The sequence below is a fragment of the Streptomyces sp. NPDC093510 genome, from assembly GCF_040683555.1.
In the GTDB taxonomy this organism is placed as follows: Bacteria; Actinomycetota; Actinomycetes; order Streptomycetales; family Streptomycetaceae; genus Streptomyces.
This window is the reverse complement of sequence record NZ_JBFBEE010000007.1, coordinates 288,154-343,702: the sequence shown is the minus strand read 5'-3', so window position 1 is coordinate 343,702 and position 55,549 is coordinate 288,154. Positions and strand designations below refer to the sequence as shown.

Genomic DNA, 55,549 nt, shown 5'->3' with positions numbered 1-55,549 from the left:
TTGGAAAGGTAGCAGCGATGCCTGACACACGACAGGTGGTCGTCGTGACCGGCGGCACCCGCGGCGTCGGTGCCGGAATCGCCCGGAGCTTCCTCGCCGCCGGGGCCCGGGTCGTCGTCTGTGCCCGAAGGCCGCCGGACAAGCCCGTCGAAGCGGCGGGCGGCACCGCCGAGTTCAGGCCCCTGGACCTGCGCGACGCGGAGGCGGCCCGCACCTTCTTCGCCGAGGTCGCGGCGGACCACGGCACGGTGGATGCTCTCGTGAACAACGCGGGAGGAACACCGTTCGGGCTGCTCGCCGAGTCCGCGCCGGCCCGCCAGGCGAAGATCGTCGAACTGAACCTGCTCGCGCCGCTGTACGCCTCCCTCGCCGCCCGCGAGGTGATGTGCCGTCAGGAGACGGGCGGCAGCATCACGATGATCGGCAGCGTCAGCGGCACCAGGCCCTCACCCGGCAGCGGCGCGTACGGCGCCGCGAAGGCGGGCCTGGAGAACCTCGCGGGAACCATGGCCGTCGAATGGGCCCCGGCCGTGCGCGTCAACACGGTCGTCCTCGGCCTCGCCCGCACCGAGAGCGCCGCTCTCCACTACGGCGACGAGGAGGGCATCGCCCAAGTCGCCCGAACCGTCCCGCTCGGCCGCCTCGCCGACCCCTCCGACGTCGGCGACGCCTGCGTCTTCCTCGCCTCCGACCGCGCCCGGTACATCAGCGGAGCCGCGCTCCGGGTGCACGGCGGCGGCGAACGCCCCGCGTTCCTGGCCGCCGCGTCCGTCAACCACTGACCGCACGCCACCCAAGGAGATCTGTCATGACGTCAGCCGCCAAGCCCGGGCTCTGCGCCGGCCGCGTCGTGATCGTCACCGGCGCGGGCCGGGGCCTCGGCAGGGCCCACGCGCTCGCGTACGCGGCCGAAGGCGCCCGGGTCGTCGTCAACGACCTCGGCGTGGGACCCGACGGAACGGGAGCCTCCGGCGGGCCCGCCCACGATGTCGTCGAGGAGATCCGCGCGGCCGGCGGCGACGCCGTCGCGCACGGCGGTGACATCGCGACGTCCGAGGGCGCCGCGTCGCTGGTGCGGGCCGCACTCGACACGTACGGGCGCCTCGACACCCTCGTCAACAACGCGGGCTTCCTCCGTGACCGCATGCTGGTCAACCTGGAGGAGGACGAGTGGGACGCCGTGATGCGCGTCCACCTCAAGGGGCACTTCCTCCCCCTGAAGTACGCGGGCAAGCACTGGCGTCACGAGGCGAAGGCCGGCCGCACCCCGCACGCGTGCGTGGTCAACACCAGCTCAGGAGCGGGTCTGGCGGGCAGCGTCGGGCAGGGCAACTACAGCGCGGCCAAGGCGGGCATCCTCGGCCTCACCTTCGTCGCCTCCGCCGAACTGGCGGCCTACGGAGTGCGCGTGAACGCCATCGCCCCCGCCGCCAGGACCCGTATGACCGAGCAGACCTTCGCCGACACGATGGCCGCCCCCGAGGACGGCGGCTTCGACGCGATGGCGCCGGAGAACGTGTCCCCCCTCGTCGTCTGGCTCGGCTCCACCGCCTCCGCCGGGGTCACGGGCCGTGTCTTCGAGGCGGAGGCGGGCCGCGTCACCGTCATGGAGGGCTGGCGTCCGGGCCCGAGCGCGGACAAGGGCGCCCGCTGGACCCCTGCCGAGGCGGGCGAGACGGCACTGAAGCTGCTTGCCGATGCGGCGGCGCCGCAGGCGGTGTACGGGGCACGCTGAGGCGGGTGGCGCGAAGCTCAGCCGTTGTCCTCCGCCTCTTCCTCGGCGAGCACCCGTTCGGCCACCGCGGAGGCCGCGTTGGCCGCGGGAACCCCGCAGTACACCGCCGTCTGGAGCAGGACCGCGCCGATCTCCTCGGGCGTGAGACCGATCCGCCGGGCGGCGCGGACGTGCAGGGCGAGCTCGTCGAGGTGGCCGCGGGCGACCAGCGCGGTCATCGTGATCATGCTGCGTTCGCGGCGCGCGAGGGTGGGGTCGGTCCAGATCTCGCCCCACGCGTAGCGGGAGATGAAGTCCTGGAAGGGTGCCGTGAACGGCGTCGTGTTCGCCCGCGCGCGGTCCACGTGCGCGTCCCCGAGCACGGCGCGCCGCACGGCCGTGCCGCTCTCCCGCACCGCTGAGAAATGCGCGCGCAGCGCCGCCGCCACGGGCCCGGGCCGCTCCGGGGGCGCCAGATGCGAGGCGCCCGCGAGCTCCAGCAGCGAGGCGCCCGGGATCGCATCGGCGAGCTCGCGCGCGTGGGCGGGCGGAGTCGCCGGGTCCGCGCGCCCGGCGACGACCAGCGTGGGCGCGCCGATCGACGCCAGCGACTCCCGGATGTCGTACGCCGCCAGGGCGTCGCAGCACGCCGCGTACGCGCCCGGGTCGGCCGCCCGGAGGTCCGCCACGAGGGCGGGCACCGTGAACCCGGGCGTGAACCAGCGCTGCGGCGCCGCATCCGCGAGCCCGGCCAGGCCCTCGCGGCGCACCAGCGCGGCCCGTTCCCGCCATGGTCCGGCGCCGCCGAAGTGGGCCGACGAGCCGAGCACGGCGAGGCGCGCCACCCGGTCGGGGTGCCGGGCCGCGAGATGGAGCCCCACGGCGCCGCCCAGCGAGACCCCGGCGTACGCGAAGCGGTCCATGCCGAGCGAGTCGGCGAGCGCGAGGACGAGACCGGCGAGGTCGGCGACCGTCGTGCCCGGGCCGATCAGGTCGGCGGGCGACCTGCCGTGGCCGGGCAGGTCCCAGCGCACGACCCGGTGTGCGGTGCGGAGCCGGGGTGCGACGGCGTCCCACAGGGCGGTGGAGGTGCCGAGGGACGGGCCGAGGAGGAGCGGGGGCGCGGTCTCGGGGCCTTCGACGGTGTGGTGCGGCAGTGTGCCGCGCGGTGCGGTGGTCAAGGTCGCTCCAGGGCGCGGTCGGTGAGCTCGCCGGCGTAACCGGTGTAGCGGGTGGGGTCGGTGAGTTCGGTGAGTTCGGTGAGGGGGATGTCCCGGAGGGCGGGTTCGTCGGTGAGGACCTCCGCGAGCGTCCGTCCTTCGGCGCGGGCGCGACGGGCCGCCCGGGTCAGCAGGTCCTTCGCGCGGGCCCCGCCGAGCAGGGGTGCGAGCTCGACGGCAAGGCGCTCGGAGACGATCGACCCGCCGGTGAGGCCGAGGTGTGCGCGCATCGCCTCCGGGTGCACGCGCAGCCCTCCCGCGAGCTCCGCCGCGTCCCGGGCCGCGCCGCCTGCCACCCGCAGCAGGTCACGCAGCGTCTCCCACTCGGCGTGCCAGGCGCCGGCGGGCCGCTCGTCCTCGGCGACCAGCGAGCCGTAGAGCGTCGCCGCGAGCCCGGGCGCGCGGCGCGCCGCGGCGGCGATCAGGGTGGCGCGTACGGGATTCGCCTTGTGCGGCATGGCGGACGACCCGCCGCCCGCTCCTTCGGAGAGCTCGCCGACCTCGGTGCGCGAGAGAGTGAGGACGTCGGCCGCCATCTTGCCGAGGGCACCCGTGGTGACGGCGAGAGCCGAGGCGAGATCGGCGACGGGCGTACGGAGGCAGTGCCATACCAACGCAGGGGCCCGCAACCCCAGTTCCCCGGCGAACCCCTCCACGAGCGCACAACCCCCGTGGCCGCCGCCCGCATACGCCCGGGAGGCAGCCAACGTGCCCGCCGCGCCGCCCAGTTGCACCGGCAGGGACTCGCGCGTGGACGCGACGCGGTCCCGGGCGTCGAGGACGAGCGAGCGCCACCCCGCCGCCTTCAGGCCGAACGTCGTCGGCACCGCGTGCTGTGTGAGCGTACGGCCGGGCATCACCGTGTCGCGGTGCTCGGAGGCCAGGCGCGCCAGCGCCCGTTCCGTGCGGGACAGATCCGTGAGGATCAGGTCCAGCGTCCGTGCGGAGAGCAGCATCAGGGCCGTGTCAAGGATGTCCTGGCTCGTCGCACCCCGGTGGACGTAGGGCGCCGTGTCCGCAGATACCGCCGCCGTCAGGTCCGCCACCAGCGGGATCACCGGGTTGCCGCCGTCCCGCGCGCGCAGGGCGATGTCATGGGCGTCGAACCGGCCGACGTCCGCGGCCGCCTCCGTGACCGCTGCCGCCGCCTCCCGGGGCACGAGACCCACCGACGCCTGGGCGCGGGTCAGCGCCGCCTCCACGGTCAGCAGGGTTGTCAGGAAGGCGGTGTCGGAGGTCGCCTCGGCGGCGGCGGAGCCCGCCCGGCCCGGAGAGAAGAGGCCGCTCACGGGCCCACCGGCGCAAAGTCCAGGAAGACCGTCTCGTCGGTCCCCTGAAGACGGATGTCGAACCGGTACGTGCGCGGCGCCTCGCCCCGGGCGACGAGCGTGGCCCGCCGCTCCGGCTCCAGGGAGGCGAGCAGCGCGTCACCGGGCTCTTCCACCAGGTAGGCGCGCGTGTACAGGTGGTGCAGCAGGCCGCGCGCGAAGACGGCGAGACAGATGTACGAGACACCGCCGGGCGGCAGTGTCCGCACGGCCCAGTGCCCGTCGGCGTCGGTCGGGACCCGGCCGAACCCGGTGAAGGCGACACCGTCGCGCCCCACGACCCGCCCCGTGACGGGATCGTGCCGCAGCGAGCCGGGGACACCCGCGCGCGTACCGTCCGGCGCGGGCTGCCAGGTCTCGACGAGGGCGTCGGGCACGGGCTGTCCGGCGCCGTCGTACACGTAACCGTGCAGGGTGATCGTCTCCGGATGTCCGTCGGGCGCCACTTCGCCGCCGCGCGGGAACGGCAGCGCGTAGCCGTAGAAGGGGCCGACGGTCTGGGAGGGCGTGGGGGCGTACATCAGTGGTGGTCGTCCTCTTCGAAGAGCGTCGCGGACGGGCCGTCCAGGACGATGTCCCAGCGGTGGCCGAGCGACCACTGCGGAACGGACAGATCGTGGTCGTACGCGCAGACCAGGCGCTGCCGGGCCGACTCGTCGGCCACCGAGCGCAGCACCGGGTCGTAGGGGAGGAGCGGGTCGCCGGGAAAGTACATCTGCGTCACCAGGCGCTGGGTGAACGCCGTCCCGAAGAGGGAGAAGTGGAGGTGCGCCGGACGCCACGCGTTGACGTGGTTGTGCCACGGATAGGCGCCCGGCTTGACGGTGGTGAAGGAGTACGCGCCGTCGTCGTCCGTCAGACAGCGCCCGAAGCCCGTGAAGTTGGGGTCGAGGGGCGCCGCGTGCCGGTCCAGCTGGTGCGCGTACCGGCCCGACGCGTTGGCCTGCCACAGCTCGACCAGCTGGCCCCGCACGGGCCGCCCTTCACGGTCGAGGACCCGCCCGCTCACGGTGATGCGCTCACCCAGCGGCTCCCCGGCGTGCTGCCGCGTCAGATCGCTGTCCGACGCGGCGACGTCGGTGACGCCGAAAGCCGGACCGCTCAGCTCCACCGCCTCCGGGTCGCGCAGCGGGATCGGCGACCGTTTCGGGTGGCGCAGGTGGGTGCTGCGGTACGGCGGGTAGTCGCGTCGCGGATGGTGCTCGCCGGCCGGCACGGACAGCTGGGCCTTCGCGACCTCGGCGTCCAGCGCGTCCTGGCTGAGGCCGGCCGGCAGGGGCCCGGTGGTGAGGGGCATCTCTTGCGGCTCCGTACGAGGAGGAGGCGGAAGCGGTGTCACGAGGGGAAGCCGTCCGGGACGCGGACCCGCGCCGCGGTCTTCGAGGCGATCTCCCGTGCGGTGACGCCCGGCGCCGCCTCGACCAGCTCCAGACCGCGGCCGGTCACGTCGAGGACGCCGAGGTCGGTGATGATCCGGTCGACACAGCCCTTGCCGGTCAGCGGCAGCCCGCACTCCTCGCGGATCTTCGCCGAGCCGTCCTTCGCGGTGTGCGTCATGACGACGATGACCGTGCGGGCGCCGTGCACGAGATCCATCGCCCCGCCGATCCCGGTGATCATGCGGCCGGGGATCGCCCAGTTGGCGAGGTCCCCGCGCGCGGAGACCTGCATCGCGCCGAGCACGGCGACGTCGATGTGACCGCCGCGGATCATCCCGAAGGAGAGCGCCGAGTCGAAGAAGGAGGCGCCGGGCAGCACGGTCACGGTCTCCTTGCCCGCGTTGATCAGGTCGGGGTCGACCGCTGCCTCGGTGGGGTAGGGGCCCACTCCGAGGATGCCGTTCTCCGACTCCAGGACCACTTCCACGCCCGGCGGCAGGTGGTTGGGGATCAGCGTGGGCAGCCCGATGCCCAGGTTCACGTACTGTCCGTCCCGCAGCTCGCGCGCGGCCCGGGCGGCCATCTCCTCACGGGTCCAGGCCATCAGCCGCCCACCGCCCCCGGCGCGGCACCAGAGCCTGTGCCGGCGGCCGGTGCCCCCGAGACCGTGCGCCGTTCGATGCCCTTGTCGGCCGCCTGCTCGCGGGTGAGCGCCACCACCCGCCGCACGAAGATCCCCGGCAGGTGCACCGCGTCCGGCGCGATCCCGCCGGGCTCCACCAGCTCCTCGACCTCCGCGACGGTCACGCGTCCGGCCATCGCCGCGAGCGGGTTGAAGTTGCGGGCGGACTTGTTGAAGACGAGGTTGCCGTGGCGGTCGCCCTTCGCCGCGCGCACCAGCGCGAAGTCGGTGCGGATGGCGTGCTCCAGGACGTACGGGGTGCCGTCGAACTCCCGCACCTCCTTGGCCGGGGAGGCGAGCGCGACCCCGCCCTCGCCGTCGTAGCGCCAGGGGAGCCCGCCCTCGGCGACCTGTGTGCCCACGCCGGCCGGGGTGTAGAACGCGGGGATGCCCGCGCCGCCCGCCCGCAGCCGCTCGGCGAGCGTGCCCTGCGGGATCATCTCGACCTCCAGCTCGCCGCCCAGGTACTGCCGGGCGAACTCCTTGTTGGCGCCGATGTAGGAGCCGGTGACGCGGGCGATCCGGCCCGCCGCCAGGAGCACCGCGAGGCCCGAGTCCATGGCGCCGCAGTTGTTGGAGACGATCCGCAGACCCGAGACGCCGGACGCGTGCAGCGCGCGTATCAGCTCCACGGGCACGCCGCTCAGGCCGAAGCCGCCGACCGCGATCGCCGCCCTGTCGGGGACGTCCGCCACCGCCTCGGCAGCCGTGGCCACCACCTTGTCCATCCGCGCGGCCTCCCTCTCCACATGGTCAGGGCAGAAACAGTCAGGGCACTGACTATTTTGGCGAGGATAGGAGCACTCGAACTGGCGCACAAGACCTGGGTAGTTACGAGAGCGGGGCGGGTAATGTTCAGTGCACCGACGGAAACGCGTCGGGGAACGCACCGACGAAAAGTGTCGGAGAGTCCAAGGAACGCGGAGGAACCCATGGCGGCGGTGGACCTTGCCACCCACCCCGGGCACCTGGCCCGGCGGCTGCAGCAGGCGCACCACCTCCTGTGGAACACGATGGTGTCCGAGGAGATCACGTCACCGCAGTTCGCGGTCCTCAACGCACTCGCCGCCGAACCCGGCCTCGACCAGCGCACCGTGGGGGAGCGGGTGGGCCTCGACCGGTCCACGATCGCCGAGGTCGTCGCCCGGCTGATCCGCCGGGAGCTGCTCGACAAGGTGCGCGACCCGCGGGACGCCCGCCGTTACCTGCTGCGCCTCACCGACGAGGGCAGGCGTACGCACCGCGGGCTGACCGTGCGGACGGCCCGGATGAACCAGGTCCTCCTCGCCCCGCTCTCCACCGAGGAGCAGTCCGTCTTCCTCGACCTCATCCAGCGGGTCGCGGACGCGGCGGAGGACCTGCGCAACCCGACGCTCACGCCTTCGCGTACACCACCCACACCTGCCCCTTCGCGAACGGCAGCCGCCCGCCGTCCGCCGTCGTGAACTCGGTGCCGCCGTCGGCCGTCGGACGCTTCCACCGCGCCTTGTAGGCGCGCCCGTCCCGCAGCACGCTCGCGTTGCCCTCGCCGACCGTCTCCGTGAACGGCGAGACGCTGCCCGCGCGGTCGTGGAAGCGGGACGGCCGCACCTTCACGTACTGCACGACGACCGTCGACGCGCTCAGCTCCTTGCCGCCGGACGTCCGCGCCCGCTCCCCGTCCATCGCGATGCGCCAACGTCCCTCGTACTCCACCCAGTCGAAGGTGAAGCGGGCCGCGGGGAAGCGGACCGTCCGCCGTGTCTGCGGTGTGCCGCCCTGCGGGCGCGGCCCGAACCGGAACCCCGCGTCGGCCAGGGCGTCCGCGCTCGGGTCCGCCTTCAAGGCGGCCGGGCGTACGAACAGGTTGTGCGGTGCGGGCTTCGCGCCGCCCCGGTAGTAGGCGCCGCCGGGCGCCTTGCCCGGCGGCAGCGCCCGCACGGGCGCGCCGGCGATCAGCGGCAGGAGCTTGGACTGCGCCCCGGAGAAAGCGAGCACGGGCCGGTCGAACTGCCGCAGGAGCTCCAGATCCGTCTCGCGCGCGCTGCGCACGGGCCCGACGGCGGGCGGCAGCTGTGACGCGTACACCGCCATCAGCCGGCTGAGGCCCGTTTCCACCTGCTCCACGTAGACGACGTCCGCGGCGTCCAGGCCGGTGTGCGGGCGCGCCGGGCGTACGTTGTCGATCTTCACGGCGAGCACGGTGCCGCCCCCGCCCGCCTCCGGGCGCTTTCCGTCCGCCCCTTCGATCGTGCAACCGGACGCCAGGGCGGCGAGTGTGATCGCCACCGCCGCCCCGGCCCTTGCCCGTGTCCGCGTCCGCCGTGTCATGCCGAAGTCCTACCCCGAACGCGGCCGAACCGCAGCCTCTCAGCCCAGATCGAGGGCGTTGCGCAGCCCGAGCCGGTAGCGGGTGCGGTCGACGCGCTTGAGGGCCTCGATCGCCGGGACGCGGTGCAGCGGAGTCACCGTGCACGGCTTCTGGTCCGATCCCGCCTGCTTCAGCAGGGCGTTGACCGCCTGCCGGGCCGAGGCGTTGGCGCCCTCCATCGTCGCCAGGTCGATGTCCACGGAGACGTAGTCGCCCGAGAGGAAGAGGTTCGGGATCTTCGTGGCGGCCGAGGGGCGGTTGTGGAACGTGCCCACGGGGTGGATGAGGAGCTGGTCCTCGTTGGTGGGGTTCGGCGTGCCCAGACCGTCGACGCCCGGGTCGAGGAACCACGAGTGCAGCTTGCTGTCGCTGAGGACCGTCTTCCCGGTGTCGTTGAGGGCGGCCTTCAGCTGCGCCCACACCTCCTTGGCGACCTCCTCGCGGGTGCACTGCTTGGCCGTCTTGCCGTACAGGATGCCCGGCTTGTCCCACTCGGAGATGTCCACCGACAGGCACTCGACCGCCACGCCGTCGCCGTAGTCGGCCGGGAAGTCGCGCTCGGGCCAGTGGCCCGCCTGGGCGATGCCGGTCAGCGACCAGGGCGAGTCGATGAGGTTGAAGTGGCCCTTCACGACGGGCGGCCGCTCCGTCAGATAGAACTGGATGCCCGTCATCCAGTCCGTCTGCAGCTTGTCGCAGCGCGCCAGCTGCGGGTCGGCGGCCTTGAGCTCCTTGCTCCATGTCCGGCGCGCGTGCTCCACAGGCATGGCCTGGACGTAGTGGTCGGCGGTGATGTCACGCCGCACGCCGTCGGGGTCCTCGATGACCGTCTTCGTGATGCGGCCGCCGCCGAAGCCCAGCTCGCGCACGGTCCAGCCGATGCGGAACTCCACGCCCAGCGACTTGAGGTGGGTGACCCACGGGTCGATCCACGCCTCGTTGGTCGGCGCGTTCAGGATGCGGTCGGGCGGGCCGTCCGCGCCCTGGCCGAGCGCGTTGAGGACGAACGCCTCGCCGAGCGTGCCGACGGTCCGGGTGCTGGCCTCCTCGGCCTTCGTCGCCACGATGTTGCGGGTCACGCCGATCACGAGGATGCGCTGGTAGTCCTTCGACATCCGCTCGGCGCGGGTGAAGTCCCACCAGGGCGTCGACTCCCAGTCGTCGTCCCGGCGTTCGTCGCAGCTGGTGAGGAAGACCAGGGCGCGGTTCACGAAGTACGCGGCCTCGTGGGCCGGCAGGTTGAACGCGGTGTCGAGCAGCGCGGTGAGGGCCCGCCGGATGTCGTCCAGGGTGAGCTGCTCCGGCTCACTGCCCGGCCACGGGATCGGCATCCGGATGTCCTCGCGGCCGGTGCGCGCGAACGACATCTCGCGGGGCGCGATCAGGTTGTCCCACACGCCGTTCGGGTTCCCGGGGAACGGGATGCGGCGCATCGTGTCCGGGAGGTTGTGGTAGATGCCCGGGATGAAACGGAAGCCGTGTTCGCCGGGCAGCGGCTTGCGGTTGCCTTTCGCGCTGCCCGGCACGTCCATGCTGCGGGCCTTGCCGCCCAGCTCCCTGCGCTCGTAGACCGTGACGGCGAAGCCGCGCTCGGCCAGTTCGTGGGCGGCCGTGAGCCCGGCGACGCCACCGCCGAGCACGGCCACCGACTGCTTCGCCCCCCGCGGCGCTCCCGGCGCGGCCGCCGCCGCGGGCAGCGCTCCGGCCCCCACGCCCAGGGCGGCCGCCCCGCCCACCGCCGCGGCTCCCGCGACGAACCCCCGCCGCGTGCTTCCCTCGGCACCGCTGTGCCCCATGCCCCGCCCCCTTACCGTCGGTAACTGACGTGTCAGGCGCAGGAGCATACGGTCACGGCCGATGGGGCGGAAGCTACCCGGGTGCCGAATCGAACAATGGCGTGATTGCGGTGGTCCGTGAGGCGCCCGGCAACGGGTGCGGTGAACGGGGGTGGCTGGCGGGCGCGGTCAGCCGGTGGTGGTCCCCAGCGCGTCCGCGAGGTCGTACCGCACGGGCTCCTCCAGCTGCGCGTACGTACAGCTCTCCGGCGTCCGGTCGGGGCGCCACCTGCGGAACGCGGCCGTGTGGCGGAAGCGCCGCCCGCCTTCCATGTGGTCGTACGCCACCTCGCAGACGAGCTCCGGGCGCACCGGCACCCAGGACAGGTCCTTCTTGCCCGACCAGCGGCTCGGGGCGCCGGGCATGCGGGACGTCTCGTGCGCGGCCTCGTCCGTCCAGGACGCCCACGGGTGCCCGGCCGCGGACTCCATCCGCAGCGGCTCCAGCTCCTCGACGAGTTCGGCGCGGCGCTTCATCGAGAACGCGGCGCTCACACCCACGTGCTGCAGGGCGCCTTCCTCGTCGTAGAGCCCGAGGAGCAGCGAACCGACGACGGGCCCGCTCTTGTGGAGGCGGTACCCCGCGACCACGCAGTCGGCCGTCCGCTCGTGCTTGATCTTGAACATGAGGCGTTCGTTCTGGCGGTAGCGCAGGTCGAGCGGTTTGGCGATGACGCCGTCGAGACCCGCGCCCTCGAACTGCTCGAACCACACCTCCGCCACCTCGGGGTCCGTGGTCGCGGGCGCGAGGTGCACGGGCGCCGTGACGCCGGCCAGCGCCTTCGACAGCAGGGCGCGCCGGTCGGTCAGGGGCGCGTCGAGCAGCGCCTCGTCCGCCAGGGCGAGGAGGTCGAACGCCACGAACGAGGCGGGCGTACGTTCGGCCAGCGTCTTCACGCGTGAGGCGGCGGGGTGGATACGCTCCGTGAGCGCGTCGAAGTCGAGGTGGCCCTCCCGGGCGATCACGATCTCCCCGTCCACCACGCACCGCTCGGGCAGCCGCTCCCGCAGGGCCGTCACCAGCTCGGGAAAGTAGCGGGTCAGGGACTTGCCGGTACGGCTGCCGAGCTCGAGCTCGTCCCCGTCACGGAAGACGATCGAGCGGAACCCGTCCCACTTGGCCTCGTACTGCATGCCCGGCGGGATCTTCTTCACGGGTTTGGCGAGCATGGGCTTCACGGGCGGCATGACCGGCAGATCCATGATGCAAATTTAGGCGGCGCCCCCGGGGGCCGCCTGTTCAGCAGAGACTCTCGACTCGCTCGCTCGCTCGCTCACTCACTCGCGTTGACCCCTGCCCGAAAGCGTGTGCTTGCCTGGACGGTGATCACTGCCCTCCTCGCCGGCTTCGGCACCGTCGCGGCGGCCGCGGCCCCCGTCAGGCCTCGTACTCGGTGAGGTCGATGGAGTGGACGCGCAGTGGGTCGCCGGTCACCGGGTGGGTGGTCTCGCGGTCCAGGGTCATGCCGAGCTTCCGGATGACGTTGGCGGAGGCATGGTTGCCGATCCGGTCGATGCTGATCACGCGGTCGAGGCCGCGGTCCTGGAGGGCGAACTCGAGGGTGGCCTGCGCGGCTTCGGAGGCGTAGCCCTGGCCCCAGAACTGGGAGCCGAGCCGCCAGCTGATCGCGATGTCCGGCAGGCCCTCGGGCAGGAACTCGGGGACGGAGAGGCCCGTGAAGCCGGCGAGCTCGCCGGAGGCGAGGAGCTCTACGGCGAAGAGCCCGAAGCCCTCGTCGTCCCACTCCTCCTCCCAGCGCTCGATGTCCTCCGCGGTCCTGTCCAGGTCGTGCACGGGGCCGCCCTCGACCCAGCGCATGACCCGCGGGTCCGCATTGATGTCCGCCATGGGTGCGAGGTCGCCGTCGTGCCAGCGGCGCAGGAGGAGGCGGGGGGTGCGGATCTCGGTCATGACCCCCATCCTGCCGAAGGTGGGACCACCGGCGAAATCGGCCCCCACCTGGACGGTCAACCGCACAGCCGAGACTTCAGGGCAGGGCATATCATCCGATGTGCGGCGAATGTCCGAGGCGCTTAGCGTGGCTCGCATGGGTGCAGCCAAGGGCAAGAGCGCGGCCGTGGAGATCGACACGGGGGAGCGGACGGTACGTCTCTCCAGCCCGGACCGGGTGGTCTTCCCGGAGCGTGGCTTCACCAAGCTCGACGTCGCCCAGTACTTCGTGGCCGTCGGCCCCGGCATCCTCCGCGCGCTCCGGAACCGCCCCACGACCCTCCAGCGCTACCCGGAAGGGGCGGCCGGCGAGTTCTTCTACCAGAAGCGCGTTCCGAAGAACCACCCCGACTGGATCCCCACCGCCACCATCGCCTTTCCCAGCGGCCGCACCGCCGACGAGATGTGCCCCACCGAGGTGGCCGCCGTCATCTGGGCCGCCCAGTACAACGCCCTCACCTTCCACCCCTGGCCGGTACGCGGCGACAACCTCGACCACCCCGACGAGCTCCGCATCGACCTCGATCCGCAGCCCGGCACCGACTACACGGACGCGGTACGGGCCGCCCACGAACTCCGGTCGGTGCTCGACGAGTTCGGCGGTCTCATCGGCTGGCCCAAGACGTCGGGCGGGCGCGGGCTGCACGTCTTCGTGCCCATCGAGCCGCGCTGGACCTTCACGCAGGTGCGCAGGGCGGCCATCGCCGTCGGGCGGGAGCTGGAGCGGCGCATGCCGGACGCGGTCGCGACGGCGTGGTGGAAGGAGGAGCGCGGGGAGCGGATCTTCGTGGACTACAACCAGACGGCCAGGGACCGCACGATCGCCTCCGCCTACTCGCTCCGCGCCCGCCCGCACGCCCCCGTATCGGCGCCCCTGCGGTGGGACGAGGTCGAGGACGCCTGCCCCGAGGACTTCGACCTCGCCACGATGCCGGGCCGCTTCGCGGAGGTCGGAGACCTCCACGCAGACATGGACGACCGGTCCCACTCGCTCGAAGCGCTCCTGGAACTGGCCACCAAGGACGAGCACGACCACGGCCTCGGCGACCTGCCGTATCCGCCGGAGTACCCGAAGATGCCGGGCGAGCCGAAGCGGGTGCAGCCGAGCAGGGCCCGGCACGAGGAGTAGCCCGCACGGCAGCGGTGCCCCCGCCCCGGACGGGGCAGGGGCACCGAGGAGCGGCACGGCGGGAACGCCGTCTACAGCTCCTTGATCCGGATGTCCCGGTACGACACCACGTCCGTCACGCCGTGGACCTGGAGTCCGACGTAGCCGGAGGCGTACCTGCGGCCGTCCGTGCCCGGGTCGTCGGCGCGCGGCGGCGTGAACTCCTGGCCGCCCGTGTTGTCGAACTCGTTGATCAGGACGCCGTTGCGGTAGACCGAGTAGTGCTGGTCCACCACACGGATCTCGTAGTCGTTCCACGTGCCCTTCGGAGTGACCCCGGCACCGGCCAGACCCACCCGGTCGAAGCCGTAGATCGACCCGGTTTTGTACATGTCGCCGTCGGGCCGGTCGTGGACCTGCACCTCGTGCCCGTACTTGATGGCGACCCACTCGGGGCGCGGCTCCTCCGGGTGGTCGTGGACCTGCGGGAAGCGCACGAACACACCGGAGTTGGTGTTTCCGTTGCCCGGCGCGTCGTCACGCCACTGGAGCTTCAGCGAGAAGTCGCCGTACTTCCGCTCCGGGAACCAGAGCATGCCCATGCCCTGGACCGAGGTGGAGCTGGTGATGGTGCCGTCGTCGTTGAGACCGAACTTGCCGCCGCCCACCTGCTCCCACTGGTCGAGGGACTTCTGCGTGCCGTCGAAGAGCTTGCGGTAGCCCTCCGTCTGGCCGGGCTTGCCGATGCCGGACTGCTTCGCGGCACGGTTGATCTTGTTGTACTCGCGCTTGTCGATCTCACCCGCCTTCAGGAGCTTGTTCGTCACGCTCTTGACGTGCTTCAGGAAGAGCGCCTGCGAGGTCCACTCCTTCTCGTCCTCGATCAGCTCGCCGACGCGGCAGCGGTTGTTTGTGACGCGGTTGGGGATGCCCGTGTCGACCGTACCCACGAACACCGTCAACCGCTCGTCGTACTCAGGGCAGTTGGGGGCCGGCACGCCGCCGCCCTCGGCCACCGTGAAGGAGGCGGTCCTCGCATCGGACGCGTTGCCCGCCTTGTCGCTCGCCCGGTACGCCACGCTGTGACGCCCCACGCGGTCGACGACGACCGGCGCCTCGTACGCGAGGTAGGGGCCGCCGTCCAAGGAGTACTCGACCTTGTCGACGCCCGAGCCGGCGTCCGTGGCGGCGACCGTCACCTTCGCCTTCCCGAGGTAGGCACCGGCCGAGTTCTTGTCGCCCTCGACCTTCGCCGACGTCTCCGGAGGTGTCCTGTCCTCCACGGGCGGTGCGACGACCGTGAAGTCGACGGCCTTCTCGGCCGCCTGGTTGCCCGCCTTGTCGGACGCGCGGTAGCGGACCTTGTGGGCGCCCGCCTCGTGGACCATGACCGGCGCGGTGTACGCGGTCCAGGCGCCGTCGCCGATCGCGTACTCGGTCGCGCCGACGCCGGAACCGGTGTCGGACGCGGCCACCGTGACCGTCGCCATGCCGACGTACTGCCCCTGGTCGTTCTTCTCGCCGGACACCGTGGCCGACGTCTCCGGAGGCGTCTTGTCGTCCGTCGGCGGCGCGACGACCGTGAAGTCGGCGCTCTTCTCGGCCGCCGCGTTGCCCGCCTTGTCGACGGCCCGGTAGCGGATCTTGTGGGCGCCGACCTGGTCGACGACCACCGGCGCGGTGTACGGCTGCCACGCGCCATCCGCCCCGACCGCGAACTCGATCCTGTCCACGCCCGAGCCCTCGTCCGTCGCCGTCACGGCCACGGAGGCCGAACCGACGTACGCGCCGTCGGCGTTGGTCTGCCCCGCCACCTTCGCCTCGGTCACCGGCGCCTCGGCGTCCTCGCCCCCGCCCTCGGTCACGACCAGGACGCCCTGCATCGAACCGTGGCCGGGGATGGTGCAGTGGTAGCGGTAGCGGCCCGGGGTGAGCGTCACCTCGGCGGTGTGCTTGCCGCCCTGGTCGTCGTTGGGGTTGGCGAGGATGTTCAGCGTGACGTCGTCGTTGTACTCCGGGTCGGAGCTGTCGAACGTCAGCGTGTGCGGCATGCCCGTGGTGTTGCCGGTCGCCTCGCTGTTCTCGAAGACGATCGTCGCGGGGCCCGCCACCGCGGTCGTGGGCGCCGACTTGTACGCGGCGATGTCGTTGTCGGCGGTCCAGGTCAGGGTCTGCGCGGCGGCGATGCCCGGGTTGTCGGGACGCGCCGTCGCCGCGGTCGACGTCAGACCGAGCACCATCAGGAGCGCGGCGAGCAGAGCCGTCCACAGTGTTCGCGTCGGTACGGTCCGCCGCGTCGGAGAACGCATCATCCCGCCTTCCTCGCCAGGTCACCGGCGGCAGGGGTCGCCGCCCCGCCCTTGTACGTCACGCGCCACAGCGCCGACTTGGCGTCCGAGGTGAAGAAGCCGCGGCCGTAGTCGAGGACGTAGAGCGAACCGTCCGGCGCGAACTTCCAGTCCATGAGGTTCTTGATGGCGTCGTTGCCGATCGGGATGATCTTCTTCAGGGACTCGGCGTGCACCGGGAGCCCGCCGCTGCCCACCGTCTTCGGATCGGTCACCACCGCGTGCCGCGGCTGGTCGGCGTCGTAGAGGTCACCGACGAACCACTTGCCGTCCCAGTACGAGGGCCACTTGTCGGCGCTCGTGCTCGCCGCGTCGTAGCGGTACACCGGGCCGTTGATGGCGGCCTGGCCGCCGCCCTTGAGCCACGGCAGGAGGATCTTCTGCTCCGACGTCTTGTAGCTCGGCACGCCGTTCGCGTCCCGCGGGTAGTCGACGCCGCCGCCCTGCGGCGAGTACCAGATGTTGTTGGGCTCGGCCGGCGGGATGTTCACCAGGCCGTCGTTGTTGGGTGACTCGTTCTTGAGGTTGTCGCAGTCGTACCAGCCGAGCGGCTTCGTCGGGTCCGGCAGATTGCGGTCGCGGTAGGGCTGGTTGTTGCCCATGCAGTACGGCCAGCCGCGGTTGGAGGCGTGGGTGATCGCGGCGAAGGTGTCGTACTTCGCGGGTCCCCAGGTCGTCGACGGCTGACCGGCGTCGGGGCCGACCCAGCCCGCGTACAGCGTGTCGGTCTTCTTGTCGATGGAGATGCGCGCGGGGTTCCTGACCCCCATCACATAGATCTCGCCGCGCGTCTTGCCGCCGCCCTCGGCCTGCTCCTTGCCGGTGAAGAGATTGCCTTCGGGGAGCGTGTACGTCCCGTCGGCCTCCGGGTGGACGCGCAGGATCTTGCCGTTGAGATTGTTGGTGTTGCCCGCGGTGCGGCGGGCGTCGGCGAAGGAGACGCCCTTGAAGTTCGGCTGCGGGTTGTTGCCCGAGTAACCGTCTGAGAAGCCGGAGGAGTTGTTGTCACCGGTCGCGATGTAGAGGTTGTTCTTGGAGTCCCAGGCCATCCCGCCGCCCGAGTGACAGCAGCTGTGGATCTGGATCGGCCACTTCAGGAGCACCTTCTCGCTGCCCATGTCCAGCTTGTTCGTGGCGCGGTCGAGCGTGAAGCGGGAGACGTACCGCTCGGCCATGTGCGTCTCGCGGTTGATCTTCGAGTGGGGTGTGTAGTGCAGGTACACCCACCCGTTCCGCTCGAACTTCGGGTCCAGCTCGATACCGAGCAGGCCCTCTTCGACCTTGGTGAGCTCGTCACCGCTGCCCTTGTTCCCGAAGACCGTCAGGGCGCCCGCGAGGCTCACCTTCTTGGTCTTCGGGTCGTAGACGTGGATCTCGCCCGTGCCCTTGCCGATGTCCGGGTTGTTCCAGTCCGTGATCACCGGCTGGGAGGAGTCGGCGCCGCCCCGCCCGATGTACAAGACCTTGCCGTCGGGCGCGGTGACCAGGCCGTGCGGCTCGCCGATCTGGTCGTTCCTGCCCGGCTGGTTGGCCTGGGTGAGGCGCTCCGCCTTGTAGTTGGTGTCGATCGTCCCCTTGCAGTCGGCGCGCGCGATGCGGGTCGTCCACAGCAGGGCGCCCCGCAGATGACCGCGGAAGTCGGCTTCGTCGTACGACGCCGCCGTACCGCCCATACCGGTGTAGAAGGAGCGTCCGCCGTCGTAGTCGCGGCACCAGGACACCGGGTGGTCCCAGCCGTTCGCACCGGCTCCCGGCTTGTACGTCGTCTCCCGTACCCGAGCGACCGTATGCACTTCACCCGAGGGGTTCTTCGCCCAGTTCAGCCACCGGTCGGGGCGCTTCCACTGCAGCGGCAGGTCCTTCGTCGCCGGGTTCCGGCGGTCGCCGACCTCGACGGTCGCGCGCTGCACGTCCGTCGGGCTCGTGTCGGCGGGCCGGGCGCCGATCAGGCCGGTGAACCAGTTCGAGTACGGCTCGGCGCGGGCGGCGTCGTGGATGCCCAGGAAGCCGCCGCCGGCCTCCATGTAGGTCTCCAGGCCCGCCTCCTGCTCGGCGTCGAGGACGTCCCCGCCCCCGGTCAGGAAGGTCACGGCGTTGAACTTCCCGAGCTTAGCCTCGTTCGTGAAGACGGCCGGGTCGTCCGTCGCCTCGATCCTGAACCGCTGGCCGGCCGGGCCCGACCGGCCGATCTTCTCGATCGCCTCGATACCGGCGTCGACGACGGGCGACTCGTCGCCGCCCGCCGCCGAACCGTGGAAGACCAGGACCTTGACGTTGGCCCCGCCGGGCGGCGAGGGAAGGGACATCGTTGTCAGCGCCGGTTCCGGATAGGGCCGCGCGGAAGCGGCCTGCGCGGAGAGCGCCCCGGTGACCATGGCGCCGGACAGCAGCGCGGCCGTCCAGGCCCTGCGCGAACGGTCCGGTCTGCGTCGTGCTCGGCTCAACCCTCGTACGTGCAAGGGCCTTTGATGCGGTGTGCGCCGCATGAGTACACCCACCCCTCGTCGGTCACAGCAACAGCGCCGACGAAGCTAGACCTCTTTTCGCGACTCGCCAAGAGGTATCACCGCGATAGCACGAACTTTGTCCTGTGTGTGGATAAACAAAGATCCGGCCGATACCGTGTGGCCGTCCCCGGGGCCTCCTGTGCCCCGTCAGCCTCCTTACCGCAGTGGGGAGTTCCTCATGACCGAACCGACGGAATCTGGACAGGCGGAGCTTCAACCGGCGGATGCTGGTGGGCGGCGCGGCAGCGGCGGCGGGGGTGACATCGTTGTCGGTCGCGGCCGCGCCCGGGGCGAGCACGGCCGAGGCGCCGAGGACCGCGCCCGCGGGCGGCGAGGTCAGGCGCATCAAGATGTACGCGGAGAAGCTCCCGGACGGGCAGATGGGGTACGGCCTGGAGAAGGGCAAGGCCTCCATACCCGGGCCGCTCATCGAGCTGAACGAGGGCGACACCCTGCACATCGAGTTCGAGAACACGATGGACGTGGCCGTCAGCCTGCACGTCCACGGCATGGACCACGAGATCTCCAGCGACGGCACCAAGCACACCAGGAGTCACGTCGAGCCGGGCGGCAAGCGCACCTACACCTGGCGCACGCACGCCCCTGGTCGCCGCAAGGACGGCACGTGGCGCCCCGGCACCGCGGGCTACTGGCACTACCACGACCATGTCGTCGGCACCGATCACGGCACGGGCGGCGTCCGGAAGGGGCTCTACGGACCGCTGATCGTGCGGCGCAAGGGCGACCTGCTGCCGGACAAGACCTTCACCGTCGTCTTCAACGACATGACGATCAACAACAAGTCGGGCCACGACAGCCCCACCTTCGAGGCCACGGTGGGCGACCGGGTCGAGTTCGTCTCGATCACCCACGGCGAGTACTACCACACGTTCCACGTGCACGGTCACACCTGGGCGGACAACCGCACGGGCCTGCTGACCGGCCCCGACGACCCGAGCCGGATCCTTGACGACAAGATCACGGGGCCGGGCGACTCCTTCGGTTTCCAGGTCGTCGCGGGCGAGGGCGTGGGGGCCGGGGCCTGGATGTACCACTGCCATGTGCAGAGCCACTCGGACATGGGGATGGCGGGGCTGTTCCTGGTGAAGAAGGCGGACGGGACGATTCCGGACTATGAGCCGCACCATGCGGCCGGGTCCTCCGGGTCCTCCGGGTCCTCCGGGTCCTCCGGGTCGTCCTCCAAGTCCTCCGGGAAGTCCGGATCCTCCAAGTCCTCCGGGGGGCACAGCCACGGTTAGCGTGGTCAGCGTCCGGCGCGCAGCCGTTCCAGCAGCTCGGAGAGCATCTCGGCGAGGTCGTCTGGGTCCGGGTAACTCTCCGGGTCCGCACAGCGGTCGGTCCAGCCCGACGCCTCCAGACGCTCCAGGGCGGCGACGAGGCGGGGACGCACGTCGTCCGGCGGGCTGAACCCGCCGCTGAGCGAAGCGATCTTGCAGGCCGAGACGAACCCCCAGTGCGCGTCGGGGGATTCGAGCTCGTGGAGCAGCCGGTCGTACGCGTCAGGAACGTTCCGCGACAGGGCGTGGCGGAGGCTGAGCGCGCGGATGTCCGGGACCGGTGAGCCGGCGTGGCGCTCCAGGGCGTCGGTGGCGGCCCGGGCGTCGGATTCCGCCGCGCAGTCCAGGCCGGCCAGCGTCCGCGCGGCGGACACGCGTACGGCGGTTTCCGGGTCGTCGTCCAGCAGGCCGATCAGCCCGCGCACGGCCTCCCCCTCCACCGGGGAGCCCTCGGCCATCGGGTCGAGGCCCTCGGCGGCGGTCTTGCGCACCTCGGTGTCGGGGTGCCGCAGCCCTTCGAGGAACAGCGCGAGCGGGGGCTCGTCCAGGGGTTTGTGCATGTGGAGCCAGTCGTAGCAGCGCAGTACCTCGCTCAGGACGTGGGCGTCGGGCCCGCCCGCGGCCAGCCGGTCAAGGACAGCGAGCACCGAGCTGTACCGGAGCACGCCGTTGAACAGGAGGAGGTCGGAGAGGGTCTCGATGCCGAGCGTCCTGCGGTCCGGATCGTCGTCGCCGCACAGAGCGAGGGCCTCGTCGACCACCAGCCCGATCTGGGCGCGCTCCGTCCAGGACTCCTCCGCGGGAAGCTCCGCGATCTCGGCCAGGACCTGGCGGCGCTCCTTGGCGCCCGGCGCGAGAGGGAGCGCTTCCGCGAGCAGGGCCCGCGTCCGGCCCCGCAGCGGCTCGGCCTCCTCGGCGGACAGCGGCTCGTTCCTGCGTACGACGAGCGTCGCCAGAAGGACCGCGAGGTCGAACGCCAGATCGCGCGTGAAGGTGCCCGGCCGTCCGAACCGGTCGATCCCCTCGTCGGTCCAGCCCTCGCCGCGCAGATACGTGAGGCGCTGCCGCATGTCGTCGCACAGGTCCTCGCCGAAGTCCCGCGGCGCCGGGGGGCCGCCGAGCTCCGCCATGAACTCGGTCCACTCCCGCAGGAAACCCTCCGGGTCGTCCAGGTGCCCCGCGAAGATCCGCTCCGTCCGCTCACGCACCGCGGTGTCGCGCCGCAGCACGGCAGCGAAGCCGTCCACCACGGTCTCGTGGAAGTCGTCCGCCCAAGGCTCCCGGGCCACGGCCGCCGCCAGCTCCCGGAGCGCCCACTCCGGCTCGGCCGCCTCCGCCGCGTCACACGCCGCCTTGGCCCGTACCGCCACGTCCGGATCCCGCAGCGCCCCGGCCAGCTCCTCGTGCAGCTCCGCCTGCTTGCGCTCTCTCCGCTTCTTGAACATGGGGGCAGGGTATGCGGAGGGGCTCGGCGCGAGTGATCCGGTCACTCGGACCCGTCGGAGAGGGGGTCGGACCGGGCGCGGTCGGGCGGGGGCTTCTGCGCGTGGATGTCGTGGAGGGGGAGCAGGTCTCCCAGGACGCTGTGGGACAGGGGCGTCCATGACGAGGTGCCGACTGCCCTCGGCCGGCGGGGGTCGTCCGCGGGCGGCTCCGTCGCCGGGCAGGCGGGGACGCGGGCCTCGGGGATCACCGCGTACAGCTCGAGCCTGATCACACCTACGCGCATGGGAGCCCCCAGCGGAGAAGCACACCGATCGTCCCACCACAAGGCTCGAACTGCTGTTGAAACCCCGATCCGGGGGGGGCGTCGCTCAGGTGGCGAGCCGGGCCGTCAGGCCGTCGAGGACCCGGTCGAGCCCGTAGGCGAAGTCGTCGTCGCGGATCTGCTGCGGGTGCACGTCCTGCCGGGCGGAGCTGCCCTTCCGCAGCCCCGGGTGCTGCCGCGTGGCATCGTCGAAGGCGGGGCGCAGGCCGGCCACCCACTCCTGCTCGGTGCTGCCGCTGCGGGCGACCAGTGAGAGGTACGCGGCCTCGGAAGCCGCGATCCCGACGACGTACGCCGTCAGCGTCCCCACCGCCCGGTCCTGCTCCTCCGCGGGGAAGCCGGCGGCCTCGAACTGCGCGAGCAGCCCCGCCGCCGTCCGCATGGCGTTCGGTCCGATGTGGACGAGTCCGACCTGGCCCAGCTCGGGGGCGATCCAGGGGTGGCGCAACGCCATCGCCCGCAGCTCGGTGGCGGTACGGGTGACTGCGGCGCGCCACCGGGTGCGGTCGGCGGCGGGGTGGACCTGAAGCTCGCCGAAGACGTCGTCCACGACCAGCTGGATCAGCTCGTCCTTGTTGGCCACGTGTCGGTAGAGGGAGGTGGCGGCGGCGTCCAGGCGGGTGCCGAGCTTGCGCATGCTGAGGGCCTCGACGCCCTCCGCGTCCAGGAGTTCGATCGCCGCGGCCACGATGTGCTCCCGGGTCAGCTGCTCCCGCTGGCGGGGCCGCGGACGGGTCCACACCGATGCGGTCGGCTTCCTGTCGGCTGGCATGTGCCCCTCGTCTCTGTGTGTCCGGCATGTTCTCGCCGACCATAGCGCACGGCGTACGCCATTGCGTACGCCGTTCTGTTGTGCGTACAGTGTTCGCAACGAGGAACGCAGTACGCAACGAGTGGGGGCCAACATGTCGAGCAACGCCGTGCAGAGCACGAACAACGCCGTCAGCTGGGACGAGCAGGGCGGCTGGGAAGCCAACGGTGCGTGGGGGAGCCGGAGTTCGGCGGGGCGGAAGCTGGACCTCGCCCACTGGCAGGCCCGCCTCGACGCGTTGCGCGCCGAGCACCACGTCCCGGCCGCCTCGCTGGCGATCCTCGTCGGCGGAACCGTCCACGAGCTCGCCAGTGGCGTGCTGCACCGCGGCACGGGCGTAGAGGCGACGACCGACTCGGTCTTCCAGATGGGATCGATCGCCAAGATCTACACGGCCACCCTGATCATGCGGCTCGCCGAATCAGGCGAACTGGACCTGGACGCACCGGTCGTGGACGTGCTCCCGGAGTTCTCGGTCGCCGGCCCCGACGCGGCCAAGGAGATCACCGTACGCCGCCTGCTCAGCCACACCAGCGGTCTCACCTGTGACTTCACCTATGACACCGGACGCGGCGACGACTGCCTCGCCAAGTACGTGGAGGCCGCGAAGGACGTGGCACTCGACTGTCCGCCCGGCACCGCGCTCTCCTACAGCAGTGTCGGCTACAACGTGCTCGGACGGATCGTCGAAGTCGTGACCGGCAAGGTCTGGGACGAGGCGCTGAGGGATCTGCTCCTCACCCCGCTCGGCGTCACGCACACGATGACGCTGCCCGAGGAGGCGCTGCGCTTCCGTGCGGCGATGGGGCACCTGGGGGAGGCGGGCCAGGACCCGGACCCGGCGCCGTCCTGGGACCTGATGCCGCGCTCGGCGGGCCCGTACGGCAGGGTCATCGCCACGGCCGGGGACGTCGTCCGGCTGGCGCGAATGCACCTCGAAGGCGGGGTCGCGCAGGACGGCACGCGCATCCTCTCCGAGGAGACCGTCGCGCTGATGCGGCGGCGCGTGGTCGACTCCCCGGACAAGTGGACGGTCAGTGCGGACGGCTGGGGGCTGGGCTGGACCCTCTACGACTGGGACGGCGTCCAGGGCTACGGCCACGACGGCGCCTCCATCGGGCAGTACGGCTATCTGCGCGTGGTGCCGTCGGCGGGTGTCGGGGTCGCGCTGCTCACCAACGGTGGCGGCGCGCGTGAGCTGTACGCGGCCCTCTTCAGGGAACTGCTCGCCGAGCTGGCCGAGGTGACGATGCCCGAGCCGTTCGCCCCGCCGGCCGAGCCGCCCGCGGTCGACCTCGCGCCGCTCGTCGGCACGTACCGGCGCGAGGGCGTGGTCATCACCGTGACCGAGCGGGACGGCGCGGCTCACGCGGTGTACGAATTCGTCGACGGCATGAAGGACTTCTCCGAGCCCTTGGAGATCGACCTCGTGCCGGTGACGGACACGGTCTTCGCCGGTACGGGGGTGGGCGCGGCCTTCAGCGAGGACTACATGCCCGTGGTCTTCTCCACGCTCCGGGACGGCACGGGCTGCGTCTACATCGGAATGCGCTGCGGCCCCAAGACCGCGTGACCGCCCGGGACCCCCGGACTATCGGGGCTGCCCGGACTCCTCAGTGGCCGGGGCCCCGTCCCGGAGGGTCTCGCGGTGGGCTCGGGCCACGGTCACCATGGTGTCGAGCGTGTCCCGGGCCCGCTGGAGATCGTCGATCTGCGCCGTGATCCGCTCGCGTTCGCGGGCCATCCGCTCCAGCGCGGCATCGGAGTTGTGCTCGCTCGGGGAGTCGGCGCACGGCATGAGTTCGGCGATGGTGCGACTCGAGAGGCCCGCCGCGTACAGGCCCTGGATGAAGTGGACGCGCTCCGCGTCCCGCTCTGTGTACTGCCGCTGTCCGCCCGGCGTGCGGACGCTGCTGAGCAGCCCCTGCTGCTCGTAGTAGCGCAACGACCGCACACTCACTCCGGCGAGTGCCGCGAGTTCCCCGATCCGCATGGCTGTCTCCCGTGGTTGTCCGAGTGTGAGTTCCTGTGGCGGGCACCACACGAATCCGCGGTCTTCTCCGCTTGCACCTGACGCGGGCGTCAGGTTTTAGCGTACTCGTGTGCTTCGGAAGCCGGAGCGCGCACGCAGTTGCACGTGGCCGCACACAGCTGCACGTACCTGAGGAGAACGACATGCCGTCCCTGTTCAGCGGTTACCGCCTCGGCGGACTAGCTCTGCCCAACCGGACCGTCATGGCTCCCATGAGCCGCGTCCGAGCCGCCGCCGGCGGTCTGGCGACGCCCTCGATGGCCACCTACTACGCGCAGCGCGCCACGGCCGGCCTGATCGTCACGGAGGGCGTCCAGCCCAGCCGCGTCGGGCAGTCCAATCCGGGCACGCCCGGCCTGCACACCGACGAACAGACGGATTCCTGGCGGCAGGTGACCGACGCCGTCCACACCAACGGTGGGCGCGTCTTCGCCCAGATCATGCACGGTGGCCGCGTCTCGCACCACGAGACCACGGGCCTCCAGCCGGTCGGCCCGTCGGCCGTGCCCGGCGAGGGCGACGTGTTCACCCCGAGCGGCCCGCAGCCGCTGCCGGTCCCGCGGGCCCTGGAGACCGGCGAGGTCCAGGAGCATGTCCAGTCGTACGCGGACGCCGCCCGCCGCGCCGTCGACGCGGGCTTCGACGGGGTCGAGCTGCACGGCGCCAACGGCTACCTGATCTCCCAGTTCCTGTCGTCCAACGCCAACCTGCGCGACGACCGGTACGGCGGCTCCGTCGCCAACCGCATACGGTTCGCCGTCGAGTCGGCCGCCGCCACCGCCGAGGCCGTGGGCGCCTCCCGCACCGGCGTCCGGCTGTCGCCCGGCGGCGGCATCTGGGGGGTCAGGGAGGACGACGCCGCCGAGCTGAACACCGCTCTGCTCACCGAGCTGGCCCGCCTGGACCTCGCGTACGTGCACCTGGAAGGCACCGCCGACGAGGACGTCCTCCTCCAGCTGCGCAGGGCCTGGCCGGGCACCCTCATCGTCAACCCGACCGTGCCCGGCGGCCCGAAGCAGACCGGACGGGCGGAGGCCGACCACTGGCTGGGCCTGGGCGCCGACCTCATCGCCTTCGGCCGCGGCTTCCTCGCCAATCCCGACCTGGTCGAGCGGCTGCGCTCGGGGCTGCCCCTCGCGCCCGTCGAGGAGAACACCTTCTACCAGGGCGGCGACGCCGGGTACATCACCTACCCGGCGTACCAGCACACGGCCTGACCTGCCGGTGGCGGCGGATCAGCGGATCAGTGGATCAACTGCGGCAGCGGATAAGGGAAGATGCCTCCTGACGTCGTCAGGGAGGAGTGACCGAGGTGACCGAGGAACCGCGCCCGACCCTGGAGGCCGTGGCCGCCCGCGCCGGGGTCTCCAGGGCCACCGTCTCGCGTGTCGTCAACGGCGACCCGGGGGTGCGGGAGGTGCTTGCCGAGAAGGTGCGGCACGCGGTCGACGAGCTGGGCTACGTCCCCAACCGCGCCGCCCGCAGCCTGGTCACCCGCCGCCACGACGCGGTCGCGGTGGTGATCGCCGAGCCGGAGACACGGGTCTTCGCCGACCCCTTCTTCGCGCTCCAACTCCGGGGCATCAGCAAGGAGTTGACGGCGCACGACATCCAGCTCGTGCTGCTGCTCACCGAGGGGCGGGACGACCACGAGCGGGTCGGCCGCTATCTCACGGGCGGCCACGTCGACGGCGCCCTCGTCTTCTCGCTGCACCTGGACGATCCGTTGCCCGGCATCATCCGCCGGGCCGGGCTGCCAACCGTGTTCGGCGGCCGGCCCGGCTGGCCGCAGGCGGAGCCGGGCGAGCCGAGCACGTCGTACGTCGACTGCGACAACCGGGGCGGTGCCCGCGAGGCGGTGCGTCACTTGGCCGGACTCGGCCGCGACCGCATCGCGCACATCACCGGGGCCCTCGACCAGACCTCCGCGGTCGACCGGCTCGACGGGTTCCGTGACGTCCTGGGAGACGTGGACCCGCGGCTGATCGCCGAGGGAGACTTCACCCCGGGAGGCGGGGAACGCGCGATGCGGGAACTCCTCGACCGCGTACCGGATCTGGACGCGGTCTTCGCCGCCAACGACCTGACGGCGTCCGGCGCACTCCGTGTGCTGCGCGAGCGGGGCAGAAGGGTGCCGGACGACGTGGCGGTGGTCGGGTTCGACGACATGCTTCCGGTGGCCGAGCAGACCGACCCTCCGCTGACGACGGTCCGTCAGGAGATCCAGGAAATGGGACGGTTGATGGCGGCGATGCTTCTGCGCGGCAGGGGAGACCCGGAGCCCACGACCACGTCGGCCGGCGAACCGGCCGGCGTGGTCCTGCCGACGTCCCTGGTGCGCAGGGCGTCGGCGTAACGGCACCGGCGCGACAGGAGCCCAGGAGCCCAGGAGCCCAAGACCCCTAGGAGCCGACGCTCACGGTGAAGCGTCGCGGGTTCCCGTCGTGCGCCGCCCCCGACACGTCCGGCTGGCCGTCAGGCCGCACGTCGTCGTACGGAAACGCGTACCCGATGGGGGAGTTGGCGTGCACCACGCGTGACCAGTGGTTGGTGACCGCGTCACGGTAGTAGTCCGCCGAGCCCGCGCCGTTCGGCTGCGCGGGGTGGGTGAGCATGATGCTGCGGTTGAAGCCGGCCGCGAGCCGGGCGAGCAGGCCCTTCTTGTCGTCGGGGTCGTTCGGATTGTTGGCGAAGGGGCCGTGGTTGCAGGTGAAGATGTCCTTCGAGGTGGGCTTGGTGAAGGAGTGGCCGCCGTTGAAGGTCAGCACGTCACCGCTGACGCGCCCGGTGAACACCCCGCGCCCGCCCTGGAGGTCGATCTTCAGGTCGGTGCCGCGGTACTTGTCCCACACCTTGTCGATGTAGCTGTTCCACACGTCGCGGAACGGCATCTGGTCCGGCCTGTCGAAGTACGGCGCCATGAGGTTCTGCGGCGAGATGACCCGCAGCACGCCCCCGCCGTCGCCGCGGATGACCAGCTTGTCCCACGGCTGCCCGTCCTTCGCCGCCTGTGCCGCCAGGTCCGACGCGATCCTGCCGACGGCGCCGTCGGGCAGCGGGGCGACGGTGTGCCTGGCGTCGCCCTCCAGGGTCAGGCCGATGGGCAGCGCGGTGACGAGGTCGACGTAACTGATGTTGGCGTAGAGCTGCTGGGGGTTGAAGGTGAACTCGCAGAACGACCACGTGCGGCCGTAGTTGGGGTCCGCACGGGTCGCGAACGCGGGCTCGACCAACGCCGGGCCGGGGTTGAGGAAGAAGTCCAGCCTGTCGTCGCGTACGAAGTAGACGCGGGCGCCGTACATCTGAGGCAACGTCAGCACCTTCGGCGCCGATCCCGCGGCGCCGAGCGGGATGGCGCAGTCGACGGCCAGCGGGGTCTGCGGCGCCGACGGCGACTCGGGCCGGTAGACGCCGCCGTCCGGCTTGAGCAGCACCCAGCGGCCGGTGCCCTGCTCGTGTCCGGTGACGTAGGCGCGCACCTGGCCAGGGAGCGACTTGTTCGCCAGGGCCAGCTCGCAGGTGGCGGGTGCGGCCTTGCCGCCCGCCCGGGCGCCGGGGCTGAGCGCGCTTCCCCAGAGGGGGTAGGTGAGGGCGCCCGCTGCGCCGGCTGTGGAGGTCAGGAACGTTCGACGCGATATCACGGAAGGTCTCCTGCGACGGTTGCGTGGGGGTGTGGGGGTGTGGGGGTACGTGGGGGCCCCCGCCTCGGGGTGGTGCACCACTGTCTCGGCGGGTGATTGCGGCGTCAAGAGTTGTGACTGAGAGCGCTCTCAGAAATCTTCTTCCTTCACGAAATGACGACGTCGCGGCAGGTGTGCCGACGAGAGGCGGATTGTCAGTGGCGGGTGCCAGACTCAGGAATGACGGAAGAGAGTTGCGACAAAGGAGTCGATCATGCTCAATAACCGTTTCCTCACAGGAGCCCCCGTCTGGGTGGACTCGTGTGCCCCCGATCTCGGCGGCGTCAGCGCGTTCTACCGCGACCTGTTCGGCTGGGAACTCCAGCAGGGCGCCGCGGAAATGGGCGGCTACAGCCAGTATCAGCTCGCCGGCCGGACCGCCGCGGGCGCGATGGCCATCTCGCGGGACGAGGCGGCCCCGGCCTGGACGCTCTATTTCCGGACACCGGACGTGGACGCCACGGTGAAGTCGGTCGAGCAGGCCGGTGGTGGCACGCTGTTCGAGGCCGTCGACATCCTCGACCTCGGCCGCATGGCGGGCCTCACCGACTCGGCGGGCGTCCCGTTCTCCGTGTGGCAGCAGGGAGAGCTGAAGGGCCTCGATGTCCTGAACGAACCGGGCGGCCTGGTCTGGACCGAGCTGTACACCCCGGACGTCTCCGCCGCCATCGGGTTCTACGACTCGGTGTTCGGCTGGCAGACCACCGAGGCGACCTTCCCCGGCGGGACGTACACGATGGTGCACCCCGCGGGCGGCACGGCGGACGACATGTTCGGCGGTGTGGTGCCGCTGGCCGACGACTCCTGCGAAGACGGGGCGTACTGGCTGCCGTACTTCCAGGTGGACGACTGCGACAGCGCGGTCGCCAAGGCCCTGGAGGGCGGCGGCGAGGTGCGGATGGAGCCCCTCTCGATGGAGGGCGTGGGCCGTTTCGCGAAGCTGACGGACCCGGCGGGAGCGCGCTTCGCCGTGCTGCAGCCGTCACCCCCCGAGTAGCACAGGCCCACCGGACAGGCCCTGGAGCGACCGAGATGGGCGGGGCCAGTATGGTTCGGCTGTTTCGCCGGGTGCGCCGCTGGGCAGTCCTCACCGGGGCACGCGCGCCCGGCGGCCGACCAGCCCTTCGTTGATCGTTCGTTGATTGGTTGTTTCGCGCGGTGCGGCAGCATCGGTGGCATGCAGATCGAGATGACAGCCGAGCCCGAACTCGCCTGGCAGGAGCAGGCTCTGTGCGCCCAGACCGGAGCCGACTTCTTCTTCCCCGAGCCCGGGAGCTCGGTGCGTGAGGCGAAGGACATCTGCCAGATGTGCGAGATGCGCACGGCCTGCCTGGAGTACGCATTGACCAACGACGAGCGGTTCGGCGTCTGGGGCGGCCTCTCCGAGAAGGAGCGGTACGCCCTCAGACGCGAACCCCGCGCATGATCCTGCCTTGATCCACGGACCCGTGGGCCCGGTCGCCCCGGGCCCACGGGTCCTCAGGCGTACGTCACGACGAACCGCCGGGTCCCCGCGGGGACGTGGACGTCGTCACCGGAGACGGAGAGTTCCCGCCCGTCGGCCGTCACCGACCGCACAGGGCCGAACCGGCAGGGGTAGACGTACCGCACCCGCTCCGGGGCCTCGGTCACCTCCACCGTCACCGTCCGCCTGCTCGCGTCGTGCGTGAGCCGGTACCCGAAGGGCTCGCCGAACAGCGTCGGAGCGGACTCGACGGCCACCGTGTCGCCGTCCGGCACCCAGTGGGGCCGTACGCCCGGCGCGATGTACACGTGCGGATCGTGGTCCTCGTCCGCCTCGAAGAGCAGGATGTCGCGGATCAGGAGCAGGTACTCGGCGGCGGCCCAGCCGTGCGGGATGTCGCCCATGTACCAGGGCCGGGACGGCACCTCCCGGAAGTCCGACGCGACGGTGAACGCGTGCTGCTCGTTCCACGCGCCGAGCGCCACCGCCCGCTCCTCGGTCCGCGGGAAAGCGGCCCCGACGATCCAGCCGAGCAGCTCGTCCATCCGCGCCGCATCGCCCGCCAGCAGGTACGCGTGCGCCAACTGCGTGGTCAGGTACGGGCCGTAGGCGTTCCATGCCGCCTCGTGCCGGTAGCCGCCCGACACGAAGTGGGCGTACATCGTGTCGAGGGTGAAGCGCGCCGCCGCGTCGATGTCCGTGCCCAGCTTGCTGCCCATGTGCAGCCGCAGCGGATGGAAGAACGCCGCGGTGCCGATCATCGTCGAGTCGAGCCGCCCGACGTCGCCCGGTCCGGTCGGGATGTACGTCTCCCACGCCCCCCGCCTGCGCTGCTCCGCGAGGACCCAGCGCACCGAGGCCGCCGTCGCGCGCTTCACGTCGTCGAAGGCGGCCCACAGCTCGGGCACGTCCGGCGAGCCGATGCGCTCCGCGAGACGCGCCGCCTCGTACAGGCCGGCCAGCGCCCACAGGTCGTCCCAGTAGTGCGGTTTGTCGCGCTCGCCCAGGTGCTCGGCGCTCCAGCCGCTGTGCAGCAGCCCGTACTGGTCGCGGTTGTCCCGCAGCCACCGGGCGCCGTCGATGACGTACGGCGTGTAGAGCTTCGTGCCGAACGCGGCGGCGCGGCCCTGCGTGCGGTCGAAGCGGCCGATCGCCCAGAGCGCCTGGCCGTTGCTGTCCCACTCGCGGTCGTCCCGCTCGTGCGGGCCGCCGTAGAACCCGTACTCCGCGCACGGCCCGACGCGTCCCGTGCCGCGGTTGAACTTCAGCGGGTAGTGCGTGCCCAGCTGGTGCTCGGCAAGCGCCGCGTCGCCCACCAGCGAGCAGGCCGTGGCCTCGACGGACGAGTCGCGGATCCAGAACGAGTCGTAGACCGTCGGACCCGGATGGATCTCCCCGTGGTCGGAGAGGATGAGCAGCTGCGAGCGCGACTCGCGGAACAGGTCCGTCAAGTGGGCCACCGGGCGCGGCAGTTCGGGCTGCAGTCCCTGGCCGATGAGTTTCGACGTCCAGAACGCCCGGTTGGCCTCCTCCAGGTCGGCGGCGGGCGTGGCCCTGATCTCGGCCAGGTCGTCGGCCCCGCTGTACAGATCGACGGGCAGCCGTACGTCCAGCTCGAACGTCTCGTCGTCGATGACCCGGAACGGCCAGGCGAAGGCCGCGCTGCACAACCCCGCGACCTGGTCCTGCGCCTGCCCCGCGCCGTTCAGCTTGCCGCCCGTGACCAGGTCGTGGAACGGGTTGCGGGTCAGATAGGAGTCCGGGTCCTCGCTGAAGTCGGGGTTGCCGTACACGCCGTGCTGCTCGGGTGCGGTGTCGAACACCGGGCCCCAGCCGCTGTTCGTCTCCACCCGGTTCTCCAGCGGCAGATGCCGAAGGAACGTCAGCCTCCGGTCGGTGATCTGGCGTCCGTTGCGGTCGTGCCGCTGGAAGCCGCTCGGCCCCGCGGGCATGACCGCCGCGCACAGCCAGCCCTCGCGCGGCTGCCCGGTCGCGGTGCCCACCGTCACCCGGGTGACCACGAGATCGCGCTGCCGCGCACCCACGGCCGTCGCGAAGGTGCGCTGCACGAACGCGACACCGTCCGGCGTACGGAAGTCCGTCAGGACGACCGGCAGGTGCGGGGCCTCCATGCGCTGTGCCACCGTGCCGCCGTCGGGCAGCTGCGGCAGGTGCAGGGCGCCCGTCGCCGGGTCGTACAGGAAGAAGAACAGGCAGTACTTGTCGTAGACCGGCTCGATCTCACCGGCCTGCCCGATCAGTGACTCCTGACGGTGGTCCTTCACGCCCACCATGTGCCAGTAGCGGTACAGGGCGTTGGAGGCCAGGGCGGCCTCCTTCGATTCGTACGTCCCGCGGTCGAAGTCGTCGCTCCAGTGCCGGAAGGCCTGCTGCGCCCACCACGGCACGGGATAGGGCAGCCGCCCCTTGCCCGTCCAACCGCGCCACATGACCTCGTAGAACATCCGCTCATGGGTCTGCGCCATGGGTTCCACCCCCGGTGCCCACAGTTGCACCGCGAGGGGCGTTCGTAAATCGGGTGCCGGGGTCAGAGTCCCGGCTTGACCGTTTTCATCGTCAGGTGGGAGTCGACGCGCAGGACACAGGGGAGGCCGGTGAGCTTGCCGGTGAGGAATGCCTCGTAGGCGGCGTGGTCGGCGACCGCGACGCGGATGAAGTAGTCGGGGCGGCCGAACATGCGCCGAACCTCTATGACCTCCTCGTAGGAGGCCACGACCTCTTCGAACTCGAGGTACGTGTCGCGGTCGTTGGCGCTGACCTCGACGTCGATGAGGACTTCGAGACCGCGCCCGAGCGCCGCGGTGTCGATGACGGCGTGATAGCCGGCGATGACACCCGCCTCCTCCAGACGTTTGACCCGACGCAGACAGGGAGGCGCGGTCAGGCCCACGCGTTTGGCCAGCTCGACGTTGGTGAGACGGCCGTCCTGGCGCAGGTGAAACAAAATGTCGTGATCCAGGGCGTCAAGGCGAATTTCATTGCTCACAGGCCCATCATAGAGCCACTATCGGCAATCAAATTAGGCGTGGATCTTCATAAAATGTCGGCATGCGAATAGCACCACCCGTCGCCGACGCCACTCCTGTGTCCACTTCCGTCCCCCCTCCACGTCCCCTCGCGGGGCTGCGGACCGCGTTCGGGGACACCGCCTCCGTAGGACTCGCGTTCCTGCCGCTCGGGCTCGCCTTCGGGGCCCTTGTCACCCATTCAGGACTCGACTGGTGGTGGGCGGGCCTGTCCGCCGCGCTCGTCTACGCGGGCTCGTTCGAATTCCTGCTCATCGGCATGGTCACCGCCGTCGCCCCGCTGGCCTCGATCGCCGGGGCCGCCTTCATGGTGAACGTCCGGCACGTGTTCTACGCGCTGTCCTACCCGCTGCACCGTGTCGAAGGGCGGGCCGGCAAGGCGTACGGGACGTTCGCGCTCAGCGACGAGGCGTTCGCCCTGACCTCGGGGGAGCGGGCCCGCTCCTGGCCGGGCCGGCGCATCCTCGGGCTGCAGCTCCTCCTGCATCTGTACTGGGTGGCCGGCTCGGTCGCCGGTGCGCTGCTCGGCTCGCTCATCCCCGACAGCGTCAGGGGCCTGGACTTCGCGCTGACCGCCCTGTTCACCGTGCTCGCCGTCGACGCCGTACGGGACCTGCGCGGTGACCTGCCCACGCCCGTACTCGCCCTGCTCAGCGCCCTGTTCGCCCGCCTTGTCTTCCCCGGCGAGCTGCTCCTGGCCGCCTTCGCCCTGTTCACCGTGGGGCTCCTGGCCCGCCACCTGGCCGCCCGGAGGACGCCGAGCCATGCCTGACACCAGGTACGCCATCGCCGCGGTCCTCGTCACCGCCGCCGTCACCTGGGCCCTGCGCGCCCTGCCCTTCGCCGCCCTCGTCCCGCTGCGCGAGAGCGGCACCGTCCAGTACCTCGCCGCCCGCATGCCCGCGGGCGTCATGGTGATCCTCGTCCTCTACTGCCTGCGCGACCTGCCCCTCGCGGGCACGTCCGCTTCGGCCCCGGCGGCGGCCGTCGCGGTCACCGTGGGCCTTCACCTCTGGCGCCGCAACGCGCTGTTGAGCATCCTCGGCGGCACCGCCGTCCACGTGGCCCTGGCCAGTACCGTCTTCGCCCCCTGAGACGGTGGCGCCGCCCGGGAAACCGAGGCGACACAGGGGCGCGCCGGTGGTTACGATCCAGGCGCCGCACGCGGGGCGTGCGGCGCGGGTCCTGTAGAGCAGAGGCAGACTCGCCGCCCTCTCAAGGCGGATACGCCGGTTCGAATCCGGCCGGGACCACGGGCACGGAACACGCGGGCAGGAACACATGGGTGAGAGCGGCGGGATCAGCGAGGCGGACCTCGCGGCCTTCCACGACGTGGTCGGCAGACTCCGGGAGCTGCCCGTCGACGATCCGGTGCGGCTGCGCGCCGAGCAGGTCGCCGCGTCCTTCGCCCGTGACGGCCGGCTGCGCAGACGCAAGGCGCGCGGCGCCGAACTGTCCGCCGCCGACGCGGCCGCGATGGCCGCCACCGCGACCGGCGCGGGCGACCGCCGCGAGGACGCGCCCCTGTCCGCCGAGGGCGCGGGCGGCGTCTTCCTGCGCCCACGGCCCTGCTATGTGTGCAAGACGTCGTATCGACAGGTCGACTCCTTCTACCACCGGCTCTGCCCGGCCTGCGCGGCCGACAACCGCTCCCGGCGCGCGCTCACCACGGACCTCCGCGGGCGGCGCGCCCTGCTCACCGGGGGCCGCGTGAAGATCGGCTTCCAGCTCGCCCTGATGATGCTGCGGGACGGCGCCGAACTCCTCGTCACCAGCCGCTTCCCGCACGACACCGAGCGGCGCTTTCGCGCGGTGCCGGGCAGCGCGGCATGGCTCGACCGGCTCACCGTGCTCGCCGTCGACCTGCGCGACCCACGCCAGGTGCTCGGCCTGTGCGAGGAGCTGCGGCAGCGGGGCGAGCCGCTCGACATCCTCGTCAACAACGCGGCGCAGACGGTACGGCGACCGCCCGAGTCGTACGCGGCCCTCACAGCGGGGGAGACGGACGGGCTGCCCGCCCTCGCCCGGAGCGCCCCCGGCTTCCGGCCGATGCCCACGGCGGGTGCCGCCCCGGGAGCCGCCGGGCAGGGCGCCCTCGCCCTGGTGCTGCGTGACGCCGACGAGGCCGGGCTGCTCCCGGACCCCGCACCGGAGAACTCCTGGTCGGCCCGGCTCGGCGGCCTCGATCCCGCCGAGGTCCTGGAGACCCAGCTGGTCAACGCGCTCGCCCCGGCCCTGCTCTGCGACCGGCTGCTGCCGTTGCTCCTCGCGTCGCCGCGCCCCCGCACGTACATCGTGAACGTGGCGGCCGTCGAGGGCCGCTTCGCCGTGCGCAACAAGATGGGCGGGCACCCGCACACGAACATGGCGAAGGCGGCCCTGAACATGCTCACCCGTACCAGCGCCGCCGAACTCGCCGAGCAGGGCGTGCACATGTGCGCTGTCGACACAGGCTGGATCACGGACGAGAACCCCGCGCCGAAGAAGGACCGCATCGCGGGCGCGGGCTTTCGCACACCGCTCGACGTCGTGGACGGCGCGGCCAGGATCTACGACCCGATCGTGCGGGGCGAGGCCGGCGCGCCCGTCTCGGGCGTCTTCCTCAAGGACTACCGGGAGGCGCAGTGGTGAGCGAGGACCTGTCCGCCGGAGTGCCGCGCGTCGTGCCCCGGCCGGTGTCCGAACTGGCGCCCATGCTCGACTGGTTGAGGGCCGGGAGCCCGGCGGGTGAACGGCTCGACTTCACGGCGGGGACCGTGCTCCCCGACGGACGGCTCGACCTGTGCAAGCAGGCGATCGGCGCGCGCGGCGCGGCTCTCGTCGCCGAGGCGCTGCGGGACGCCCGGGCCGCCGCCCCGGCACGGCACGAAGCCGCCTCTCCTGTACGGCACTTGCTGCTCGGCACGGACGGTCTCGGTGACGCGGGGGCGGCGGACGTGGCGGGCGGCGCGGGCGCGACCGGCGTCGAGACCCTCTACCTCGGCTGCAACGGCATCACCGCGGGCGGCGCCTGCCGCATCGCCGACCAGCTGCGTGCCTCGCCGCAGGTCGTGACGGGAGTCTGGCTGAAGCGCAATCCGCTGGGGCCGGAGGGCGGTCGCGCGGCAGCGGGACTGATCGCGTCCGTAAGAGCGTTGCGCACGCTCGACCTCGTCCAGACCGGCCTCGACGCGGCCGGGCTCACCGTCCTCGCCGACGCGCTCCTCGCGGCCGCAGGCACCGGTCGACGCGTCGAGCGGATCTTCCTGGGCGGCAATCCGCTGGGGAGGGACGGTGTCGTACCGCTGGCGGAGCTGATCGCCCAGGGCGCGGTGCGTGAACTGTACGTATCGGCCGCGCGGTTGGGCGACGAGGGCGCGCTGCTGCTGGCCTCGGCGCTGGACCGCGGTCCGTACGGCGGGCTCGGCCGGCTGTCCGTCGCCAGCAACGGCATCGGACCGCGCGCCGCGGCCCGCCTGGTCACCGCGTCGGTGGGCGCGGGGGTGGAACTGCTCGACCTGGGCCGGGTACGCGCGGCCGGGGCACTCGGCGCGGCCGACAACCACGTGGACGACGAGGCGGCCGCGACTGTCGCGGCCGCGCTCGCCGCCGGGGAGCACCGTCTGACCCACCTGGTGCTGACGCACACGGGGATGCGCAGCCGGGAGGCCCACCGGCTCCTCGACACCGCCGAACTCGCGTACACCCCCACCCGTTTCGTGCTCGGCCAGGGCATCGCGGCGAGCGTCAAGCGGCGCCTCGGGGCGTTGAGCGCGGGCATCCCCGCCCCCGCGGTGGCGCCGGACGTCGCGGCGGTGCGCAGCGTCCACCGCTGACGCGGAGGGGCGGAGCGTACGATTTCCCGCAAGGGCGGGGTCGTAGCGCAGAGGCAGTCGCACCGGTCTCCAAAACCGGAACACGCTGGTTCGAATCCAGCCGCCCCGCCCCCTTCACAGGCCCCTGGGGCCCTGTGCCGGAAAGGTCAGGCGCCCCGGGACGCCATGCGGGCCTTGCGTGCCGCCAGCCTCTCGTCGAACTTCGACGCCTCGGCGTCGAGGCCGCTCATGTAGAAGCCGAGCTCCTCCTGTGCCTGCAGCCCCTCGGGGCCGAGGCCGTCGATCTCCAGGACCTTCAGGAAGCGCAGCACGGGCTGGAGCACGTCGTCGTGGTGGATGCGCAGGTTGTACACCTCGCCGATGGCCATCTGCGCGGCGGCACGCTCGAAGCCGGGCATGCCGTGGCCGGGCATCCGGAAGTTGACCACCACGTCGCGCACGGCCTGCATGGTCAGGTCGGGGGCGAGCTCGAAGGCGGCCTTCAGGAGGTTGCGGTAGAAGACCATGTGGAGGTTTTCGTCGGTCGCGATGCGCGCCAGCATGCGGTCGCAGACCGGGTCGCCCGACTGATGTCCGGTGTTGCGGTGCGAGATGCGGGTCGCGAGCTCCTGGAAGGCGACGTACGCGACCGAGTGGAGCATCGAGTGGCGGTTGTCCGACTCGAAGCCCTCGCTCATGTGCACCATCCGGAACTGCTCCAGCTGGTCCGGGTCGACGGCGCGCGAGGCGAGGAGGTAGTCGCGCATCACGATGCCGTGGCGGCCCTCCTCGGCCGTCCAGCGGTGCACCCAGGTGCCCCAGGCGCCGTCGCGGCCGAAGAGGGAGGCGATCTCGTGGTGGTAGCTGGGGAGGTTGTCCTCGGTGAGCAGGTTGACCACCAGGGCGATGCGCCCGATGTCGGTGACCGGGGACTGGCCCTTCTCCCACGCCTCGCCGTCCTCGAAGAAACCGGGGAAGTTGCGGGCGTCGGAGAACGGGACGTACTCGTGGGGCATCCAGTCCTTGGCCACCTTGAGGTGGCGATTGAGTTCCTGCTCGACCACTTCCTCCAGCGCGTAGAGCAGACGGGCATCGGTCCAGCTGTCCGCGCTGCCGAGGTGGGGAGAGGTGATCGTCACGTGGGCTCCATAGAGGGACGGGAGTACTTACGAGCAGTGCGAGCGATGCACTACCTACGGTCTCGTAGGTTACGTTGCCGTAGGTTAAACCCTCCGTAAAGAGGCTGTGAGCCAGGGCACCACCCGTCTCTGCTGCAACAAAGGCCTCAGTACTGGTCAGGCGTACAGATCGCGAAGGCGAACTGAGAGGCACGTCACACAGCCTTCGAGTTTCTCGAACTCACGGATATCCACGAGAACCGGATCAAATCCGAGATCGGCGAAAAGCTCCGCGCTCTTCGGCGCACTCGCCGACATGAGCAGCTTCGCGCCGCCGAGCAGCACCACGTGCGCGCCCGCCTCCTCCGGTACGGGCAGGAAGCGGGGGAAGAGCGAGGCGCTGTCGACCAGCGGCTCGTACCCGATCACCGTCCCGTCGGGCAGTGCCGTCACCCCGGACTTCAGATGCAGCACCTTGGTCACGGGGACGGCGACCACCCGCGCCCCGAGCGGCTCGAAGACCGCCCGCAGCTGCCGCACCCCCTCCGCGTCGGTCCTGCCGCCCCGCCCCACATAGACCGTGTCGCCGATCTTGAGGACGTCGCCGCCGTCGAGCGTGCCCGGCTCCCACACCCGGTTCACCGAGCAGCCGAGCCTGCCCACCGCCTCCTCGACGCCCGGTGTCTCGCCGCGCCGGGACTCGGCCCCCGACCGCGCGATGAGCGCCACGTTCCGGAAGACCACCACCGCGTCCTCCACGAAGACCGCGTCCGGGCAGTCGTCGGCCGGCTCGGCCTCGAAGGTCTCCCAGCCGTGCCCGTCCAGCGCCGCCACGTACGCCTCCCACTGCCGCGCCGCGAGCCGCGTGTCGACCGGTGTGCGGTCCAGGTGGGTGACCAGGCCCTCGGCGAGGCGCGGTCCCGGGCGGCGGATCAGGGCCTTCTTGCTGGGCACGGATTGCTCTCCTCACGCGGGCGGGACAGTGCCGCACATCATGCAGCGCGGGGCGTGCCCCCGCCCAGAGCGCCTCGGAGGTGCTCCGCCGTGAACGACCCCTCGGCCCGCAGAAGCTGCGCGGGCGTCCCCTCGAACACGATCCGCCCGCCGTGCTTGCCGCCGTCGGGGCCGAGGTCGATCACCCAGTCCGCGTGCTTGACGACGTTGAGGTTGTGCTCGACGACCAGGACGGTGTTCCCCGCGTCGACCAGCCGGTCGAGCATCGCGAGCAGCCCGTCAACGTCCGCCATGTGCAGGCCGGCGGTCGGCTCGTCCAGGACGTACGTCGTGCCCGTGCGGTGCAACTGGGTGGCCAGCTTGATGCGTTGGCGCTCGCCGCCGGAGAGCGTGCTCAGCGGCTGCCCGAGCGTGAGGTAGGTGAGGCCCACGTCCCGCAGCGCGCGCAGACGGCGGCGCACCGACGTGTCGTCGAAGCGCTCGAAGAACTCCAGGGCCTGATCGGCCGTCATCTCCAGCACGTCCACGACGGACCGCCCGTCCAGGGTCAGCCGCAGCACCTCGTCCTTGAAGCGCCGCCCCTCGCACGCCTCGCACGTCGTGGTCACCGGGTCCATGAACGCCAGGTCGCTGTAGATGATCCCGCGCCCCTGGCAACGCTCGCACGCACCATGGGAGTTGAAGCTGAACAGGCTCGCCTTCGCGCCGGTCCCGCGCGCGAACAGCTTGCGGACCGTGTCCATGATCCCGAGATACGTCGCCGGGGTCGAGCGGCCCGAGATGCCGATGGACGACTGGTCCACGACCACCGCGTCCGGGTGCGCGGCGGTGAACGCCTTCGACACCAGCGTGCTCTTGCCCGAGCCCGCGACGCCGGTGACCGCCGTGAGCACTCCGGTGGGCACCCGCACGCTCACGTTCTTGAGGTTGTGCAGATCGGCGCCCTCGATCCAACGGCCGCCGGTCGCCTCGCGCGGGTGCTCCTTGACGCCGGTGGCGCGCCGCAGGTGGCGGCCGGTGAGGGTATCGGCGCGGCGCAGCTCGTCCGGTGTGCCCTCGAAGACGACCAGGCCGCCGCCGGCACCCGCCGCCGGACCCATGTCGACGACGTGGTCGGCGACCGCGATCACGTCCGGGTCGTGCTCGACGACGAGGACGGTGTTGCCCTTGTCGCGCAGGCGCAGCAGGAGGTCGTTGAGGCGTCCCACGTCGCGCGGGTGCAGCCCGACGCTCGGCTCGTCGAAGATGTACGTCATGCCGGTGAGGCTGGAGCCGAGGTGGCGCACCATCTTCAGGCGCTGACCCTCGCCGCCGGAGAGCGTGGACGTCTCCCGGTCCAGGCTGAGATAGCCGAGGCCGATCGCCTCGATCCGCTCCAGGGCCGCCACGGCGGCCCGGGCGATCGGTCCCGCCACCGCGTCGTCGATGGCCGCCAACTCCTTGATGAGATCGGTGACTTCCATGCGGGTGCAGTCGGCGATGCCCAGACCGTTGATACGGGTGGCGAGCGCCGCCGGGTTGAGCCTGGCACCCCGGCAGGCCGGGCAGGCGCCTTGGTGCAGGAAGCCCTGCACCATGTCGCGGGTCCGCTGGGAGAGGGTGGACAGATCGCGGTTGAGGTAGAGCCGCTCGAAGCGGTCGGCGAGCCCCTCGTAGTCGATGTCCCGCGCGCCGCCCGTGTTGTTGACGCTGACCTTCTTGCGACGGCTGTCGCCGCGCAGCAGGAACTGCCGCTCCGCGTCGGTGAATTCACCGACCGGCTTGTGCGTGTCCAGCTCGGTGGTGTTGGTGTACGTCTGGCCCTGCCAGGTCCCCACGGCGAACGGCGGGAAGAGGATCGCGCCGTCCGCCAGGGACCTGGCGGGGTCGAGGATGCGGCCGTAGTCGGGGCGCACCGTGCGGCCGAGACCGTCGCACTCGGGGCACATGCCCGACGGGTCGTTGAACGAGTACGCCGTCGCCGGGCCCGCGCTCGGTGTGCCGTGCCGGGAGAACAGCACGCGGATCACGGAGTAGATGTCCGTCATCGTGCCCACGGTCGAGCGGGAGTGGCCGCCGATCGGCTTCTGGTCGACGACGATCGCGGGGGAGAGCTCCTCGATGGCGTCCGCGTGCGGCCGCTCGTACTTCGGCAGTCGGTTGCGGACGAACCACGTGAAGGTCTCGTTCAGCTGGCGCTGCGACTCCACCGCGATCGTGTCGAAGACGACCGACGACTTCCCGGACCCCGACACCCCGGTGAAGACCGTGAGCAGGCCTTTCGGGATGCGCAGGGTCACTTCCCTGAGGTTGTTCTCACGGGCTCCGTCGATGGTGATGCAGGGGCGCGTGCCCCATTGCGTGTCCTGGTGCATGCACCCGACGCTACGAGTGATACCCGACAGCTTCTGTCTTCTTTTCCTGGGTGATCTCCTTGAGTTCCCCGTCCAGGAGCAGCCACCGCGTGATGCCGATGGACTCCAGGAACGGCAGGTCGTGACTGGCCACGATGAGCGCGCCCTGATACGACTCCAGAGCCGTCGAGAGCTGCCGAACGCTCGCCATGTCGAGGTTGTTCGTCGGCTCGTCGAGCATGAGCAGCTGCGGAGCGGGTTCCGCGAGCAGCAGCGCCGCGAGGGCCGCGCGGAACCGCTCGCCGCCCGACAGGGTCGCCGCGGGCTGATCGGCCTTGGCCCCCTTGAACAGGAAGCGGGCCAGCCGCGCCCGGACGCGGTTGTTGGTCGCCTCGGGGGCGTACGCCGCCACGTTCTCGGCGACGGTGAGATCGCCGTCGAGCACGTCGAGGCGCTGCGGCAGGAACCGCGTCGGGACGTGCGTCAGTGCCTCGCCGGAGACGGCGTCCAGCTCCCCGACGATGGTGCGCAGGAGCGTGGTCTTGCCCGCGCCGTTGCGGCCGATGAGAGCGATCCGCTCGGGGCCGCGCAGCTCGAACTCGCCCGCCACGCGGGCCCCGTAGCGCAGTTCCAGACCGCTCAGGGTGAGCACGGTGCGCCCCGGATGCACCAGGGTGTGCGGCAGGTCGACGCGGATCTCGTCGTCCTCGCGCACCGCCTCGACGGCGTCGTCCAGGCGCTCCTTGGCCTCGGCAAGCTTCTCCTCGTGCATGATGCGGTGCTTGCCCGCCGACTCCTGCGCGGCCCGCTTGCGCGCCCCCACGAGGATCTTCGGCAGGCTCCTGCTGTCCTGGATCTTCTGGCCGTACCGCTTGCGACGGGCCAACTTGACCTGGGCGTCGGCCAGATCGCGCTTCTGCTTCCTCAGGTCGGACTCGGCGACGCGCACCATGCGCTCCGCCGCCTCCTGCTCGGTGGCGAGGGCCTCTTCGTACGCGCTGAAGTTGCCTCCGTACCAACTGACCTCCCCGTCCCGCAGATCGGCGATCTGGTCGACGAGGTCGAGGAGTTCACGGTCGTGGCTGACCACGACCAGGACGCCGGACCATGCCTCGACGGCCGCGTACAGGCGGCGACGGGCGTACAGGTCCAGGTTGTTGGTGGGTTCGTCGAGCAGCAGTACGTCGGGGCGGCGCAGGAGCAGCGCCGCCAGGCGCAGCAGAACCGACTCGCCGCCCGACACCTCGCCCGTGGTGCGGTCGAGGCCGATGTGGCCGAGCCCGAGCTGGTCCAGGGTGGCGACGGCGCGCTCCTCGACGTCCCAGTCGTCGCCGACCGTGGCGAAGTGCTCCTCGCGCACGTCACCGGCCTCGATGGCGTGCAGGGCGGCGCGGGTCGCGGCGATGCCGAGCACCTCGTCGACGCGCAGACCGGTGTCGAGGGTGATGTTCTGCGGCAGGTACCCGACGTCACCGGAGACGCGTACGACGCCTTCGGCCGGTGTCAGTTCACCGGCGATCAGCTTCAACAGGGTTGATTTCCCTGAGCCGTTGGCGCCGATGAGCCCGGTCCTGCCGGGCCCGAAGGCCACCTGAAGGCCATCGAGGACCTCGGTGCCGTCGGCCCACGCGAAGGAGAGCGACGTACAAGTGATGGAGGTGGGGTGGGTAGACATACAGGCCTCGCGGTTGTGTGGTGTGAACCGTTGTCGGGGGTGCCAGGGGCAACGCGTTCGAGACACCGCGGCGCGGATGAGGCCTGGAAACAGGAAAGGCCTATGCCGGGGGGACGGGACGGCTCGTGATGCCGAGGTCGCACACGGCGTGCACGGCAGCGAAAGCTGCGTGACGCGATGTCTCATGACCTCAGACGAGCAACGTCCTACTCCTATCGACGGCAACAGAACCGCTGTACACCGTAGGTAGACCCTTGCGGTGTGTCAACGTTTTATCGTGAGGACCGCGAGGCCCCGTGCCGCCGACCGAGGAGGCGCCGTGCACTTCGGCACGCTGTCCCTGCCCGCCAGGCTCTTCCTTCTGGCGTGGAATGGCGAGAAGGGCAGGTTCACCGGCGGCCCCGACCTCCACCTCGTGGTACGCGCCGGAGCGCTCGCCGAACTCGCCGGGCGCGGCGTGCTCGTCGACACGCGAGGCATCGTCACCCCGGTCGTCGGCGCCCGCACCGGGGACACGGTCCTCGACGCCCTCGTCGAACTCGTCGAACAGTCCCGGCCGCGCACCTGGCGCGGCTGGCTGACCCACCGCTCCCGGGCCACTCTGAGCGCGGTGCGCGACCAGCTCGCCACACACGGCTATCTGCGCCAGGAGCGCAGGCGCGTCCTCGGTCTCTTCCCCGTCCGGTGCTGGGAGCTGGAGCGTGCCGGGTACGCGGAGGCGCTGCAGGCCGACGCCGCCGCGGTGCTGCGCGGCCCTCGCCCGGTCGCGGAGGTGTCCGAGAGCGACGCGGCCCTGGTCATGTGCGCGGCCACCGGAAAAGTGCGCCCGTTCGTCACCGGCAGGGACCGCGGACGGCACAAGGACAGGCTCGCGGAGCTGACCGACCGCGGCGGTGGCGCGTCGCCGGAACTCACGGAGCTGATGCGCGCCCTGCGCAAGGCGCTGGCCTCGGCGATCGCGTCGGCCGAGGCGACGCGCTCGTCCAGCGGCGGCGGAGGCGATTGAGGTGCTCGACGTGAGGGCGGGCCCCGGGGGCGCCGGCGGGCGCGAGGGGCCGCCTCAGCAGGCGTCCCGCATCAGCTCGGCCAGGTCCTGGTCCAGGTCGACGTGGCGGTGCTCCTGGCCGACCGGCACCAGCGCCGTCGTGCGGTGCAGGAAGCGGCGGAGGTCCCCGGTGCGGATGTGGACGATCGCGGTGCCCTCGGGGGCGTGGAACTCCACGACCGTACGGTCGAAGCCGTACGGCCGCACGCGCACGTCCCCGTCGCCCACCGCCCGCTCGACGCCCTGCGCGAGCAGCTCACGGGCGAAGGTCCAGTACACCTCGACGCCCTCGAGCGTCGCGGGGGCGGGGAAGCTCATCCGCACGGCGAAGGGGTCCCGCCGGTCGTAGTGGAGCGTTGCGGGAATGGTCGGCATCCGCGGCGCGGCGGCGACCAGGCGGGCCTCTACGGCTTGCTCGATGACGGTGGACAACGCCTGCTCCCTCACTGACTGCTGGACGACTGGGGTCGGCACCTGACTAGACGACGGAATGACGAGATCCGTGCACACGGAGGGTGGGTCGGACCGAGTGACCTCTGTCACCGCGACACCCTGGCGGCGCCCGCGGTTCCCGGCGGCCACCTCACGGGGGACACCTTCCGGCCATCTGGACGAGGCCCCGCGCGTCGGCTAGCTTCGCCCGCCATGAGGGGCATGGGGAAGTCGAAGTCGATGAGGCGAACGGTACTTGCGGGACTGTGCGGGGCGGCGCTCGCCGGGACCGTCCTCATGGCGCCGGGCGCCGCCGGGGCGGACGGGCAGAGCCACCACCCGGACCGGTATCCGCGCTGGCAGCTCAAGGACAGCGGCACCGACGCCCGCTTCCGCGGCCTCGCCGCCGTCAGCCGTGACACGGCGTGGGTGGCCGGCACCGGGGGAACGGTGCTGCGTACATCCGACGGCGGCGATACCTGGCGCGAAGTCTCTCCGCCCGGCGCCGCCGGTCTGGAGTTCCGCGACATCGAGGCCTTCGACGGCCGCCGCGCGGTCGTGCTCGCCATCGGCGAGGGCGAGGCCTCCCGGGTGCTGCGCACCGAGGACGGCGGCGCCACCTGGACGGAGTCCTTCCGCAACACCGACACCAGAGCCTTCTACGACTGCATGACCTTCTTCGACCGCCGCCACGGCCTCGCGATGAGCGACCCCGTCGACGGCAGGTTCCGCATCCTGTCCACCGCCGACGGCGGCCGCTCCTGGAAGGTCCTGCCGGACACCGGCATGCCCGCCGCGCAGGAGGGCGAGGCGGGCTTCGCGGCGAGCGGCCAGTGCCTGGTGAGCTCGGGGCCCCGGGACGTGTGGCTGGCCACCGGCGGGGCGGCACGCGCGCGTGTCCTGCACTCCGCCGACCGCGGGCTGACCTGGCGGGCCACCGACGCGCCGGTCCCGGCGGGCGACCCGGCACGCGGAGTCTTCGGGCTCGCCTTCCGCGACCGTACGCACGGCATCGCGGTCGGCGGCGACTACCGCGCGGGCCAGGCCTCCCCGCAGGCGGCCGCGGTCACCCGGGACGGCGGCCGCCGCTGGGACCCGGCGGGCCGCCCGCCGCCCGCCTACCGCTCGGGCGTGACGTGGTTCCCGCACAGCCGCTCCACCGCCCTCGCCGTCGGGCCGACCGGCACCGACATCACGACGGACGGCGGCCGCAGCTGGCGCACGGTCGATTCGGGGTCGTACGACACCGTGGACTGCGCCCGGGACCGGGGCTGCTGGGCCGCCGGGGAGAAGGGGCGCATCGCCCGCCTGCAGTGACGCTGGGCGAGACCGTCCTAGGAGGGCAGCTGCTCGCGGTACGGGGCGAGGGCCGGCGCCGTCTTCGTCGCGTAGAACTCGGTGATCCGGTACGCGCAGACCCCGGCCACCGTGAACGGGTCCTTCGCGACGAGCTCCTCGATCCTCGCGCGGTCGTCGGCGACGGCGATGATCACGCCGCCGTCGCGCGGGTTCTTGCGGCCGGACGCGATGAAGACACCGGCCTCGTACTGCCGGTCGAGCCAGTCGACGTGGGCGGCCAGCTGCTCGTCGACGGCGGAGACCGGCGCGGTGTAGGTCAATTCGAGAATGAACATGATCGCGAGGCTACCGGCCCGCACGGGCACCGCCCGCGGCCCGCCCGCCGCCCGGCGGGCGCACCATGAACACGTCGACGGGACCGACGGACTCGACGACGAACCCGTGCCGCTCGTACAGCCGCCCCGCGGCACTGCCCCGCAGCACGTCCAGGCGGACCGCCACGTTCTCGGCGTCGGTCCGTTCCAGGAGACGGCTCAGGACGGCCGAGCCGAGGCCCCGCCCCTGGGCGTGCGGCGCAAGGTAGAAGTGCTCCAGCCATCGCCCGTCCTCGGCGGGCCTCAGCGTGACGCTGCCCGCGAAGGCGCCCCGCGTCTCGATCACCGACGTGTGCGCGGCGGAGAACGAGTCCCGCAGCCGCTGCCGCACCCGGTGCGGGTCGAAGCGTCCGAGCCGCTCCAGATCCGGTCGCATCACCGTGGCCCGCAGCTCGGCGATCGTCTCGATGTCCGCCGCCCGTGCGGAACGCAGCCCCCAGTCCATGATCGGAGTATCGCCGCGCCGGCCGCGTGGCCGGGCGCCGGGGGTGCTACAGCGCCAGCTCCGCCCTGATCGTCTTGCCGGTCGGGCCGTGCGTGACGCCCACGGCTCTGGCCAGCTTCCGGACCATGGGCCAGCCGAAGCCGCCCGTGCCGCCTTCGAGATCGGGGGCCCGCTCGCGCGGCGGCCGCGGGTCCGCGTCGGAGACGGCGATCGTGATGACGTCGGACTGCGCGTGCAGCCGCAGCGAGCACAGGGCGCCACGGGCATGGCGCACCACGTTGGTGATGAGCTCGGAGACGACGAGTTCGATGCTCGCGGCGTTCTCGTCGTCCACGGCAGGGCCGAGCCGCGCGAGGTAGCCACGGGTCAGGTCCCTCGCGTCGGAGACCGCTTCGGGCCTCTTGTCGAAGGTGGCGGTTGCCGGCGGTCCGGTGTCGAGCGGTATGTGCTGTGTCCGCATGAGCCTCCTCCTTCATCGGGTCGGCCATCCCGGGTCGTGGCCGTACGAAAGGAACTCCTGCCCGAAAAGTGGCGGGTTCAACGCCCTTGTTCTCCGGCGCGACGCGCTCAGTCGCGGCCCCGCCAGTCGAGGCACACGATCATCGCGTCGTCGTCGGCGTCGATCGGACCTCGGTACCCCGAGAGCTCCTCGAGCACCGCGCGCGGGACCTGCGAGGGCGGCAGGAGGCGGGTGTTGGTCATCGCCCGGGTGAGCGAGCGCTCGCTGTACCGCTCGCCCGTGGGCGACGCCGTGTTGTAGACGCCGTCACTGACGAACAGGAGCCGGTCGCCCGGCCGGACCCGGAAGTGCTCCGTGGTGTAGGGAGTGTCCTCGGACATGCCGAGCGGCAGCTGGGCGTCCAGTTCGACAGGCTCGGGCCTGCCGTCGCGCATCCGCCACATCTTCGGCGAGCCCGCGTCGATGATCTCCACGTCCCCTGTGGTGAGATCGAAGCGCAGGAGCAGCACGGAGAGATGGACCGCGCCCTGAAAGTGGCCGTAGACGGCCTGATCGGCCAGGCAGGCCTGGTCGGCCAGGGACAGCCCGGCGCGCCGGGCGTTGCGCAGCGCGTTGACCGCGAGGTTGGTGAGCAGGGCGGCCTGAATGCCTTCGCCCATCCCGTTGGTGACGGTGAGGGTGAACTGGTCGGCCGAGGCCGACCAGTCGAAGTTGTCGCCGTGGATGGCGTACGCCGGTTCGAGCTGGGCCCCTATGTCGTACTCGGGACGGGAGCAGGAGCGGCCGGGCAGCAACTGCCACTGCATCTCGGCGGCGAGGGTGAGCCGGTCGGCCCGCCGGGCCTGCAGATAGAGGTCGGTGTCGCGTTCGGCCACGACGATCTCGTGGCCCAGTACCTCGGCCACCTCGGCGAGTTCTCGCACGGTGGCGGGATCGCAGGGGGCGGGGAGGCGCACGGTGAGGACACCGATGCGGTCGCCGCGCACGGACACGGGGAAGTGAGCCGTGCACAGGCCCCCGTGGTCCTCGGTCTCGACACGGGGTTCCTGCGAGCCGAACGCGCGGCCGAGCGCACCGGTGTGGACCGGCACGGGTGTCGCGGTCTCAGGGAGGGCGTTGACCGGTTGGAGTATGGTCATCGCGTAGTCGGCCATGAGCAGTTCCACGGAGTCGGCTGCGTAGTGAACGGCGAGCGCGTCCCGCACTGCTTCGATGAGAGCGTGCGGTGCGGATCTGCGCAGCGCACGCTCCACGGCCGTGAGTCTGTCCACTTGTCGTATACCACCTGTTCCTGTTCGGTCGTTCTTGATACGGGAAGAGCTTGCGAAGGAGCCGTCGGCCCGCCATGCCTCAGCGACTGACAGGATCATTGCGAAGTGTCACAGTTGAGGGCATGGATTCCGAAACTTCCGCCGGAGGCAGCGAGGGTGCGCCCGCGCATGCTGCCCGGGAAGTCATCGAGCTGCTCGAGGTGCTGTGGAGCAGGGGCAGGGACATCACCACGACGGCACCGGTGTCGTCGTCGCAACTGCGTGTGCTCTACGCCCTGGACGGTGCGCAGGGCATCAACCTCCGCACCCTCGGTGAGTACCTGGGGTCGGCGCCGTCTTCGGTGAGCCGTATGTGTGACCGCCTCCATGCCCTGGGTTTCATCGAGCGGTCCCTCAGTTCAGCCAGTCGCCGCGAGCTCGAACTTCGCTTGTCGAGCCGGGGAGAAAGCTATCTCAACGAACTGCGGGCCCGCCGGGAGAGTGCGCTGCTCGAAGCCATCTCGGAGATGCGGCCCGCGGAGCGTTCCGCCCTGGTCAAGGGATTGAGCGGGTTCCGCCGGTCGGTGGAGTGCACGGCGCCCCGGCCCGGCACCGCGGACGACCGCGCGGTGGAGTCCGCCTGACCGTGGCAGGGGCCGAAGCGCGGACCGGCACGTGGCCGTTCCCCCGGCCGAGTGGGTTTACTTCCGGCGTATCCCGGTACTCGCAGTCGGTCATGGCCCGATCACGGTGACAACGGTGCTGCTGGTGTGCGCAGTTGACGCGTCGTAGCCTCTGCCTGCGAAGATCGTCGAACTCGGTTAACATTTGCCGTGCGACAACAATTGCTAAGGTGGATGGAATGAACACCAGTGAGCCCGAGGCCCGGTTGCGTGTCATTGCCGCCCTGCGTGAGCAGGGGGAGAAGGTGGCCGATCGCTGGGTGCAGCTTCAGTCGGAACAGGCGGTCCTGGAGACAGGCATCACCGAGGACGAACTGAACGAGGAAGCCGACTCCTTGGTCGAGACGCTGCTCGCCGGCCTGGAGACGGACTGTCCCGTTCAGGACGTGGTGGTCTCGCACCGCAGTCTGCGGCAGGCCATCACGGACCTCTCGCTGCGCCGCGCCAGAGGAGGCGCGTCCCCCACGGCCACCTACATGGCCGTCCTGTCGCTCAAGGAAGCCCTGCTGGAAGCGGTGCAGCAGGAGACGCGTGACGTCACCGCCCTCTACCAGGCCGCCTTGTTCATCAACCGCCTGCTCGACACCGCGGGCGCCATCTCCTTCGAGACCTTCGTCGAGGGCCGCGAGGGGATCATCCGGCGACAGAGCCGCCAACTCCTGGAAGTGTCCACGCCGGTGGTGCGCATCTGGGACCACGTGCTGGCCGTCCCGCTGATCGGAACGCTCGACACGACCCGCACCCAGGTCGTGATGGAGAACCTGCTGGAGGCCATCGAGCGGGACGAGGCGCAGGTCGCCATCATCGACATCACCGGTGTTCCCACGGTGGACACCGCGGTGGCACACCACCTCATGCAGACCGTCAACGCCGTACGGCTGATGGGCGCCGACTGTGTGATCAGCGGCATCCGCCCGCCGATCGCCCAGATCATCGCCCAGCTGGGCATCGACCTGTCGCCCATCCTGACCCGCGCGACGCTGGCCGACGCCCTCGCCGCCGCCATTCCGCTGCTCACCGACCAGCCGGAACAGCGGGCCTCGTTCGCGGATGCGCGGTGAACGGCGGCTTGAGCGCCGTACCGATCCTGCGGCTCGGTGATGTGCTGGTCACCGGTCTGCTCAACGAACTCGACGACAAGGCGGCGGTCGCCTTCACCGAGGAGTTGACGGAGCGCATCGTCGTCGACCGTGCGCGCGCGATCCTCATCGACATCTCACGGCTCGACATCATCGACTCGTTCGTGGCCCGTACGCTGATGGAACTGACGACCACGGCGCGACTGCTCGGAGCCCGCGTGATAGTGGCCGGCATGCGACCGGCGGTCGCGATCACCCTGGTGGAGCTGGGGCTGCAGCTGTCCGGTGTGGAGACCACCCTCAACGCGGAGCAGGGAATGATCGCATTGGGCTGGCAGCCCGCCGCATCACCCAAGGGGAGCCGTGGTGTCCCTCTACGGTGACCTCGAAGAAGCGCGCGCCGTCCCGGCCCAGACCCGCACCGACGGCGAGACCTTCCGCAGTGAGCACGCCATCCGGGCGGAGGAAGACCTGCTCGCGGTGCGGCACGCGGTGCGCGAAGCGACTCTGCGGGCCGGCTTCGGACTCGTGGACCAGACGCGCATCGTCACGGCCGCCAGCGAACTGGCCCGCAACGCCTACGTTCACGGCGGCGGAGGCTCCGTCACCCTGGAGATCATCGGGCAGGGCGGCCGACGCGGGCTGCGCCTCTCGGTGACCGATCAGGGGCCGGGCATCGCCGACCTCGACCAGGCGTTCGTCGACGGGTACACCACCGGTGCCGGTCTCGGCCACGGGCTGGGCGGCGCCCGCCGCCTCATGGACGAGTTCAAGGTGCAGACCGCGCCGGGCCATGGCACGACCGTCACCGCCGTGCGCTGGAACGGACGACGGTGAACACCGACGCGGCGACACGCACCCTGCACATCGCCATAGACCATCCCAGCGCGGTGCAGAGTGCGGCCGATCAGGCCCGGTCGGTCGCGCGCGGCATGCCCGGAGCACTGCCCGATCAGGCGGCCGTCCTCGCGAGCGAGCTGGCCAGCAACATCGTCAAGCACGCCAGGAACGGCGCCCTGTTCGTCCAGCGCTCGCCGCTCCGCGGTGGCATGGACATCGTCGCCGTCGACAGCGGCCCCGGCATGCCCGACGTCGCCCTGAGCCTCAGGGACGGCTACAGCACCACCAGAACGATGGGTGCCGGTCTCGGCGCCGCGCGCCGCATCGCCACCGACTTCGCGATCCGCTCGGAAACCGGACTCGGGACGCTCGCCCACGCCCGCCTCGCCGAGCCGGACGCGCCCCGTACCACGGGCGCCACGGGCGCGCTGTGCCTGCCCGCCGACGGGGAACAGGAAAGCGGCGACGGGTACGCGGTCGCCGAACACGACGGCGCCAGGACCGCACTGATGATCGACGGACTCGGTCACGGCCCCGAGGCCGCCACGGCCGCCCAGCGCGCCGAACGCACCTTCCTGGCGAACCCCACCGCCCCCCTGGTGGACATCATCGCCGCACTGCACAGGGCGCTGCGGCACACCCGCGGCGCCGCCGTCGCCGCACTGCGCCTGTCCGCCGGCCGGGCCGAGTTCTGCGGCATCGGCAACGTCCGCGCCACGACCCTGTCCCCCCGAGGCATCCACCACCAGTTCACCGGGCACGCCGGCATCGTCGGCTTCAACCTGCCGAGGCCCAGGAGCCGGTTCGTGGACCTCGCCGAACACACCACCGTGGTCCTGTACACCGACGGGATCGACCACCGGTGGACCCACACCCCCACCGACGCTCGCCTCACGCTGCCCCCGGTACTGCTGGCCGCCTCCCTGGCCCACACCCACCGCCGCCGCCGTGACGACGCCACCATCCTGGCCCTCGGCCCGCACCTGGGAATGAGATGACCCGCGAAACCTTCCGTACGCTCAAGGCCCTGCGGCACACCGTACGAAGCATCGCCCTGGGACACCGGCTGCCCGCCGACGACCGGGCGCGCCTCGTCCTGTCGCTGAGCGAGGTGGCCGCCGCGGCCCTCGGCGGCGGCCGTCCCGTCACCCTGCTGAGCGGACGCGAGACGGGCGAGGACGGAGCCCACCGGCTCACCCTCGCCCTGCGCCTGCCGCACCAGAGCGCCGGCGCGCAGGTGGCGACGGACCGCCTGCCGCTGCGGGCGAGCACCCGGCCGGACGGCACGGTCGTATGGAACCTGCCGCTGCCGCCCGGCGGCGGTTCGTACGGGCACGGCGTGCCCTTCCAGGGCGGGCAGCCCGCGAGCCGCCCGCCGGCCACCCCCGCCGCGGCCGCGCAGCACGGCGAGACCGACATCGCGCTGCTCGAGGAGGAGCTCCGGGCGGCGCTGGCACGCGCCGACACCCTGGCCGACGAGCACCAGCGGCTCAAGCACGAACTGGCCGAGACGAACAGCGGGGTCCTCGCCCTGTACGTGCAGCTCGAAGAGCGCGACGAGCAGCTGCGCACGGCCCACGGCCGCACCCTGCGCGCCCTGGAGGACGCGCTGCGCCCCAGACCGCTGCACGTCGACGGTCTGGAACTCGCCGTGCTCTACGCACCGGCCAGCGACGAGGCCCCCACGGGCGGAGACCTGTACGACTGGTTCACCCTCCCGGACGGAACCGTCCACATCACCGTCGTCGACGCGATCGGCCACGGGATCACCAGCACCCGCACCGCGCTGACCGTCACCCACGCGGTGCGCACCCTCGCCCTCGAAGGCCACCCGCTGGAGACCATCGTCGCGCGGACCGACACGATCCTGGCGCCCTTCGACCAGAACGTCATGGCCACCCTGCTCCTTGCCCGCCTGGACCCGGCCGACGGAACCCTGTCCCTGGCCAACGGCAGCCACCCCCCGGCGCTGCTCGCCCACGGGGACGGCAGCGCGACCTACCTGGAGGTGCGCGGGCGCGGAATCGGTTTTCCCCTGCCCGGCAGCGACCGCGTCCTGACCACCACCATGGGCCCCGACGACGTACTGCTCCTCTACACGGACGGTCTCACCGAGAGCCGCCGTGACCCCATCGCGGGCGAGGCCCGGCTCAAGCAGTCCCTGTGCCGGCACCGCGCACGACCGACCGAGCAGATCCCCGGCCTGCTGGCCGAGGACCTGCTCAGTGACGTGCTCCACCAGGACGACACCCTGGCGATCGCGCTGCGGCGGACGAGCGGTGTGACGGGCGGCTAGTCGGTCACCTCGATGCGGCCGTTGACGGGCGCCGGTGCCGGTGTCGGCGCCGCCGGTGTGGAGGGCTTGCCCCCGGTGAGGTTCTTCAGGAGCTCCGCGAGGTCGACTCCCGTGGTGGAGTTGAGGAGTTCGACGCCCTGCGCGACGTTGTCCGCGACCGTCCGGGAGAGCTGGCTCGCGCCGTCCGTGGAGATCACCGTCATCTTGTCCACCGCGCTGAGCGGCTCGGACGCCTTGGCGACCACGCTCGGCAGGACCTCGACGAGCATCTGCAGGACGGCGGCGTCGCCGTACCGCGTGAACGCGTCGGCCTTCTTGTGCATCGCCTCCGCCTCGGCGGAACCCTTCGCGCCGATCGCAGCGGCCTCCGCCTCACCCTCCAGGCGCACGGCGTCGGCGAGCGCGGCGCGGTGCGCCTTCTCACCCTCACCGGTCAGCCGGGCCCGCTCCGCGTCGGCCTCGGCCTGCTTGACCAGACCGATCCTGCGGGCCTCCGCCTCCTGCTCGGCCTGGTAGCGCGCGGCGTCGGCGGGCTTGCGGACCTTGGTGTCCAGCTCGCGGTCGGTCAGCGCGGCCTGGCGCTGGGCGACCTTCTCCTGCTCGGACAGGACGTCCTGCTGCCTGGCCGCCTCGGCGAGCGGGCCGGCGGCACCGGCACGGGCCGCGGCTTCGTCCGTCTCGGCCTTGATCTCGGCCTGCTTGAGCGCGAACGTCCGCTGGGCGATCGCGATCTCCTCCTCGGCCTTCAGCCGCGCCTGCTCGGCGGCGCGCCGCGCCACGGCCTCGGCGATGTCCGCCTCCTGCTTGGCGCGGGCGGCCTCGGGACGCCCGAGGTCCTCCAGGTAGGAGCCCTCGGTGGTGATGTCCTGGATCTGGAAGGCGTCCAGGACCAGGCCCTGACCGGAGAGGCTTGCCTCGGCCTCCTCGGCGACCTGTCCGGCGAACGCGGCACGGTCGCGGATGATGTCCTCGACCGACATCCGCCCCACGATGGAGCGCAGCGCGCCGGACAGCACCTCCTGGGTGAAGCCGACGATGCCGTCCTGCTGCACCAGGAACCGCTGGGCCGCGGCGCGTATCGAGTCCTCGGTGCCGCCGACCTTCACGATGGCGACGCCTTCGAGGTTCGCCTTCACACCGCGCAGCGTGACCGCGCCGCGCACGGCGATCGGGATGTGCCGGGAGGACAGGTCGAGGGTGAACTTCTGCTGCACGAAGGGCACGACGAAGACGCCGCCGCCGACCACGACCTTCTGGCCGCTGTTGTCGGTCATGACCCGGCCGGTGTCCGGGTCGGTGGACTTCTTGCCGCGTCGCCCGGTCACGATGAAGGCCTCGCTGGGCCCGGCGACCTTGTAGCGCGTGATGACGACGAGCGCCAACAGGACGAGGAGTACGACGACTCCGACGACGGAGATCAGGACTGGACTCATGGTGCATTCCCCTCTGCCGTCAGGGGACGGCAGATCGGTTACGTGTTGCGTACGGCGGGCGGCCGACGTGCTGCGGCCACCGACGTGCGGTGGGCCACCGACGTGCGGTGGTCGCCGTGCGTGAGGTGGTCGCCGTGCGTGAGGTGCGGGGCGGAACCGGCGCGCGGTCAGCGCTCCACGGGCCGCACCGCCACCGAGGTCGGCGACAGCGCCGCGTCGACCCAGATCTCGGTGCCCCGTGCCACGGCGGCGGAGCTGCGGGCCGCGAACTTCACCGGCTGGCCCGCGAGGTGCAGCAGCACCTCGCCGTAGCCGTCGGCCGGGATCGCGGTGACCACGGACCCCGCGGTGCCCACGAGGTCGTCGCCGCGCGGGGTGCGGGCGGTCTGGTCGCGCATCAGGGCGCGGGTGAGCTTCCACGTCAGCCAGCCCGCCCCGGTCCCTGCGCAGGCTCCGGCGACGGTGGCGGGGCCCGCTCCGAGGCCGGTGCCGGCGAGCACGAGCGCCCCGCCGAAGCCGAGCATGGACACGAACCCGGCGACGACCGGCAGTGAAAGGAGCCCGTCGAACAGTCCGTCCAGCGCGCTCGCCCCTCCGAAGAGACCTTCGAGGACCCCGTCCAGGACGAGCGAGAGCGTCAGCAGCACGATGCCCGCGATGCCGAGACCCAGAAACACCACCATCGGATCACTTCCCCCGTCACGCCGCCCACCTCGGTACGGGTCGATCCTGGCACGCCGACGGAGTTCATGACATTGCCTGAATCCGGCAATCTTTACGCGTCGTTAATGCCGGACATCCTGGCCCCGTCCGTGCCCGTCGTCCCGCGCCGGCCGCCCAACTAGGCTGGCCCGCACCATGATCAGCTACTCACTGCCCTCCGACTGGCCCGCCGACGAACGGGCGGCACGTGCCGTCCAGGACGAACTGCGCGATCGCGTCATCCTCGACGGACAGGGCCCGCCGCCCGGCACAGGACACGTGACCGGGGTGGACGTCGCCTACGACGACGAGCGCGACATCGTCGCCGCGGCCGTCGTCGTCCTGGACGCCGCGACGCTCGACGTGGTCGAGGATGCGACGGCGGTCGGCACGGTGACGTTCCCCTACGTGCCGGGCCTGCTGGCGTTCCGCGAGATCCCGACGGTCCTCACCGCGCTCGCCGAGCTGCGCTGCGACCCCGGGCTCGTCGTCTGCGACGGCTACGGAGTGGCCCACCCGCGCCGCTTCGGCCTGGCGAGCCACCTCGGTGTACTGACGGGGCTGCCGACGATCGGCGTCGCCAAGAACCCCTTCACCTTCGCGTACGACGAGCCGGCCGCCCCGCGGGGGAGTGCGGCGCCACTGCTGGACGGCGCGGAAGAGGTGGGCCGCGCGCTGCGCACCCGCGAAGGCGTGAAGCCGGTCTTCGTCTCGGCGGGACACCGGATGGATCTGGACGGGGCCTGCGCGCACACCCTGCACCTCACGCCCCGCTATCGGCTGCCGGAAACCACCCGCCGCGCGGACGCGCTGT

At 71.6% G+C, this 55,549-nt stretch carries 53 protein-coding genes and 2 tRNA genes (1 of these 55 cut by a window edge); 25 read left to right on the top strand and 30 right to left on the bottom strand.

Translation table 11 applies throughout. The features are described 5' to 3' along the window. Positions 1–17: 17 nt before the first annotated feature. Positions 18–782, top strand: coding sequence for an SDR family oxidoreductase (locus tag AB0N81_RS14215; RefSeq protein WP_365358081.1), 765 nt, complete (start codon positions 18–20; stop codon positions 780–782). Between the two features lie 26 nt (positions 783–808). Beyond that, the gene (locus AB0N81_RS14210; RefSeq protein WP_365358080.1) at positions 809–1,735 is read left to right on the top strand and encodes an SDR family oxidoreductase; all 927 of its coding nucleotides are present in this window, start codon (positions 809–811) and stop codon (positions 1,733–1,735) included. Between the two features lie 17 nt (positions 1,736–1,752). On the opposite strand, the gene pcaD is transcribed toward AB0N81_RS14210, so the two are convergent. From pcaD to AB0N81_RS14180, 6 genes are read right to left on the bottom strand one after another with little or no spacing between them, the layout of a single operon-like run. Next, positions 1,753–2,895, bottom strand: a complete 1,143-nt coding sequence (gene pcaD, locus AB0N81_RS14205; RefSeq protein ID WP_365358079.1) for a 3-oxoadipate enol-lactonase — start codon at positions 2,893–2,895, stop codon at positions 1,753–1,755. Beyond that, a complete protein-coding gene (gene pcaB / locus AB0N81_RS14200) occupies positions 2,892–4,223 on the bottom strand; it encodes a 3-carboxy-cis,cis-muconate cycloisomerase (RefSeq protein ID WP_365358078.1) in 1,332 nt (443 codons plus the stop codon). The genes pcaD and pcaB overlap by 4 nt, the downstream gene beginning before the upstream one ends. Further along, positions 4,220–4,783, bottom strand: coding sequence for a protocatechuate 3,4-dioxygenase subunit alpha (gene pcaG / locus AB0N81_RS14195; protein ID WP_365358077.1), 564 nt, complete (start codon positions 4,781–4,783; stop codon positions 4,220–4,222). Before pcaG ends, pcaB begins: the two co-directional genes overlap by 4 nt. Further along, a complete protein-coding gene (gene pcaH, locus AB0N81_RS14190) occupies positions 4,783–5,559 on the bottom strand; it encodes a protocatechuate 3,4-dioxygenase subunit beta (protein WP_365358076.1) in 777 nt (258 codons plus the stop codon). Before pcaH ends, pcaG begins: the two co-directional genes overlap by 1 nt. A gap of 38 nt (positions 5,560–5,597) precedes the next feature. Beyond that, positions 5,598–6,245, bottom strand: a complete 648-nt coding sequence (locus AB0N81_RS14185; RefSeq protein ID WP_365358075.1) for a 3-oxoacid CoA-transferase subunit B — start codon at positions 6,243–6,245, stop codon at positions 5,598–5,600. Next, entirely contained in the window at positions 6,245–7,051 is an 807-nt protein-coding gene (locus tag AB0N81_RS14180) for a CoA transferase subunit A (protein ID WP_365358074.1), read from the bottom strand. The genes AB0N81_RS14185 and AB0N81_RS14180 overlap by 1 nt, the downstream gene beginning before the upstream one ends. Positions 7,052–7,255: 204 nt before the next feature. Here AB0N81_RS14180 and AB0N81_RS14175 point away from each other — a divergent pair, with 204 nt between their 5' ends. Next, positions 7,256–7,768, top strand: a complete 513-nt coding sequence (locus tag AB0N81_RS14175; protein ID WP_365358073.1) for a MarR family transcriptional regulator — start codon at positions 7,256–7,258, stop codon at positions 7,766–7,768. Here AB0N81_RS14175 and AB0N81_RS14170 read toward each other — a convergent pair. From AB0N81_RS14170 to AB0N81_RS14155, 4 genes are all read right to left on the bottom strand, one after another. Then, entirely contained in the window at positions 7,698–8,633 is a 936-nt protein-coding gene (locus AB0N81_RS14170; protein WP_365358072.1) for a DUF3048 domain-containing protein, read from the bottom strand. The two genes, AB0N81_RS14175 and AB0N81_RS14170, sit on opposite strands and share 71 nt — an antisense overlap. Before the next feature lie 39 nt (positions 8,634–8,672). Beyond that, positions 8,673–10,469: an FAD-dependent oxidoreductase gene (locus AB0N81_RS14165; RefSeq protein ID WP_365358071.1), complete on the bottom strand. Its 1,797-nt coding sequence runs from the start codon at positions 10,467–10,469 to the stop codon at positions 8,673–8,675. A gap of 168 nt (positions 10,470–10,637) precedes the next feature. Further along, positions 10,638–11,711 (bottom strand): ATP-dependent DNA ligase, encoded by a 1,074-nt coding sequence (locus AB0N81_RS14160; protein WP_365358070.1) that lies wholly within the window; start codon positions 11,709–11,711, stop codon positions 10,638–10,640. A gap of 175 nt (positions 11,712–11,886) precedes the next feature. Next, a complete protein-coding gene (locus AB0N81_RS14155; protein ID WP_365358069.1) occupies positions 11,887–12,420 on the bottom strand; it encodes a GNAT family N-acetyltransferase in 534 nt (177 codons plus the stop codon). Between the two features lie 136 nt (positions 12,421–12,556). Here AB0N81_RS14155 and ligD point away from each other — a divergent pair, with 136 nt between their 5' ends. Then, positions 12,557–13,588, top strand: a complete 1,032-nt coding sequence (ligD, locus tag AB0N81_RS14150) for a non-homologous end-joining DNA ligase (RefSeq protein WP_365358068.1) — start codon at positions 12,557–12,559, stop codon at positions 13,586–13,588. A gap of 71 nt (positions 13,589–13,659) precedes the next feature. Here the strand turns inward: ligD and AB0N81_RS14145 are convergent, their stop codons facing one another. Further along, positions 13,660–15,876, bottom strand: coding sequence for a family 16 glycoside hydrolase (locus AB0N81_RS14145; protein WP_365358109.1), 2,217 nt, complete (start codon positions 15,874–15,876; stop codon positions 13,660–13,662). After that, complete coding sequence (locus AB0N81_RS14140; protein WP_365358108.1) at positions 15,876–18,290, bottom strand: ThuA domain-containing protein; 2,415 nt, start codon at positions 18,288–18,290, stop codon at positions 15,876–15,878. The genes AB0N81_RS14145 and AB0N81_RS14140 overlap by 1 nt, the downstream gene beginning before the upstream one ends. A gap of 329 nt (positions 18,291–18,619) precedes the next feature. Here AB0N81_RS14140 and AB0N81_RS14135 point away from each other — a divergent pair, with 329 nt between their 5' ends. Further along, a complete protein-coding gene (locus AB0N81_RS14135) occupies positions 18,620–19,681 on the top strand; it encodes a multicopper oxidase domain-containing protein (protein WP_365358107.1) in 1,062 nt (353 codons plus the stop codon). Positions 19,682–19,686: 5 nt separating this feature from the next. Here AB0N81_RS14135 and AB0N81_RS14130 read toward each other — a convergent pair whose 3' ends face one another. The 3 genes from AB0N81_RS14130 to AB0N81_RS14120 all read right to left on the bottom strand — a co-directional run bounded on the left by AB0N81_RS14130 (position 19,687) and on the right by AB0N81_RS14120 (position 22,260). Beyond that, positions 19,687–21,165, bottom strand: coding sequence for a HEAT repeat domain-containing protein (locus tag AB0N81_RS14130; protein ID WP_365358067.1), 1,479 nt, complete (start codon positions 21,163–21,165; stop codon positions 19,687–19,689). Between the two features lie 41 nt (positions 21,166–21,206). Next, positions 21,207–21,449, bottom strand: coding sequence for a hypothetical protein (locus tag AB0N81_RS14125; RefSeq protein ID WP_365358066.1), 243 nt, complete (start codon positions 21,447–21,449; stop codon positions 21,207–21,209). A gap of 85 nt (positions 21,450–21,534) precedes the next feature. Next, positions 21,535–22,260, bottom strand: coding sequence for a TetR/AcrR family transcriptional regulator C-terminal domain-containing protein (locus AB0N81_RS14120; RefSeq protein ID WP_365358065.1), 726 nt, complete (start codon positions 22,258–22,260; stop codon positions 21,535–21,537). Positions 22,261–22,393: 133 nt separating this feature from the next. On the opposite strand from AB0N81_RS14120, the gene AB0N81_RS14115 reads away from it, so the two are divergent. Further along, positions 22,394–23,872, top strand: a complete 1,479-nt coding sequence (locus AB0N81_RS14115) for a serine hydrolase domain-containing protein (protein WP_365358064.1) — start codon at positions 22,394–22,396, stop codon at positions 23,870–23,872. Between the two features lie 18 nt (positions 23,873–23,890). On the opposite strand, the gene AB0N81_RS14110 is transcribed toward AB0N81_RS14115, so the two are convergent. Then, on the bottom strand, positions 23,891–24,292 hold the full coding sequence (locus AB0N81_RS14110) for a MerR family transcriptional regulator (RefSeq protein WP_365358063.1): 402 nt from the start codon (positions 24,290–24,292) through the stop codon (positions 23,891–23,893). A gap of 182 nt (positions 24,293–24,474) precedes the next feature. Here AB0N81_RS14110 and AB0N81_RS14105 point away from each other — a divergent pair, with 182 nt between their 5' ends. Together AB0N81_RS14105 and AB0N81_RS14100 are read left to right on the top strand one after the other, a co-directional pair. Then, positions 24,475–25,548 carry an alkene reductase gene (locus AB0N81_RS14105; protein WP_365358062.1) on the top strand — a complete coding sequence of 358 codons (1,074 nt, stop codon included), beginning with the start codon at positions 24,475–24,477 and terminating at the stop codon, positions 25,546–25,548. A 95-nt stretch (positions 25,549–25,643) separates the two neighbouring features. Further along, the gene (locus AB0N81_RS14100; protein WP_365358061.1) at positions 25,644–26,687 is read left to right on the top strand and encodes a LacI family DNA-binding transcriptional regulator; all 1,044 of its coding nucleotides are present in this window, start codon (positions 25,644–25,646) and stop codon (positions 26,685–26,687) included. Positions 26,688–26,733: 46 nt separating this feature from the next. On the opposite strand, the gene AB0N81_RS14095 is transcribed toward AB0N81_RS14100, so the two are convergent. Next, positions 26,734–27,972 carry a glycoside hydrolase family 64 protein gene (locus AB0N81_RS14095; protein ID WP_365358059.1) on the bottom strand — a complete coding sequence of 413 codons (1,239 nt, stop codon included), beginning with the start codon at positions 27,970–27,972 and terminating at the stop codon, positions 26,734–26,736. Positions 27,973–28,225: 253 nt separating this feature from the next. On the opposite strand from AB0N81_RS14095, the gene AB0N81_RS14090 reads away from it, so the two are divergent. Further along, the gene (locus AB0N81_RS14090; protein WP_365358058.1) at positions 28,226–29,008 is read left to right on the top strand and encodes a VOC family protein; all 783 of its coding nucleotides are present in this window, start codon (positions 28,226–28,228) and stop codon (positions 29,006–29,008) included. 180 nt (positions 29,009–29,188) lie between these two features. After that, positions 29,189–29,437 carry a WhiB family transcriptional regulator gene (locus tag AB0N81_RS14085; protein WP_365358057.1) on the top strand — a complete coding sequence of 83 codons (249 nt, stop codon included), beginning with the start codon at positions 29,189–29,191 and terminating at the stop codon, positions 29,435–29,437. Between the two features lie 53 nt (positions 29,438–29,490). Here AB0N81_RS14085 and AB0N81_RS14080 read toward each other — a convergent pair whose 3' ends face one another. Next, complete coding sequence (locus AB0N81_RS14080; protein WP_365358056.1) at positions 29,491–31,962, bottom strand: hypothetical protein; 2,472 nt, start codon at positions 31,960–31,962, stop codon at positions 29,491–29,493. A 62-nt stretch (positions 31,963–32,024) separates the two neighbouring features. Beyond that, the gene (locus AB0N81_RS14075) at positions 32,025–32,483 is read right to left on the bottom strand and encodes an Lrp/AsnC family transcriptional regulator (RefSeq protein WP_365358055.1); all 459 of its coding nucleotides are present in this window, start codon (positions 32,481–32,483) and stop codon (positions 32,025–32,027) included. A gap of 62 nt (positions 32,484–32,545) precedes the next feature. On the opposite strand from AB0N81_RS14075, the gene AB0N81_RS14070 reads away from it, so the two are divergent. From AB0N81_RS14070 to AB0N81_RS14045, 6 genes are all read left to right on the top strand, one after another. Continuing rightward, complete coding sequence (locus AB0N81_RS14070; RefSeq protein ID WP_365358054.1) at positions 32,546–33,295, top strand: AzlC family ABC transporter permease; 750 nt, start codon at positions 32,546–32,548, stop codon at positions 33,293–33,295. Beyond that, positions 33,288–33,617, top strand: a complete 330-nt coding sequence (locus AB0N81_RS14065) for an AzlD domain-containing protein (RefSeq protein WP_365358053.1) — start codon at positions 33,288–33,290, stop codon at positions 33,615–33,617. Before AB0N81_RS14070 ends, AB0N81_RS14065 begins: the two co-directional genes overlap by 8 nt. 87 nt (positions 33,618–33,704) lie before the next feature. Further along, positions 33,705–33,776 (top strand) — tRNA-Glu (locus AB0N81_RS14060). A 28-nt stretch (positions 33,777–33,804) separates the two neighbouring features. Continuing rightward, on the top strand, positions 33,805–35,154 hold the full coding sequence (locus tag AB0N81_RS14055) for an SDR family oxidoreductase (RefSeq protein WP_365358052.1): 1,350 nt from the start codon (positions 33,805–33,807) through the stop codon (positions 35,152–35,154). Further along, positions 35,151–36,338, top strand: a complete 1,188-nt coding sequence (locus tag AB0N81_RS14050) for a ribonuclease inhibitor (RefSeq protein WP_365358051.1) — start codon at positions 35,151–35,153, stop codon at positions 36,336–36,338. The genes AB0N81_RS14055 and AB0N81_RS14050 overlap by 4 nt, the downstream gene beginning before the upstream one ends. A gap of 34 nt (positions 36,339–36,372) precedes the next feature. Next, positions 36,373–36,448, top strand: a tRNA-Trp gene (locus tag AB0N81_RS14045). Positions 36,449–36,484: 36 nt separating this feature from the next. On the opposite strand, the gene AB0N81_RS14040 is transcribed toward AB0N81_RS14045, so the two are convergent. The 4 genes from AB0N81_RS14040 to AB0N81_RS14025 form a co-directional block, all read right to left on the bottom strand. Further along, positions 36,485–37,456: an acyl-ACP desaturase gene (locus tag AB0N81_RS14040; protein ID WP_365358050.1), complete on the bottom strand. Its 972-nt coding sequence runs from the start codon at positions 37,454–37,456 to the stop codon at positions 36,485–36,487. Between the two features lie 156 nt (positions 37,457–37,612). Next, positions 37,613–38,389, bottom strand: coding sequence for a dimethylargininase (gene ddaH, locus AB0N81_RS14035; RefSeq protein ID WP_365358049.1), 777 nt, complete (start codon positions 38,387–38,389; stop codon positions 37,613–37,615). 38 nt (positions 38,390–38,427) lie between these two features. After that, positions 38,428–40,743 carry an excinuclease ABC subunit UvrA gene (locus tag AB0N81_RS14030; protein WP_365358048.1) on the bottom strand — a complete coding sequence of 772 codons (2,316 nt, stop codon included), beginning with the start codon at positions 40,741–40,743 and terminating at the stop codon, positions 38,428–38,430. Positions 40,744–40,753: 10 nt separating this feature from the next. Then, complete coding sequence (locus tag AB0N81_RS14025) at positions 40,754–42,397, bottom strand: ABC-F family ATP-binding cassette domain-containing protein (RefSeq protein ID WP_365358047.1); 1,644 nt, start codon at positions 42,395–42,397, stop codon at positions 40,754–40,756. A gap of 319 nt (positions 42,398–42,716) precedes the next feature. Between AB0N81_RS14025 and AB0N81_RS14020 the strand changes: the two genes are divergently transcribed. Next, a complete protein-coding gene (locus tag AB0N81_RS14020) occupies positions 42,717–43,403 on the top strand; it encodes a GPP34 family phosphoprotein (protein WP_365358046.1) in 687 nt (228 codons plus the stop codon). A 54-nt stretch (positions 43,404–43,457) separates the two neighbouring features. Here AB0N81_RS14020 and AB0N81_RS14015 read toward each other — a convergent pair whose 3' ends face one another. Beyond that, complete coding sequence (locus tag AB0N81_RS14015) at positions 43,458–43,874, bottom strand: SsgA family sporulation/cell division regulator (RefSeq protein WP_365358045.1); 417 nt, start codon at positions 43,872–43,874, stop codon at positions 43,458–43,460. A 297-nt stretch (positions 43,875–44,171) separates the two neighbouring features. On the opposite strand from AB0N81_RS14015, the gene AB0N81_RS14010 reads away from it, so the two are divergent. After that, positions 44,172–45,191: an oxidoreductase gene (locus tag AB0N81_RS14010; RefSeq protein ID WP_365358106.1), complete on the top strand. Its 1,020-nt coding sequence runs from the start codon at positions 44,172–44,174 to the stop codon at positions 45,189–45,191. 17 nt (positions 45,192–45,208) lie between these two features. Here AB0N81_RS14010 and AB0N81_RS14005 read toward each other — a convergent pair whose 3' ends face one another. The 4 genes from AB0N81_RS14005 to AB0N81_RS13990 form a co-directional block, all read right to left on the bottom strand. After that, positions 45,209–45,508 (bottom strand): YciI family protein, encoded by a 300-nt coding sequence (locus AB0N81_RS14005; RefSeq protein ID WP_365358044.1) that lies wholly within the window; start codon positions 45,506–45,508, stop codon positions 45,209–45,211. A gap of 10 nt (positions 45,509–45,518) precedes the next feature. Further along, a complete protein-coding gene (locus tag AB0N81_RS14000; protein WP_365358043.1) occupies positions 45,519–45,992 on the bottom strand; it encodes a GNAT family N-acetyltransferase in 474 nt (157 codons plus the stop codon). 46 nt (positions 45,993–46,038) lie between these two features. Then, complete coding sequence (locus AB0N81_RS13995) at positions 46,039–46,452, bottom strand: ATP-binding protein (protein ID WP_365358042.1); 414 nt, start codon at positions 46,450–46,452, stop codon at positions 46,039–46,041. A 107-nt stretch (positions 46,453–46,559) separates the two neighbouring features. Continuing rightward, positions 46,560–47,723 carry a PP2C family protein-serine/threonine phosphatase gene (locus AB0N81_RS13990; protein WP_365358041.1) on the bottom strand — a complete coding sequence of 388 codons (1,164 nt, stop codon included), beginning with the start codon at positions 47,721–47,723 and terminating at the stop codon, positions 46,560–46,562. A gap of 122 nt (positions 47,724–47,845) precedes the next feature. Here AB0N81_RS13990 and AB0N81_RS13985 point away from each other — a divergent pair, with 122 nt between their 5' ends. The 6 genes from AB0N81_RS13985 (at position 47,846) to AB0N81_RS13960 (ending at position 52,600) form a co-directional block, all read left to right on the top strand. Then, positions 47,846–48,346: a MarR family transcriptional regulator gene (locus AB0N81_RS13985; RefSeq protein ID WP_365358040.1), complete on the top strand. Its 501-nt coding sequence runs from the start codon at positions 47,846–47,848 to the stop codon at positions 48,344–48,346. 218 nt (positions 48,347–48,564) lie between these two features. Beyond that, entirely contained in the window at positions 48,565–49,446 is an 882-nt protein-coding gene (locus AB0N81_RS13980; RefSeq protein ID WP_365358039.1) for an STAS domain-containing protein, read from the top strand. Further along, the gene (locus AB0N81_RS13975) at positions 49,443–49,847 is read left to right on the top strand and encodes an STAS domain-containing protein (RefSeq protein ID WP_365358038.1); all 405 of its coding nucleotides are present in this window, start codon (positions 49,443–49,445) and stop codon (positions 49,845–49,847) included. Before AB0N81_RS13980 ends, AB0N81_RS13975 begins: the two co-directional genes overlap by 4 nt. Before the next feature lie 70 nt (positions 49,848–49,917). Next, entirely contained in the window at positions 49,918–50,301 is a 384-nt protein-coding gene (locus AB0N81_RS13970; RefSeq protein ID WP_365358105.1) for an anti-sigma regulatory factor, read from the top strand. Further along, positions 50,298–51,302: a SpoIIE family protein phosphatase gene (locus AB0N81_RS13965; protein ID WP_365358037.1), complete on the top strand. Its 1,005-nt coding sequence runs from the start codon at positions 50,298–50,300 to the stop codon at positions 51,300–51,302. Before AB0N81_RS13970 ends, AB0N81_RS13965 begins: the two co-directional genes overlap by 4 nt. Beyond that, positions 51,299–52,600 (top strand): PP2C family protein-serine/threonine phosphatase, encoded by a 1,302-nt coding sequence (locus tag AB0N81_RS13960; protein WP_365358036.1) that lies wholly within the window; start codon positions 51,299–51,301, stop codon positions 52,598–52,600. Before AB0N81_RS13965 ends, AB0N81_RS13960 begins: the two co-directional genes overlap by 4 nt. Here AB0N81_RS13960 and AB0N81_RS13955 read toward each other — a convergent pair. After that, on the bottom strand, positions 52,597–54,033 hold the full coding sequence (locus AB0N81_RS13955; protein WP_365358035.1) for an SPFH domain-containing protein: 1,437 nt from the start codon (positions 54,031–54,033) through the stop codon (positions 52,597–52,599). The genes AB0N81_RS13960 and AB0N81_RS13955 overlap by 4 nt on opposite strands. Positions 54,034–54,200: 167 nt before the next feature. After that, positions 54,201–54,716: a hypothetical protein gene (locus AB0N81_RS13950; protein WP_365358034.1), complete on the bottom strand. Its 516-nt coding sequence runs from the start codon at positions 54,714–54,716 to the stop codon at positions 54,201–54,203. A gap of 175 nt (positions 54,717–54,891) precedes the next feature. On the opposite strand from AB0N81_RS13950, the gene AB0N81_RS13945 reads away from it, so the two are divergent. Continuing rightward, a protein-coding gene (locus tag AB0N81_RS13945) for an endonuclease V (RefSeq protein ID WP_365358033.1) crosses the window boundary here: on the top strand, positions 54,892–55,549 show its 5' portion. It continues 32 nt past the right edge of the window; only the first 658 of its 690 coding nucleotides appear in the window; it begins with the start codon at positions 54,892–54,894; the stop codon falls past the right edge of the window.

Coding starts and splice junctions, on each gene's coding strand:
- AB0N81_RS14215 (WP_365358081.1), top strand. CDS start 18: ATGCCTGACACACGACAGGTGGTCGTCGTGACCGGCGGCACCCGCGGC.
- AB0N81_RS14210 (WP_365358080.1), top strand. CDS start 809: ATGACGTCAGCCGCCAAGCCCGGGCTCTGCGCCGGCCGCGTCGTGATC.
- pcaG (WP_365358077.1), bottom strand. CDS start 4,783: ATGTACGCCCCCACGCCCTCCCAGACCGTCGGCCCCTTCTACGGCTAC.
- pcaH (WP_365358076.1), bottom strand. CDS start 5,559: ATGCCCCTCACCACCGGGCCCCTGCCGGCCGGCCTCAGCCAGGACGCG.
- AB0N81_RS14185 (WP_365358075.1), bottom strand. CDS start 6,245: ATGGCCTGGACCCGTGAGGAGATGGCCGCCCGGGCCGCGCGCGAGCTG.
- AB0N81_RS14180 (WP_365358074.1), bottom strand. CDS start 7,051: ATGGACAAGGTGGTGGCCACGGCTGCCGAGGCGGTGGCGGACGTCCCC.
- AB0N81_RS14175 (WP_365358073.1), top strand. CDS start 7,256: ATGGCGGCGGTGGACCTTGCCACCCACCCCGGGCACCTGGCCCGGCGG.
- AB0N81_RS14170 (WP_365358072.1), bottom strand. CDS start 8,633: ATGACACGGCGGACGCGGACACGGGCAAGGGCCGGGGCGGCGGTGGCG.
- AB0N81_RS14165 (WP_365358071.1), bottom strand. CDS start 10,469: ATGGGGCACAGCGGTGCCGAGGGAAGCACGCGGCGGGGGTTCGTCGCG.
- AB0N81_RS14160 (WP_365358070.1), bottom strand. CDS start 11,711: ATGGATCTGCCGGTCATGCCGCCCGTGAAGCCCATGCTCGCCAAACCC.
- AB0N81_RS14155 (WP_365358069.1), bottom strand. CDS start 12,420: ATGACCGAGATCCGCACCCCCCGCCTCCTCCTGCGCCGCTGGCACGAC.
- ligD (WP_365358068.1), top strand. CDS start 12,557: ATGGGTGCAGCCAAGGGCAAGAGCGCGGCCGTGGAGATCGACACGGGG.
- AB0N81_RS14145 (WP_365358109.1), bottom strand. CDS start 15,876: ATGCGTTCTCCGACGCGGCGGACCGTACCGACGCGAACACTGTGGACG.
- AB0N81_RS14140 (WP_365358108.1), bottom strand. CDS start 18,290: ATGGTCACCGGGGCGCTCTCCGCGCAGGCCGCTTCCGCGCGGCCCTAT.
- AB0N81_RS14130 (WP_365358067.1), bottom strand. CDS start 21,165: ATGTTCAAGAAGCGGAGAGAGCGCAAGCAGGCGGAGCTGCACGAGGAG.
- AB0N81_RS14125 (WP_365358066.1), bottom strand. CDS start 21,449: ATGCGCGTAGGTGTGATCAGGCTCGAGCTGTACGCGGTGATCCCCGAG.
- AB0N81_RS14120 (WP_365358065.1), bottom strand. CDS start 22,260: ATGCCAGCCGACAGGAAGCCGACCGCATCGGTGTGGACCCGTCCGCGG.
- AB0N81_RS14115 (WP_365358064.1), top strand. CDS start 22,394: ATGTCGAGCAACGCCGTGCAGAGCACGAACAACGCCGTCAGCTGGGAC.
- AB0N81_RS14110 (WP_365358063.1), bottom strand. CDS start 24,292: ATGCGGATCGGGGAACTCGCGGCACTCGCCGGAGTGAGTGTGCGGTCG.
- AB0N81_RS14105 (WP_365358062.1), top strand. CDS start 24,475: ATGCCGTCCCTGTTCAGCGGTTACCGCCTCGGCGGACTAGCTCTGCCC.
- AB0N81_RS14090 (WP_365358058.1), top strand. CDS start 28,226: ATGCTCAATAACCGTTTCCTCACAGGAGCCCCCGTCTGGGTGGACTCG.
- AB0N81_RS14085 (WP_365358057.1), top strand. CDS start 29,189: ATGCAGATCGAGATGACAGCCGAGCCCGAACTCGCCTGGCAGGAGCAG.
- AB0N81_RS14080 (WP_365358056.1), bottom strand. CDS start 31,962: ATGGCGCAGACCCATGAGCGGATGTTCTACGAGGTCATGTGGCGCGGT.
- AB0N81_RS14070 (WP_365358054.1), top strand. CDS start 32,546: ATGCGAATAGCACCACCCGTCGCCGACGCCACTCCTGTGTCCACTTCC.
- AB0N81_RS14065 (WP_365358053.1), top strand. CDS start 33,288: ATGCCTGACACCAGGTACGCCATCGCCGCGGTCCTCGTCACCGCCGCC.
- AB0N81_RS14055 (WP_365358052.1), top strand. CDS start 33,805: ATGGGTGAGAGCGGCGGGATCAGCGAGGCGGACCTCGCGGCCTTCCAC.
- AB0N81_RS14030 (WP_365358048.1), bottom strand. CDS start 40,743: ATGCACCAGGACACGCAATGGGGCACGCGCCCCTGCATCACCATCGAC.
- AB0N81_RS14025 (WP_365358047.1), bottom strand. CDS start 42,397: ATGTCTACCCACCCCACCTCCATCACTTGTACGTCGCTCTCCTTCGCG.
- AB0N81_RS14010 (WP_365358106.1), top strand. CDS start 44,172: ATGGCGCCGGGCGCCGCCGGGGCGGACGGGCAGAGCCACCACCCGGAC.
- AB0N81_RS14005 (WP_365358044.1), bottom strand. CDS start 45,508: ATGTTCATTCTCGAATTGACCTACACCGCGCCGGTCTCCGCCGTCGAC.
- AB0N81_RS14000 (WP_365358043.1), bottom strand. CDS start 45,992: ATGGACTGGGGGCTGCGTTCCGCACGGGCGGCGGACATCGAGACGATC.
- AB0N81_RS13995 (WP_365358042.1), bottom strand. CDS start 46,452: ATGCGGACACAGCACATACCGCTCGACACCGGACCGCCGGCAACCGCC.
- AB0N81_RS13985 (WP_365358040.1), top strand. CDS start 47,846: ATGGATTCCGAAACTTCCGCCGGAGGCAGCGAGGGTGCGCCCGCGCAT.
- AB0N81_RS13980 (WP_365358039.1), top strand. CDS start 48,565: ATGAACACCAGTGAGCCCGAGGCCCGGTTGCGTGTCATTGCCGCCCTG.
- AB0N81_RS13960 (WP_365358036.1), top strand. CDS start 51,299: ATGACCCGCGAAACCTTCCGTACGCTCAAGGCCCTGCGGCACACCGTA.
- AB0N81_RS13955 (WP_365358035.1), bottom strand. CDS start 54,033: ATGAGTCCAGTCCTGATCTCCGTCGTCGGAGTCGTCGTACTCCTCGTC.
- AB0N81_RS13950 (WP_365358034.1), bottom strand. CDS start 54,716: ATGGTGGTGTTTCTGGGTCTCGGCATCGCGGGCATCGTGCTGCTGACG.